This window comes from Thalassolituus sp. (genome assembly GCF_034111725.1).
Lineage (GTDB): Bacteria > Pseudomonadota > Gammaproteobacteria > Pseudomonadales > Oceanobacteraceae > Thalassolituus.
On the sequence record NZ_JAWUWR010000009.1, the window covers coordinates 1 to 57,671 of the forward strand.

General features: G+C 45.8%; 49 protein-coding genes and 1 pseudogene (1 of these 50 running past the window's edge). 15 read left to right on the forward strand and 35 right to left on the reverse strand.

All coding sequences use genetic code 11. The features are described from left to right. Positions 1-213 precede the first annotated feature (213 nt). The 3 genes from UXZ23_RS01190 to UXZ23_RS01200 form a co-directional block, all read right to left on the reverse strand. The gene (locus UXZ23_RS01190) at positions 214-573 is read right to left on the reverse strand and encodes a hypothetical protein (RefSeq protein ID WP_015485605.1); all 360 of its coding nucleotides are present in this window, start codon (positions 571-573) and stop codon (positions 214-216) included. A 1-nt stretch (position 574) separates the two neighbouring features. Beyond that, on the reverse strand, positions 575-1,606 hold the full coding sequence (locus UXZ23_RS01195) for a hypothetical protein (protein WP_320818837.1): 1,032 nt from the start codon (positions 1,604-1,606) through the stop codon (positions 575-577). A 123-nt stretch (positions 1,607-1,729) separates the two neighbouring features. Beyond that, on the reverse strand, positions 1,730-2,077 hold the full coding sequence (locus UXZ23_RS01200; RefSeq protein WP_320818838.1) for a DUF4112 domain-containing protein: 348 nt from the start codon (positions 2,075-2,077) through the stop codon (positions 1,730-1,732). A gap of 49 nt (positions 2,078-2,126) precedes the next feature. Here UXZ23_RS01200 and UXZ23_RS01205 point away from each other — a divergent pair, with 49 nt between their 5' ends. Then, positions 2,127-3,572 (forward strand): hypothetical protein, encoded by a 1,446-nt coding sequence (locus tag UXZ23_RS01205; RefSeq protein ID WP_320818839.1) that lies wholly within the window; start codon positions 2,127-2,129, stop codon positions 3,570-3,572. A 19-nt stretch (positions 3,573-3,591) separates the two neighbouring features. Next, positions 3,592-4,800, forward strand: coding sequence for a hypothetical protein (locus UXZ23_RS01210; RefSeq protein WP_320818840.1), 1,209 nt, complete (start codon positions 3,592-3,594; stop codon positions 4,798-4,800). Here the strand turns inward: UXZ23_RS01210 and UXZ23_RS01215 are convergent. From UXZ23_RS01215 to UXZ23_RS01230, 4 genes are all read right to left on the reverse strand, one after another. Beyond that, on the reverse strand, positions 4,797-5,111 hold the full coding sequence (locus UXZ23_RS01215; protein WP_320818841.1) for a molybdopterin dinucleotide binding domain-containing protein: 315 nt from the start codon (positions 5,109-5,111) through the stop codon (positions 4,797-4,799). The genes UXZ23_RS01210 and UXZ23_RS01215 overlap by 4 nt on opposite strands. Then, positions 5,111-5,554 (reverse strand): hypothetical protein, encoded by a 444-nt coding sequence (locus tag UXZ23_RS01220; protein WP_320818842.1) that lies wholly within the window; start codon positions 5,552-5,554, stop codon positions 5,111-5,113. The genes UXZ23_RS01215 and UXZ23_RS01220 overlap by 1 nt, the downstream gene beginning before the upstream one ends. Before the next feature lie 124 nt (positions 5,555-5,678). Then, positions 5,679-6,515: a molybdopterin-dependent oxidoreductase gene (locus UXZ23_RS01225; protein ID WP_320818883.1), complete on the reverse strand. Its 837-nt coding sequence runs from the start codon at positions 6,513-6,515 to the stop codon at positions 5,679-5,681. Positions 6,516-6,556: 41 nt separating this feature from the next. After that, positions 6,557-6,850: a hypothetical protein gene (locus tag UXZ23_RS01230; RefSeq protein ID WP_320818843.1), complete on the reverse strand. Its 294-nt coding sequence runs from the start codon at positions 6,848-6,850 to the stop codon at positions 6,557-6,559. Between the two features lie 170 nt (positions 6,851-7,020). On the opposite strand from UXZ23_RS01230, the gene UXZ23_RS01235 reads away from it, so the two are divergent. The 3 genes from UXZ23_RS01235 (at position 7,021) to UXZ23_RS01245 (ending at position 9,077) form a co-directional block, all read left to right on the forward strand. Then, the gene (locus UXZ23_RS01235) at positions 7,021-7,671 is read left to right on the forward strand and encodes a hypothetical protein (protein ID WP_320818844.1); all 651 of its coding nucleotides are present in this window, start codon (positions 7,021-7,023) and stop codon (positions 7,669-7,671) included. A gap of 311 nt (positions 7,672-7,982) precedes the next feature. Continuing rightward, entirely contained in the window at positions 7,983-8,267 is a 285-nt protein-coding gene (locus UXZ23_RS01240; protein ID WP_320818845.1) for a hypothetical protein, read from the forward strand. Positions 8,268-8,471: 204 nt separating this feature from the next. Further along, entirely contained in the window at positions 8,472-9,077 is a 606-nt protein-coding gene (locus UXZ23_RS01245) for a Pycsar system effector family protein (RefSeq protein WP_320818846.1), read from the forward strand. 98 nt (positions 9,078-9,175) lie between these two features. Here the strand turns inward: UXZ23_RS01245 and yeiP are convergent, their stop codons facing one another. From yeiP to UXZ23_RS01310, 14 genes and pseudogenes are all read right to left on the reverse strand, one after another. Next, positions 9,176-9,742 carry an elongation factor P-like protein YeiP gene (gene yeiP / locus UXZ23_RS01250; protein WP_320818847.1) on the reverse strand — a complete coding sequence of 189 codons (567 nt, stop codon included), beginning with the start codon at positions 9,740-9,742 and terminating at the stop codon, positions 9,176-9,178. A gap of 210 nt (positions 9,743-9,952) precedes the next feature. Continuing rightward, entirely contained in the window at positions 9,953-10,375 is a 423-nt protein-coding gene (locus tag UXZ23_RS01255) for a ClpXP protease specificity-enhancing factor (RefSeq protein ID WP_320818848.1), read from the reverse strand. Next, entirely contained in the window at positions 10,375-11,001 is a 627-nt protein-coding gene (gene sspA / locus UXZ23_RS01260; RefSeq protein WP_320818849.1) for a stringent starvation protein SspA, read from the reverse strand. Before sspA ends, UXZ23_RS01255 begins: the two co-directional genes overlap by 1 nt. Positions 11,002-11,096: 95 nt before the next feature. Continuing rightward, positions 11,097-11,855 carry a cytochrome c1 gene (locus UXZ23_RS01265; RefSeq protein WP_320818850.1) on the reverse strand — a complete coding sequence of 253 codons (759 nt, stop codon included), beginning with the start codon at positions 11,853-11,855 and terminating at the stop codon, positions 11,097-11,099. Positions 11,856-11,857: 2 nt separating this feature from the next. Then, positions 11,858-13,090, reverse strand: a complete 1,233-nt coding sequence (locus UXZ23_RS01270) for a cytochrome bc complex cytochrome b subunit (RefSeq protein ID WP_320818851.1) — start codon at positions 13,088-13,090, stop codon at positions 11,858-11,860. After that, positions 13,090-13,686: a ubiquinol-cytochrome c reductase iron-sulfur subunit gene (gene petA / locus UXZ23_RS01275; RefSeq protein WP_320818852.1), complete on the reverse strand. Its 597-nt coding sequence runs from the start codon at positions 13,684-13,686 to the stop codon at positions 13,090-13,092. Before petA ends, UXZ23_RS01270 begins: the two co-directional genes overlap by 1 nt. 220 nt (positions 13,687-13,906) lie before the next feature. Continuing rightward, positions 13,907-14,299, reverse strand: coding sequence for a 30S ribosomal protein S9 (gene rpsI / locus UXZ23_RS01280; protein WP_320818884.1), 393 nt, complete (start codon positions 14,297-14,299; stop codon positions 13,907-13,909). Between the two features lie 4 nt (positions 14,300-14,303). Next, positions 14,304-14,735, reverse strand: a complete 432-nt coding sequence (gene rplM / locus UXZ23_RS01285; protein WP_015485582.1) for a 50S ribosomal protein L13 — start codon at positions 14,733-14,735, stop codon at positions 14,304-14,306. 145 nt (positions 14,736-14,880) lie between these two features. Beyond that, the gene (locus UXZ23_RS01290) at positions 14,881-15,192 is read right to left on the reverse strand and encodes a hypothetical protein (RefSeq protein ID WP_320818853.1); all 312 of its coding nucleotides are present in this window, start codon (positions 15,190-15,192) and stop codon (positions 14,881-14,883) included. A 106-nt stretch (positions 15,193-15,298) separates the two neighbouring features. Next, the gene (gene ccmI / locus UXZ23_RS01295; RefSeq protein ID WP_320818854.1) at positions 15,299-16,228 is read right to left on the reverse strand and encodes a c-type cytochrome biogenesis protein CcmI; all 930 of its coding nucleotides are present in this window, start codon (positions 16,226-16,228) and stop codon (positions 15,299-15,301) included. Beyond that, on the reverse strand, positions 16,225-16,551 hold the full coding sequence (locus UXZ23_RS01300; RefSeq protein ID WP_320818855.1) for a cytochrome c-type biogenesis protein: 327 nt from the start codon (positions 16,549-16,551) through the stop codon (positions 16,225-16,227). The genes ccmI and UXZ23_RS01300 overlap by 4 nt, the downstream gene beginning before the upstream one ends. Positions 16,552-16,612: 61 nt before the next feature. Beyond that, positions 16,613-16,726, reverse strand: coding sequence for a cytochrome c-type biogenesis CcmF C-terminal domain-containing protein (locus UXZ23_RS15595; protein ID WP_414491388.1), 114 nt, complete (start codon positions 16,724-16,726; stop codon positions 16,613-16,615). Then, a pseudogene (locus UXZ23_RS01305) lies at positions 16,705-17,543 on the reverse strand (heme lyase CcmF/NrfE family subunit); the annotation flags it as partial. The pseudogene UXZ23_RS01305 and the gene UXZ23_RS15595, both read right to left, overlap by 22 nt. A gap of 55 nt (positions 17,544-17,598) precedes the next feature. Continuing rightward, positions 17,599-18,177 carry a cytochrome c3 family protein gene (locus UXZ23_RS01310; protein WP_320818856.1) on the reverse strand — a complete coding sequence of 193 codons (579 nt, stop codon included), beginning with the start codon at positions 18,175-18,177 and terminating at the stop codon, positions 17,599-17,601. A 19-nt stretch (positions 18,178-18,196) separates the two neighbouring features. Between UXZ23_RS01310 and UXZ23_RS01315 the strand changes: the two genes are divergently transcribed. Continuing rightward, positions 18,197-18,862 (forward strand): ankyrin repeat domain-containing protein, encoded by a 666-nt coding sequence (locus tag UXZ23_RS01315; RefSeq protein WP_320818885.1) that lies wholly within the window; start codon positions 18,197-18,199, stop codon positions 18,860-18,862. A gap of 112 nt (positions 18,863-18,974) precedes the next feature. On the opposite strand, the gene UXZ23_RS01320 is transcribed toward UXZ23_RS01315, so the two are convergent. From UXZ23_RS01320 to UXZ23_RS01345, 6 genes are all read right to left on the reverse strand, one after another. Continuing rightward, positions 18,975-20,564, reverse strand: coding sequence for a peptide chain release factor 3 (locus tag UXZ23_RS01320; RefSeq protein WP_320818857.1), 1,590 nt, complete (start codon positions 20,562-20,564; stop codon positions 18,975-18,977). Positions 20,565-20,817: 253 nt separating this feature from the next. Then, positions 20,818-24,684: a GLUG motif-containing protein gene (locus tag UXZ23_RS01325; protein WP_320818858.1), complete on the reverse strand. Its 3,867-nt coding sequence runs from the start codon at positions 24,682-24,684 to the stop codon at positions 20,818-20,820. A 63-nt stretch (positions 24,685-24,747) separates the two neighbouring features. Further along, the gene (locus UXZ23_RS01330) at positions 24,748-25,272 is read right to left on the reverse strand and encodes a hypothetical protein (protein WP_320818859.1); all 525 of its coding nucleotides are present in this window, start codon (positions 25,270-25,272) and stop codon (positions 24,748-24,750) included. Between the two features lie 81 nt (positions 25,273-25,353). After that, positions 25,354-32,073, reverse strand: a complete 6,720-nt coding sequence (locus tag UXZ23_RS01335; RefSeq protein WP_320818860.1) for a filamentous hemagglutinin N-terminal domain-containing protein — start codon at positions 32,071-32,073, stop codon at positions 25,354-25,356. 96 nt (positions 32,074-32,169) lie between these two features. Beyond that, a complete protein-coding gene (locus tag UXZ23_RS01340) occupies positions 32,170-34,221 on the reverse strand; it encodes a ShlB/FhaC/HecB family hemolysin secretion/activation protein (protein WP_320818861.1) in 2,052 nt (683 codons plus the stop codon). 410 nt (positions 34,222-34,631) lie between these two features. Continuing rightward, positions 34,632-35,516, reverse strand: coding sequence for a Stp1/IreP family PP2C-type Ser/Thr phosphatase (locus UXZ23_RS01345; protein WP_320818862.1), 885 nt, complete (start codon positions 35,514-35,516; stop codon positions 34,632-34,634). A gap of 239 nt (positions 35,517-35,755) precedes the next feature. Here UXZ23_RS01345 and UXZ23_RS01350 point away from each other — a divergent pair, with 239 nt between their 5' ends. After that, on the forward strand, positions 35,756-36,484 hold the full coding sequence (locus UXZ23_RS01350) for a transposase (RefSeq protein ID WP_320818863.1): 729 nt from the start codon (positions 35,756-35,758) through the stop codon (positions 36,482-36,484). A 90-nt stretch (positions 36,485-36,574) separates the two neighbouring features. Here UXZ23_RS01350 and UXZ23_RS01355 read toward each other — a convergent pair whose 3' ends face one another. After that, positions 36,575-39,385 carry a GLUG motif-containing protein gene (locus UXZ23_RS01355; RefSeq protein ID WP_320818864.1) on the reverse strand — a complete coding sequence of 937 codons (2,811 nt, stop codon included), beginning with the start codon at positions 39,383-39,385 and terminating at the stop codon, positions 36,575-36,577. Between the two features lie 581 nt (positions 39,386-39,966). Between UXZ23_RS01355 and UXZ23_RS01360 the strand changes: the two genes are divergently transcribed. The 8 genes from UXZ23_RS01360 to UXZ23_RS01395 all read left to right on the forward strand — a co-directional run bounded on the left by UXZ23_RS01360 (position 39,967) and on the right by UXZ23_RS01395 (position 47,726). Further along, positions 39,967-40,455 (forward strand): Hcp family type VI secretion system effector, encoded by a 489-nt coding sequence (locus UXZ23_RS01360; RefSeq protein ID WP_015485571.1) that lies wholly within the window; start codon positions 39,967-39,969, stop codon positions 40,453-40,455. Positions 40,456-40,606: 151 nt separating this feature from the next. Continuing rightward, on the forward strand, positions 40,607-42,493 hold the full coding sequence (locus UXZ23_RS01365) for a type VI secretion system Vgr family protein (protein WP_276666642.1): 1,887 nt from the start codon (positions 40,607-40,609) through the stop codon (positions 42,491-42,493). A gap of 11 nt (positions 42,494-42,504) precedes the next feature. Then, positions 42,505-43,089, forward strand: coding sequence for a DUF6931 family protein (locus UXZ23_RS01370; RefSeq protein WP_320818865.1), 585 nt, complete (start codon positions 42,505-42,507; stop codon positions 43,087-43,089). Positions 43,090-43,092: 3 nt separating this feature from the next. After that, complete coding sequence (locus UXZ23_RS01375) at positions 43,093-43,386, forward strand: PAAR domain-containing protein (RefSeq protein WP_015485568.1); 294 nt, start codon at positions 43,093-43,095, stop codon at positions 43,384-43,386. 35 nt (positions 43,387-43,421) lie between these two features. Continuing rightward, complete coding sequence (locus tag UXZ23_RS01380) at positions 43,422-44,765, forward strand: hypothetical protein (protein ID WP_320818866.1); 1,344 nt, start codon at positions 43,422-43,424, stop codon at positions 44,763-44,765. Positions 44,766-44,767: 2 nt separating this feature from the next. Beyond that, positions 44,768-45,865 (forward strand): hypothetical protein, encoded by a 1,098-nt coding sequence (locus tag UXZ23_RS01385; protein WP_320818867.1) that lies wholly within the window; start codon positions 44,768-44,770, stop codon positions 45,863-45,865. Positions 45,866-46,099: 234 nt separating this feature from the next. Then, positions 46,100-46,552: a DUF6795 domain-containing protein gene (locus UXZ23_RS01390; protein ID WP_320818868.1), complete on the forward strand. Its 453-nt coding sequence runs from the start codon at positions 46,100-46,102 to the stop codon at positions 46,550-46,552. A 10-nt stretch (positions 46,553-46,562) separates the two neighbouring features. Next, a complete protein-coding gene (locus UXZ23_RS01395) occupies positions 46,563-47,726 on the forward strand; it encodes a lipase family protein (protein ID WP_320818869.1) in 1,164 nt (387 codons plus the stop codon). Between the two features lie 303 nt (positions 47,727-48,029). Here the strand turns inward: UXZ23_RS01395 and UXZ23_RS01400 are convergent, their stop codons facing one another. The 7 genes from UXZ23_RS01400 to tssC (UXZ23_RS01430) all read right to left on the reverse strand — a co-directional run. Next, positions 48,030-49,655, reverse strand: coding sequence for a hypothetical protein (locus UXZ23_RS01400; protein WP_320818870.1), 1,626 nt, complete (start codon positions 49,653-49,655; stop codon positions 48,030-48,032). A 146-nt stretch (positions 49,656-49,801) separates the two neighbouring features. Beyond that, positions 49,802-52,462, reverse strand: coding sequence for a type VI secretion system ATPase TssH (gene tssH, locus UXZ23_RS01405; protein WP_320818871.1), 2,661 nt, complete (start codon positions 52,460-52,462; stop codon positions 49,802-49,804). A gap of 62 nt (positions 52,463-52,524) precedes the next feature. Beyond that, on the reverse strand, positions 52,525-53,664 hold the full coding sequence (tssG, locus tag UXZ23_RS01410) for a type VI secretion system baseplate subunit TssG (RefSeq protein WP_320818872.1): 1,140 nt from the start codon (positions 53,662-53,664) through the stop codon (positions 52,525-52,527). Then, a complete protein-coding gene (tssF, locus tag UXZ23_RS01415) occupies positions 53,628-55,460 on the reverse strand; it encodes a type VI secretion system baseplate subunit TssF (protein WP_320818873.1) in 1,833 nt (610 codons plus the stop codon). The genes tssG and tssF overlap by 37 nt, the downstream gene beginning before the upstream one ends. After that, positions 55,461-55,940, reverse strand: a complete 480-nt coding sequence (tssE, locus tag UXZ23_RS01420) for a type VI secretion system baseplate subunit TssE (protein ID WP_225667552.1) — start codon at positions 55,938-55,940, stop codon at positions 55,461-55,463. Between the two features lies 1 nt (position 55,941). After that, on the reverse strand, positions 55,942-57,462 hold the full coding sequence (gene tssC, locus UXZ23_RS01425) for a type VI secretion system contractile sheath large subunit (protein WP_225667551.1): 1,521 nt from the start codon (positions 57,460-57,462) through the stop codon (positions 55,942-55,944). A gap of 65 nt (positions 57,463-57,527) precedes the next feature. Then, a protein-coding gene (gene tssC, locus UXZ23_RS01430; RefSeq protein WP_320818874.1) for a type VI secretion system contractile sheath large subunit crosses the window boundary here: on the reverse strand, positions 57,528-57,671 show its 3' portion. 1,341 nt of this gene lie beyond the right edge of the window; only the last 144 of its 1,485 coding nucleotides appear in the window; its start codon lies beyond the right edge, outside the window — the gene reads right to left on this strand; its stop codon occupies positions 57,528-57,530.

Consider the following 57,671-nt stretch of genomic DNA (forward strand, 5'->3'; position numbering starts at 1 on the left):
AAATTACTAAAACGGTTTGGCCGAGTAGAGCCCAGAGTTCAGAAAAGACGGCCTAAGCCATTTAAATTACTAACCCGACCACGAGCAGAGCTAAGAGCTGAATTAATGGGCTTAGGGGAATGGAAAACGGCCTTAACTTAGAGGCATTCGACTCTGACCCCTTGAATTCCTTGAATTCTAATTCTGTTATCGAGGTAAAGCTCTGCCCCTGAATCAGGATTCAGGAATAAAGAACGAGCCGATCAATCCAATTAACATTGCAGAGTAGAAAGATACAACCAACGCCGTACCTATCAGCTTTTCCGCTTTAAGAGCGTAAGGTCTGATACTCCGGGCATCGATAAGAGGGTTCCCATCATGGTTCAACGGATTACCCATAGGTACGCCGATTGCAGTCGCAATCATCAAAACTCTTAATCCCATGATATCAGTAGAACAAGCCCTACTCTCCCCCGCGTCCTCCATCCTTTTATCGATTTTTGGTATAACGCCGTAAGAGAAGACAAACCAGAGAACCGCAGATACAAGAAATAGCGAAAAAAAGCTTGTGAAAACTACCGCCTCAATCGTCATTTTAATCCACACTCCTCATAATCCATTCTGCGCCATCTTGGCTCAGGCTATCGACCTTAGAGCCAACAAAATACCCGACGGCCAAGCTTCCCGCGAATATTCCACCAAGTAACATCCAACCGATAGGTCCAGCGAATGTTAACCCGGCCTGGACAGCCAAATAAGTACCACCGGCAAACGTTAGCTTCCCTGAACCCATGCCAAACGCCGCACCCAGTCCAAACCCCGTCATCTGCTTGGCCCCTTCCCGCATCCAATCGCCACCTTCGGCTTCAATATCCATGACTTTAACTACACGCAGGCCTGCATCGACCACAATTGCTGTATTGCCAAGCCGATTCACTAGCTTCCCCATACGCGCTAGTTGGCTGGCTTGAAGTTGGCCTTCAACGTTTAGCCGTACATCGACTTTAGGGGAATTCGCATTTCGTGTTGCGAGTGTAATACCGCGCTCGGCATTGCTGAATGCGGTGCCGCGATTTTTAGCGCGTACAGCTTCTGGTGAGAATTTTTGTAATTCGATGCCATAACGAGTTTTCAATTCTGCATAAGCTTCACGAACGCGTACTTTGGCTTGCTGGATTGCCGCGGCTTGCCCTCGCCCGTGATTATTCGACGCGATTAAAGTACGCAGTCCGTTTAATGACTTCTGATAATTAACGATGGCTTTCTCAAAGTTATCTAAGCGAGCAACCGCTGCTGTGCTGGCTGCTCCGATAATAGAGTTTAGTTTCTGCGTATTTTCATCACTGAAATAGCGATCAAAAAAAGCGGCTAGCGCTAACGTTTCATTACCGCAGGCTTGAGCGAGGTTACCAATACACTGACGCTGTGGCGCCGGAAGGTAATTTAGATAAGCACGTATATTCGTGGAGAGACTATCGTCCTCAAGAGAGAAAATACTACCTTGCTGCAAATAAGCACCCGTTGCAGTGTTATTTACACGGCACAGTTGATCAGCCGAACGATCATCCAAGCCGGCGAGAAGAATCGACGGTGTTGTGGTGTTTTGTACAAATAGCATTTCGGGCATGGGTATAGTCCTTTATTAGCCTGCCGCTTACTGCGGCCCACTGGTCATCATTCCAGCGGAATTAAGAATTGTCATTATGCTATACGCCCTCATTAGCAACAACCTAGGCATCTGCGATTGGCGCTAAAGCCCTAAGAACTTCCGCACCAATTTTGCGTTACGTATATTCGCTTTAAAGCCAATGTCAAAGATGTCGCCCAATATCGGCACCGAGCCGATGACGGTATCAATGGCGATGTTCAACAGCATTTTAGCGATCAAGCCAAAACCAGCCCCCATGCGTCGCGCCTCTATCACTGGGTAGAGAGCCAGTAAGAATGCAATGCCGTCGCCAACACCTGGTATTAAGCCGATCAGTCCGTCGATACCAATGGAAATATTGGTAAAAGGAATATGGAATTGGGCATCCATTAGATGCGCAAAGGTTTCAATGCGCTTTAGGCATTCTGCGTTCGATTTAGTCTCTGACATTCAAAATCCCTCCTGTATACTTGGGGCTTCTGAGATTGTTGATTTTATTATGCGCTATTTCGCAATATTAGCCTTATCGGGTCTTGTTTGGGCGAGCGGTTCTGCTGCCGAACAGGCACGTACGATGGATGCTGGCAGTGGCTCAGAAACTGCCCTATCTGTTGCTATAAACGACGATCCAACCAAGGTGGTGGAAAGCACTTGTCCTGTGGTTTCGTTTGCGGATGTGTTCGCAGACCCCGACAACATCCGCCTAAATTATTGTTATCTTCGGCAAAAAGTTGATGGCGGCGAACTAAAAGCCGCCCTGCCAGTGGTTGAACGCCTCTTGCTGTTGGAGCCACATCAAGAGCAAGTACGAGTTCTGTACGCCAGTTTGTTATATCACAACGATATGATGAGCGATGCTAAACGAGAATTTACTGGCGTCGACCGTGTTCGCCTGCCACAAAACAATCAAACCTTAGTTATCGACTATCTACATAAAATCGACGAATTAGACAAACGCTTAAACCAATCTTTGGATTTCTCTTTAGGCGGTCATTTCGATGACAACCGTAATGCTGCGCCTGAAGGCGATACGATTCTTTTCTATGGTTTTGAATTCCCATACAAAATCGAAAAGGTCGATGATTACGGCACTCAAGGCACCGCTCGATACGATATAGCGTACAAGTTTGGCGAGTATCGCAGTCATCGTGTACTGGGGTCTTTAGAGTACGCACGTGATAATCAAGCATACTATGACAATGAAGATTTCGCGTCGCTAAACAGTTCCGCCGGTGCACGCTTTGATCTAGGCGGCTCAGACCTAACGACACTCGGCTACTACTCGTTTCATCGTCTAAATGGTAATTCGTTTCTGCGCAGTGTTGGCTCGCAATTGAGCCTTAGTCACTCATGGTATTTACGTGAGCAGAAACTCACCTATCGTACGATAGCTTCGAGTGGTTGGTTTTCAGATACCTATATGAATAGCGACGCTAGCCAGAACGCAGAGATGAATTCTGGTGATCGCGTATACGCACGTCTGTATGGCTCGGTAACGTTTAATAGCAGCCAACAGTTATCGCTAGGGCTTAATTACACCAATAAGAATACCGATGCTCCCGATACCACAGATTACGAATACAATTCTTGGAATGCTAGCCTTGGGCATTTATGGATGTTCGGCGCGGGCCACAGCTTATCAACCTATTTCAGCGGTGGCCGACTAAGCTACAAAGGCACAGCCATGAGCATTACGGGTGATCCGAGTAAAGTTCGCTTAGATACGCCGGTGCGTATTTCGATAACGCTAGAAACTCCAATTGCTTGGTTTGTTGATGCCATGGCGATTGGCAATGGCGATAAAACAGCAGCCAACTTACCGGGTTTTAAAAATTTCACACTCGCTTTATCCGGCGAATATTTAAGCAATCATTCAAACATTCCTAATTATGACTACGACAGTGTCCGTTGGCAGGCGCTTTTACGTAAGCGTTTTGAATTTTAATGTTAAGGGGATGATGACAATGAAATTATTTAGAGCACTGAGCCTAATTACCCTTTCCATTCTTTGTAGTATTAATGCGACAGCAAGTCAGGTCGGTGTGATTGCAGGGTTGCACGGCCATGTATTTATTGAACGCAATGGTATCGAAATTCCGTCCGTTAGCGGTGCTGCAATCCTAATTGGTGATCACGTTCGTACTCGTCATGATCAAATATTTCAGCTCATTTTATTGGACGAAACGGTATTTACCTTCGCGGGCGATGTCGATATCTCATTGGATGTTTATGAATACGATAAAACCACTCATATTGGGCGTTTACAAATAACCCAGTACGCAGGTCTGATGAAGTTTTCCACGGGGCACATCGCCAATGGACAAGCTGGGGCCTTTCAAATTAAACAGCCTAATACGGATATTGCCGTATTAGGCACGACAGGCGTTGTCGGCATGCTGAGTTCTGAGCAAGCGGCGACTTACTTTCCTCAGATCAAACTCCCTGCAACCACCGAACCTGTGAGTTATGCGGCTTTAATGGGGCCGGGCCCTCGTGCTGCGCGCTGGGTAAAAAGTGGGGCTTTTCGCTATACCAGCGATCAAGGCACAGTAGACTTAACCAAACCCGGCGGTAGTGTCTTAGCCGTTAAGGGGAGCACACCTGTTGTATTCGTTGCACCGGCGCTGGATATTAGCCAAGCCGTGTCCTATGACAGCGATAAAGATGATAACGACGGCAAGAACAGCAGCGGAAGTTCGTCTACTGCGCAAAACAATCAGGCGATGGAATTCGGTAACTTGTCCGACACCTTGCCTTCAGTAACAAACAAGGGTTCGGCGAATAGCGATACACACTTAGGCGGTGATTCTATTAATGGGGCCTTGTTAAGAGATATTCGTAATTTATTGAATAACGAATCAATGAATAGTGTTATTCAGCGTCTTGAACAAACAGAAGGAATTCCTGATCAGATTAATCCAGAGATTGATCCTGCGCCGATCAACCAGATTCCAATTAAGCCCATTGATCTAGCACCAATAGAACCGATTAAGCCGATTGATCTAGAACCGATTAAACCCATTGAGCTAGAACCGATCAAACCCATTGATCGAGCTCCGATTAAACCAATTGATTTAGCGCCGATTGAGCCGATTGATCTAGAGCCGATTAAACCAATTGAGCTAGATCCAATTGCTCCGATTGAACTAGCGCCGCTTGAGCCGATTAATTAATAGACCAGTTGCACTGCCACCGATTTAAACGCAGGCGTATGACTGCGTTTATCACGATCTAGTCCAATCAACACATCGGCCTCTGGGTAGTAAGCCATGACATTGCCTTGTGGGATGTCGAAGGGTTGCGCATGCACGGATTTCATCACACAGTGAGCAGACACCACATCGACCTTATCACCGGCACTCAACGCCATGGCTTTCATGTCGTCGGGATTCAGCAGCACGGTCCAGCGATTATCCACTCCGCGATAGCTGTCAGTTTCTTCGTAAATAATACTGTTAAATTGGCCTTCGCTACGCACACTCATCAAGGTAAAAGGATACTCGGCACCACATTGGCGATGGTTTCGCGAATGCTTTGGTGTGATTTAAATACACTCATATCGAACTGTTCTGGCGGCAGGGTTTTGACCGCGATACTAGTGAGCATATCAACCTCAGAGCGCACATACGCCAGACGAGTAATACCGCCATCACTCAAGCGCACATAATTAAACATGGATTCTTGCGTGGTGGGTTGGGCTTCTTCATCGCGTGCCATGACGGGTAAAATTAACGCGTCGCTGTTATCACAAACATGCACATGGCCGGCATTCAGCGTGGTGGTTAAATAGACTTTAAAACCGACCTTATCTAACGCCTGTTTCGCCCATACCGAGTTCGGAGTCGCCTGATATAAATTGCCGCCGAGAATTAACGCAGCATCCATTTTACCTTCTGCGGCTCGCTCTAAACACGCGAGTGTATCCAACCCTTCTGGCGCTTATGGCGCTTCTGGCGCTTCTGGAAAACTGACATTGAGTTCAGTCTGTAAGCCTTGAAAAATATACTCAGGTAATACCGGTTTCACCCCTATGGTGCCGATACCTTGCACATTACTGTGGCCGCGCAGTGGTACCCGACGCGCCGATCATGCCGCGCATTAAGGCCAGATTGGCGATGTACTCAATGTTTTCGACGCCGTTTAGATGATGGGTCATACCCATTCCCCAAGCAAACACCGTATTTTTAGAACGTGCATAAGCCAGTGCCATGACTTCGATATCGGCTTTAGCGACACCGCTGAGCTTTTCAATTTCGGACCAAGAGGTGTGATTAATATCGGCTAAAAACGCGTCATAACCCTGCGTATATAGCTCAATAAAAGATGGCGCGGTGTGATTGTTTTCGATTATGTATTTGGCAATGCCTTTAAATAAGGCTAAATCACCGCCAATGTTTGGCTGTACATAAACCGATGCTATATCGCTGCCGCCGGTAATAATCGATCGCATGCTTTTGGGTAATGCGAATTTAATTAAACCGGGCTCTTTAGCCGGATTAATAACAATGACTTCACCACCGCGATCGCGACAGGCTTTTAATTTATGAATGAAGCGCGGATGGTTGGACGCTGGGTTCGCACCGATCACAAAAATAGCATCGCACAAGCTGAGGTCTTCTAGCTCCACCGTTGCAGTACCCGCACCTATGGTTGTGCCTAAGCCTTCGCTGGTCGCCTGATGGCAGTAGTAGGAGCAGTTAGTAACATTATTAGTGCCGTACAAGCGCGCAAACATTTGCAGTACAAATCCAGCTTCGTTAGATGACCGCCCCGACGAATAAAAGAAAGAACGCGCGGCAGGTGTATTGGCGAATTTTTCGGCAGTGTAATTAATAGCCCAATCCCAATCGATTACTCGAAATTTATTGCTGCTTTTTTCTTTAAAGATGGGTTTCCCTAAGCGCCCTAAATGTTCTAGTTCATTTGGGGTTAGGTCTTTGAAATCGTCGAGTGGTGATCAAATAATTCATCCGGAATCGGGGACTGCAAATCGGTCGATTGCGCTTGAATGCTTTTATTACACACAGATGGGTATTCGTGCATCTCGTTGATCATGCCGCCTTCTTGGCCACCCATGCCCAAACCACAGGCTTTACAGGTGTTATTAGCGCGCAGGGCTTTTTGCGAATTCATCAGCCCCATACGGCGCATAGTATTCAGCGCATACAGTATTTTCATAACACCACCACCAACCGGTATGGCCTTACCCGACGAGTTCTTCATGCTTAAACATACCTCAACCAGATATCACATCATCACTATGCCTGAGGGCTCTAGTACCTGCCAAGGTCGATTCCCTATAAGACTAGGATGAACAAGTAGGCCAGCGAGCAATAAGGTCATTTGGCCTGATAATTGCGTATTACCTCTTATCATCTTCGGAGGATGTTCAGGTGGATATCAATAGTTCGTCATCTAGCTATCAGAATTTATTAACCATGCTTGGTAAGAGTTCGTCTTCCACTACCGGAGCAACCGCAAGCGATAGCACGGCAATAACAAGCTCCGCTTCTGGCAAGCGCTCCGTACAAATAGGCAACGATAAGGTGTCCCTATCATTGCATGCGGAAAAACTTAGCCGCATTAATGCCGAATTCTTCTCTGGTCGTATGAGTTCAAGTGATATTCCAGCACTTGCTCAGCGTTTGTATAAAGATGGCTTTATATCCGCCAGTGAGTATCAAAATCTTGGTGGCCAAGAAGATGATATGTCGACCATCACTCAAGCTTCGAATTTTCTGAATACCTATATTCTTGATGAAGAAGTCGATGGCGATAACACGGCGGCAAAAGCGATATTAAATGTCATTGATGTGATAGATCGCATGGATGAAAGCATTACACCAGCACATCGCCAAGCTGAAATTGAAGCATTCGACTATGTCACCTCATACACCGAACAACTGATAGAGAAAGGCGCACCAGAGAGCGTGATAGCCGGTTTTGAAAACGTTTTCGACGTGCTAAGCGCTTTAAATACGGTTCGCAGTAGCGAACAATCAAGCGATGCAACCGCTAGTTACACGAGTATTCAGGATACGTAACTGGCACGTAAAATGCCCGTAACTAATACACGTTCGCTGCGCCTGCAGCCGATCCCCTCAAAAGCGCCACTCTCCAAATTGTGTCGCACTCATTATGATCCATATCAATATCCGAACGTGTATTTCCATTAAAAAAATCTCTAATCCGACGAGCCTAACCGCGTCGGCAATTACTAGCGAAGTTAAACAAAAGACGACAAACGAATCCGTGTAGGTTTGAGCATTACGCTGCGCTAAGAAGGATTGGAATGGTCTACATCAGAAACAGAAAGTGGCTCTATTCGTAATCGCCTACAACCAGAGTAAATGGAATGCATTCGATTATTCGCGAACATGTTGAAGGGATTGATCGCCAGTTCGATGAGTATCGCGACAAGTTATCGCAAATACTTGCGGTAGCCTCGAGTCGAGAACCGCTACCAGTGAGCAACGAGATTACCAGTGGCTGTTTGGATAGAATCTGGGAGCAAGCAAAATCTGCGCAAAACAACCCTACTCTAGCTCTTTATCTACAGGGTCGTATGGCAGAAACAGATCGACATTATCTACTCGGCGATATTATAGGGCATTTATTGGCTAAGCCATTTACAAATTAGGCGCCGACCTAGGCGAAAAATATACATCCAACCTGCCCTCGTCGCAGTTTAGACGCAGCAGCGAGAGCACCTCTCGCTACTAATCTTAACTATCGAATTCTACTGAGAATGCTCGACACTATTCATTAATCACCATATGTTAATAACCTGGCCCACACCCTAAAATAGTACCCTATCCACGTTGACGTGTTTCGGAGCAGTACAATGAATAAGTCGATAACGGACAACGATACCATTTCAGGTATTTTGTCTTTAGACGAACCAACAGCAGTTAAACCAAACACTGGGGGCATAATTGATTTACTCAATGCCGTACATAGAAGTCATCTACGACTGAATGCTATGGCCGATCAGAAAGCGAATATTCTGATGGGTATCATAGGTATTATGTTTACTGTGGTACTCACAAAGCTCACGAGCACGGAATCTTACGCGACGCATGTTCAACTGATCTTGATAGTCTTCATATCGTTGGAGCTGATTGCCTTCTCCTCCAGCTTGATGGTGATAGCCCCAAAATTCCACGGAAAATTCGCAATCAAGAATATTGAGGCAATGCCCAATCCGTTCTTTTTTGGTTTCTACACCAACTTCACAGAAGAAGATTACGTAGCCCACATGCTGAACAGCATTGAAGATAACGAACAGGCTAAAGCGCTATTCTTGAAAGACATCTATCAGATGGGAAACATACTAAAGCGGAAATACAAACAACTTAGACGCGCTTACCTTTTCGCCTTTCTTGGCGTGGCGACTTCGTTACTGCTATTTATTGCGGATGTAGTGGTCAATCTAATAAGCGCTGCGTAATAACGCCTTAAGAACAAAAAATAAGTTGAGAACCACGTTTGCAGCTCTCAACTTATGGTATTCATCGACGCAATAATCTCGGTTTTAAACCAAGATTCTTATGCACGACCAGTAAACTTAGACTCTTCAACGTTAACGCGAATGCGATCACCTGTTGAGATGTGCTCAGGAACCTGCACAACCAAACCAGTGCTTAACGTTGCTGGTTTAGTGCGAGAGGTTGCCGATGAACCTTTCATTGCTGGCGCAGTATCAACGATAATCAACTCAACAACACCCGGCAGATCAACCCCGACTGGCGCATCGTTCAGAACAACAACTTGCAGGTTTTGCGTATCTTCTGCGATAAACAATGCTTCATCAGCAATTGTTGCTTTGTTCAAACTGTAAGACGTGTAGTCTTCGCTATCCATGAATACGTATTCATCGCCATCAATGTATGACAGCGTTACCGGACGACGAGTTAGATCAGCTAGGTTTAGCATATCGCTGTCTTTGAAAGACTCGTCTAGCTTTGCACCTGTAACCACGTTGTACATGCGCATACGATAGATAGAACCACCGGCGCGACCTTGTGGTACAGAGCGTTCAATATCTTTAACAAAATACACGTTACCGTCATATTCAACGGCGGCGTTTTTCTTAATTTCACTGACCTTTGGCATTGTCCGCCCTCTCCTAAAAACCCGAAGGTTACTATATAGATGCAGCACCTGAAAAGTACCCAAATGTACAAAGCAGAAACCTCACTCAGTCATCGGGGAAATAATGCTGCCAGATTAAATTCTTGGCGCTGAATACAAATTCAGCAGCGCTTCAAAATACCGACAGGTATAAAAAAACCGCCTTGCGGCGGCTTCTTTAGCGTACGAATGCTACTTTACTACTTTCAAAGAAGGTCGAATACCGCTTGGCACTACATCAGCTTTCTTCGCTGACTTAGGCGGAGGTGTTGGATCACTAGGATCTGGCGCTCCCGCTTCAGAGCCAAACACCATTCCTTGGCCATTCTCTTTTGCATAAATAGCAAGTATGGCAACCAATGGCACGAATACGTCCATTGGTACGCCACCAAACCGTGCATTAAACGACAACCCTTCCTGAGCCATCGACAAATCACGTACAGCGCCAGTGCTGATATTCAGCACGATTTGCCCGTTGTTAACAAACTCTTGGGGAACTTGTACATTCGGCAAACCGGCATCAACTAACACATAAGGCGTACAATTGTTGTCGAGAATCCACTCATGAAGCGCCCGCATTAAATACGGACGGCTAGGTGTCATTTTATCAGCCATTAGTCGCGCATCTCGCGTTCTGCTTCAGACAAACTCGCCTGAAATGATTCACGCTCAAACAAACGCTCCATATATTGCATCAATGGCTTAGCCGGCTTTTCTGGCAGTTCAATGCCTAAAACTGGCAAGCGCCATAAGATTGGTGCAACACAGCAATCAACGATGGAGAAGTCTTCACTCATGAAGTAAGGCATCTCAGCGAAGATCGGCGTAATCGCCATCAAACTATCGCTAAGTTCTTTACGAGCTTTATCTACATCTTTGCCTTTACCAGACAAAATAGTTTCAATCAGACCGCACCAGTCTTTCTCAATGCGATTGATCCACAAACGGCTCTGCGCGCGCGCAACCGGATACACCGGTAACAACGGCGGATGCGGGAAGCGTTCGTCTAAATATTCCATCATCACATTTGGTTCATACAGAACCAGCTCACGGTCAACTAACGTTGGCAGTGAGTTATATGGGTTCAGGCTTGCCAGATCTTCTGGCTTGTTATCTGGATCGATGTCGTGAATTTCTACCGCAACACCTTTTTCTGCCAGTACGATACGAACGCGATGGCTATAGTGATCCGCCGCATCTGAATAAAACGTCATGGAAGAGCGTTTCGCCACAACCCCCATAGTTTCCTCTCTTTTTTCTTAGCAATGCCAAAAATAAATATAGCCCGACCGCTAAAAGCGGCCGAGCTGCATAGACTTGCGATGTCTGAATGACGTTATTTAACGTCGCGCCAAAACTCTTTGTTCAGCATGTACACTGGTACAAAGAAGATAGCTAGGAACAGAAGTACCCACCATCCAAGGCGCTCGCGCTCAACTGCGATAGGTTCAGCCATGTAGGTCAGGAAGTTTACCAGATCGAACACCAACTTATCGTATTCGCTTGCAGACAAAGAACCTTCTTCTGCCAAATACAGAACATCGTGATGTTCTTCAGTGATTTCTTGACCAGTTAAAGTATCGAAACCAACAGCAACTTGAGCAGTACCTTTCAATTGTACGCCCTGCAAATCAGCCAATACGTGCGGCATACCAACGTCTTTAAAGACAACGTTGTTGACACCCCAAGGACGACTAGGATCGACATAGAAGCTGCGTAAGTAGGTATATAACCAATCTGGACGACGCACGCGAGCAACCAAGGTCAAATCTGGTGGCGGTGCACCAAACCATTGCTTAGCGTCTTCTGTCGTCATAGCAATCGTCATTAGATCACCAAACTTCTTATCGGGGTCTGATACTAGATTTTCCATCATTAACTTTTCAGGAATCTCTAAGTCACGTGCTACACGGTTATAACGAGCGTGTGAAGTTGCATGACAACCCATGCAGTAGTTAGCAAAGGTTTGAGCACCGCGCTGCAATGAAGCATTATCGGTTAGATCAGTTAAGTGCTTGTCTAAGTGAACATCGCCACCGGCAGCCAAAGCAAACGCAGGGATAACCGCTGCAATTAACGCAAATATCTTTTTCATTATTAATGGCCCCCGGTTACGCGTTCTGGCACTGGTTTGGTTTTTTCCATGCGGGTATAGAACGGCATTCCGATAAAGAAGCTGAAATAAATAACCGATGCAACCTGTGCAATAGACGTTAACGTTGCTGTCGCAGGCTGAGTACCCAACCAAGTCAACAATACAAAGTTGAAACCGAATACCACGATGAATATCTTACTGATCCAACCTTTGTAGCGCCAGCTTCTAACAGGGCTACGATCCAACCAAGGCAATACGAATAGGATAGCAATTGCAGCACCCATCGCGATCACACCTAGCAATTTATCTGGAACAGCACGCAAAATTGCATAGAAAGAACCGAAGTACCAAACCGGAGCAATGTGAGCTGGTGTTTTCAGGCCATTTGCTGGTTCAAAGTTCGCGTACTCTAATGCGAAGCCGTTACCTTCTGGGAAGAAAAACAGTACCGTACAGAAGATCATCAAGAACACAACGATACCCACCAAGTCATGCACGGTGTAGTAAGGGTGGAACGGGATACCATCTAATGGCTTACCGTTTTCATCTTTCAATTTCTTAATATCAATGCCATCAGGGTTGTTAGAACCCACTTCATGAAGCGCCAACAAGTGAACAACCACCAAACCAACAATTACTAATGGCAAAGCAACAACGTGCAATGCGAAGAAGCGGTTAAGTGTCGCACCAGAGATCAAGAAGTCACCACGGATCCATTCAGTCAGTGCATCACCGATACCGAAAGGAATAACCGAGAATAGAGAGATAATTACCTGCGCACCCCAGTAAGACATCTGTCCCCAAGGTAGTACGTAACCCATGAATGCCTCGGCCATCAGAGCTAGGTAAATCAACATACCGAAGATCCAGATCAATTCACGTGGCTTCTGGTATGAGCCGTACAGAACAGCACGCATCATGTGCAGATATACAGCAATAAAGAAGAAAGTAGCACCAGTAGAATGTAGGTACCGAATTAACCAACCCCATTCAACGTCGCGCATGATGAATTCAACCGATGCGAATGCACCTTCAGCGCTTGGAACGAAGTTCATAGTCAACCAAACACCCGTAAGGATCTGGTTAGCTAGCATCATCATGGACAATACGCCGAAGAAGTACCAAAAGTTGAAGTTCTTCGGTGCATAGTACTTAGACATATGCTTTTCAAAGGTCTGTGTGACCGGCAGACGGTCATCAATCCAACCCATGAGCGTATTTTGCTGTTTGCTCATTATGCACTCTCCTCGTCAACGCCAATCACCAGAACGTTATCGCTTTCGTAGGTGTACGGAGGTACAACTAGGTTGGCAGCAGCTGGTGAACCATTGAATACACGACCCGCCAAATCGAAACGTGAACCGTGACACGGGCAGTACCAACCACCTTTCCAGTCAGAATCGAACGGCTCTGGCTTAACTTCAGCGAAATATTTAGGAGCGCAACCTAGGTGTGTACAAACACCTAGCAAAACCAACAAGTCTGGCTTACGTGAACGATATCCGTTATCAGCGTAAGCTGGCTGTTGATCTTTGTTGCTGTTTTCAGGATCTTTTAAACGACCAGCCAGAGTGCCTAGAGTATCTAAGGTTTCTGGTGTGCGACGCACGATATAGACAGGCTTACCGCGCCACTCGGCGGTGAGCATGGCACCTGGTTCAATTTTATTGACATCGACTTTAGCCGGGGCACCAGCAGCCTTCGCTTTTTCACTTGGCAACCAAGATTTTACGAATGGCACTGCAAGGAAGCCTGCACCAACTGCACCGACAGCACCGGTCGCACCCACGAGCAGAGTACGCCGAGTCTTATTCACGCCGTCTTGACTCATTACCATCTTCTCCCATCAAAAAAATTCTTTCGTCGCCAGCCGGTCAGGAGCGCTTGCACAATTTTTGTACAGACCAAGCGTAGCATACAGAGCGGCGCTCATAGTAAAGAAAATAGGGACTAGAAACAACCGGAAAAACCCATAGATACTAGGGATTTAGACATAAAAAAAGCGCTTATTGATCTGTGCCAATAAGCGCTCTTTATTATTCTGCAGCGGATTAACGCTTGGAGAACTGTGGCTTCTTACGTGCTTTACGTAGACCCACTTTCTTACGCTCAACTTCACGAGCATCACGAGTTACATAACCCGCTGCGCGTAGAGAAGGACGCAATGTTTCATCGTACTGCATCAATGCACGGGTAATACCGTGACGGATTGCCCCCGCTTGACCACTACCGCCGCCGCCTTGAACCTTAACGATAACGTCAAATTTGCCTAGGTTTTCAGTCAATTCGAGTGGTTGACGAACAACCATACGAGCTGTTTCACGACCGAAGTAAACGTCCAAAGACTTTTTGTTTACTACGATGCTGCCAGTACCTGGACGCAAGAAAACGCGTGCAGTGGAAGTCTTACGACGACCGGTACCATAGTATTGAGAGACTGCCATCATATTATCCCAGTTTCAGTTCTTGCGGCTGTTGAGCAGTATGAGGATGCTCGCTACCGGCATAAACTTTCATTTTTTTGAACATGGCACGACCAAGAGGATTCTTGGGCAGCATGCCTTTAACTGCAGTTTCAATAACCATCTCTGGCTTATGATCAATAAGTTTCTCAAAAGAGATAGACTTAAGACCGCCAGGGTAACCAGTGTGACGATAGTACATCTTATCACTGGACTTATTACCGGTTACTTTAACTTTGTCCGCGTTGATAACGACAATATAGTCGCCAGTGTCAACGTGTGGAGTGAATTCTGGCTTGTGCTTGCCTCTCAAATGGCGAGCAACCTCAGTAGCCAGACGACCCAGCGTTTGTTCAGCTGCATCAACTACAAACCACTCACGTTTTACGGATTCTGGTTTCGCGCTGTAAGTTTTCATCAATTTCTCGCCTTCAAGGGCATGTTGATCCGAAAAGAGGGCGGCATTCTATAGGACACTGAAACATTCTGCAATACCTTCTTGCTCGAATCTCAGCCGAATTCTTTCGTAATACACATTCCTGCCCGCAGACCTGCATATCCGATTAATACTGTTCGGGTTCCTTAATCACTACTAGCCCTACAATGAGCGCTAGCAATGCCACCATAACATCCAGAAGTAGGGCTAAGCCCATCGCTTCTGACGTATTTTCCTGCTGTTGATATCCCAGTTGTTGGCCAATGGCAAAACAACCGGCACTCACACCAAAGCCAACGATGATACAGGCAATCAGTAGATAACCCTTGGCATCATGGGCCGATACGGTCTGTTTATTGACCCTATACTGTAATAGCCAGCAGGCAGCCGCGCATAGTAACAGAGTTAGGGCACTTCCTGCGACAAAAAATAACGTCATTTTCTTCTCCGACGGACCTTTGTGAAGAAGATTAGTCGACATTTACATCATCGCAAGGTGCCACAACAGCCAAAACGCCCGCTAGCGCATACTGTGAGCGCTAAAATCAGGGTTTTACCTTATCAATTTGTATCGTAACTGGGTTAGCCGTCGGGCCCGTTTGTAGCTCACCATAGAAATCACCCGGTTGAGTAATCGCATTGCCACTCGGAGAAATCCGCGCACCCACTAAATATTCGCCAAAATCTGACATCTTCGCCGCTGGCATCATGGCATCCGCATCCGTTAACGTAATCGTCAGCGGTAAATCCCTCACGGTGAGCCGCTTAGCTGCAAGAGGGAAACGTGGCCCATTAACGGCTTTAACATACACAAATAAAGCATCATTAGAATTTGCTTTTGCAGCAAGAGCATCGCTAATACCAATCTGCAAGGTCATCTGTGCTTCAGGCTTAGTAACTGGTTGCGCCGCTAAAGCGCTAGGAGACGCTACCGCAGACATCCCCCCCATTGCACCACCACTCATTGATCGCGCGTCATCAAGCGCTTTCTTGATCGTCGGGTCCGATGGCGCTAATGCATACGCTTTTTCGTAGGCATAAACGGCATTGGCTAAATCTTTTTCTTCCATGTAGGTTCGGCCGAGTAAAAACCAACCTTTGATATCTTCCGGTGTTTGCTCTTCCAGACGTTGACGTAAACGTACTGCAAGTTCCGCCATGCTGCCGGCCATTGCGTTATTACTACTTGCAGCGCTCGGTTGAGGGGTATGTGTCATAACCGGTTCATTCGGCACAAAAACCGGCTCCTGAACTGCCTCAGGCGATCCAAGATTACGATAAAGTAAAGCCGAAGCTAGTGGCACGGCCACTAGCAAAACAATCAAGGTGATTTTGCCAAATCCGCCTTGACGGTAACGGGTGTTAATAGTCATTTTCATTTCCTGTAATAGCGTTTGTTCAAGTTCGCGTTTAGTAATTTCAAAATCGTGATCGTCGATTAAGCCCTGCTGCAAATCGGCAGCAAGTAAGCTCATACGTTCATTGGCGGTCGATATAAAACAAAATCACCATAACGCTCAACCATGTAATGGAGAATTTCGGTGTCGCTATTCCCTGCCTGAATCATTTCGTACACCTTCTGGCGTAAATCATAAGCAAGGCCAGCATTCGAATCGGCGATATTCTGGTGCTGACAAACGAGGCAACGCAACTCATCAATTAGGTGCTGATAACGTGCTTCATTTTCCGGCGATTTGAAGTTATGAACTTCGATCGCCGCCATTGCCGGAGAGCTAACGAAAGCAGAAGTTATAATAAACACACTAACAAATAGCAGACCGAGTATGTGCTTCATCATTACAAGGTCTCCGCTTGCAGTTGAGCAATGAGTGGTGAATCCACTTTTTTAGGATCTAACGTCAGGCCCATACCCAACGAACGAAAGGTTCATGATAAATACGCAAGACCCAAGCTCGACGGCCAACGGTTTCCTCCCCTAAGGCAACATAAAGATCGCGAGTAATACCGTCCACGCCTTAAATGCTCCGCGTTTATCTTTTACCGCTAACGAATGCATCAAGGCGGTGCCGACCAACCAAGGCATTAATGAGGCATTTTCGACAGGGTCCCAAAACCACCGGCCGCCCCAACCTAATTCGTAATAAGCCCAGCCGCTACCCATCACAATCCCAACAGTAAGAAACACCCACGCGGCAGTGGTCCAAGGTCTCGACCAGCGCGCCCATGCAGAATCAAGAGAGCCGTTCAGCATGGCAGCAATAGCAAACGCGAACGCCCCGAGAAGCCAACATAGCCCATATACAGCATCGGCGGATGAATCGCCAAACCAGGGTCTTGCAATAACGAGTTTAACTCTCGACCTTCTAACGGAGGAAATTGCAGACGCTCGAACGGGTTCGAGGTAAACAACATAAATAATAAAAAACCAGTACTGATCATACCCATGACAGCAATCACTCTTGCGACCATATTATCGGGAATAGATCGACTGAATACCGTCACGGCAGCCGTCCAGACAGCAAGAATCAACGCCCATAACAGCAACGAGCCTTCATGTGCGCCCCACACACCGGATATTAAATAAAGAACCGGAAGAGCGGTGTTCGAATTAGAGGCAACATAACGTACCGAAAAATCATGCACTAGGAATGCATAAATTAAGCTGGCAAATGAAATGAGAATAAAGAGTAACTGCAAGCGCGCCAGAGGACGCGCTAAAGCAATCCATGAACGGATGCCATACTGACTCCCCGCCAACGGCAAAGTCGCCTGACAAATGGCAATGCACAAAGCGATAATAAGGGCCAAATGCCCTAATTCTACAATCATATTAATACTCTAAATTTTTAGTTTTTATCTAAATTCGCAGTGCGCTCTTGCATAACTACCACGACCGCTTCGTCGCACGATGCTCAGGCGTCGACTTATGGCAGCTTCCGGCGCAATCGCGCAGGCTGCTGACGGATGCATTGCGGTGCTCACCAGGTTCATAATCATTAGCATGACAACCAGCACAATCAGGTGCGTATGTAGCGTTGGACCAAGCATTAGCAGCACTTTCCGGTGTACTTCGATGGCAACTGCTACAGCTAATAGTTCGGCCGTGATCGACGTAATTCGGGCTGCTATGAGTGAAGCTGGCCGGTGTCCAAGCGCTGGTAGTGTGGCAGTCATCACAAGAGGCAGAAGTTACGAGGTGATTGCTTGGCTTACCGGTTGCAGTCGAGCCATTGTGGCAGGTCGCACAGGTTCCCGGCGCGACACCGTCGTGATTAAAGCCGGATGTCATCCAAGAAGTGGTCGTATGGCAACTTTCACAATCGTTATTCGTTGCTATGTGATTTGACGGAATACTGCTAGAAGCGATTCGTCCCTGTAAGTGACAGCCCATGCATTGCTTAGGGGTTCCTTTGAAAACCCCTGATTGGTGACAAGTCTCGCAACTAACACTGCGCTTTGCCATAGAACACAAAAATTCTGCACTGGTAAATCAGCTATTAAACGCTGGCGCAGATGCCAATCTCGTGGATAAAGAAAAAACTACGCCATTGCACCGCGCAACCATTTTAAAGCAGCCTAAAATAGTCGCTATGCTAATTGCTCACGATGCCGAAACCGACAAGCTAGACAGTAGCGGGCGTGATGCACTTTGGTATGCTGCAGACGAAGGATCAACTGAAATCATGCAGCAATTGCTAGCGCAGGGAGCCTCTACCCAAACCGCCGACGTTCATGGACAGCGCAGCTTAGAGCGCAGTGTAATCAACCACTGTCTAGCCTGTTTAGAAATGCTAACCGATGCGACCCTTAAAAAAGATTTATTCGTATCCAAAGGTGACGGCAACTCGCTACTTTCTTCGGCCGCGGATTCCGGCAACATTGATGCGGTTAATTACTTGATCACTAAAGAATTCCCGTTAGATGCACGCAACGAAAAAGGTAACACCGCCCTCATGCTAGCGGCGAGCAAAGGCCATAATGCCATTGTCGAAGCTCTGCTTAAAGCAGGTGCTGATCCTTTGCTGCGAAATTATCAAAAGCAAAATGCACTCGGCCTAGCAGAAAAAGCAGGCCATAACGACACTCAAGAAATTATCGAAAAATTTGGTATAACCAAAGATAAACTGTGGAAAATAATTACCGGATAAAACAACAAGCGGAAAAAGAATTTAAAAGAAGCAAGAAAAAAGAAAAGGATAAAAGAAGCAGCGAGATCAGCTCATTTCAATATGAGCTGATCTCACAGTAACGCGGCAAGAATTAGTGTTCGCGAGTTGCGCGGAACTCAATATCCGGCCAGCGTTCTTCCGTCAAAGACAGATTCACGCGAGTTGGAGCCACATAGGTTAAATGACCACCGCCATCAATCGCTAAGTTATCCCCCGCTTTGCGTTTAAAGTCTTCCAGCATTTTATGATCTTTGCAGTATACCCAGCGTGCGGTATTTACGCTGATCGGTTCATAAATACATTCAACCTTATATTCATCGCGTAAACGCTGTTGAACCACGTCGAACTGCAGCACACCCACCGCCCCTAAAATCAGGTCGTTGTTGTTCACTGGCATAAACAACTGAGTAGCACCCTCTTCCGATAACTGCTGCAAACCTTTTTGCAACTGCTTCATTTTGAGTGGGTCTTTTAAGCGTACGCGCTTAAACAATTCCGGCGCAAAGTGCGGAATACCGGTAAATTGCAAATCGCCCGAGCTGGTAAAAGTATCACCAATCTGGATCGTGCCGTGGTTGTGCAAACCGATAATATCGCCCGACACCGCTTCTTCAACCGCCGAGCGATCACCCGCCAAGAAAGTGACCGCATCAGCAATCTTAATATCCTTACCAATACGCACATGGCGCATCTTCATACCCTTGGTGTAAGTGCCAGAGCAAATACGCATAAAGGCAATACGGTCGCGATGCTTAGGATCCATGTTCGCTTGGATTTTAAAAATAAACCCAGTGAAGTCAGTCTCCGTCGGCACGATTGCACGCTCATTGGTCTCACGCGGAATCGGCATAGGTGCCCACTCCACAAAGTAATCCAGCATTTCGCGAATACCAAAGTTGGCCAATGCCGTGCCGAAGAATACCGGCGTTAGGTTGCCGGCAAGGTATTCCTCTAGATCGAACTCATGGCTCGCGCCCTGTACTAGCTCAATTTCGTCCTGCAGCTCGTCAATCAAGCTCTGAGTTAAGTAAGCTACCGACTCCGGCGAATGCAAACCCTCAATGCGCACATCATCTGGAACCACACTGCCTTTACCCGGCTGAAACACATGAACGGTGTCGGTTATTAGGTTGTATACGCCCTTGAAGGCCTTCCCCATACCGATTGGCCAAGTCACCGGCGCGCATTTAATCTTAAGGACGGTTTCAATCTCATCCATCACTTCGATGTGATCACGTACTTCACGGTCCATCTTATTGATGAAGGTAAAGATCGGCGTATCACGCAAGCGGCAGACATCCATCAGCTTGATGGTACGATCTTCGACCCCCTTAGCACCGTCGATCACCATCAACACAGAATCGACCGCCGTCAGAGTGCGGTAGGTATCTTCCGAGAAGTCTTCGTGACCAGGCGTGTCCAATAGGTTAACCATGCGTTCCTTATACGGGAACTGCATCACCGACGTCGTGATCGAGATACCACGATCTTGTTCCATCTTCATCCAGTCGGACGTCGCCATACGGCCCGTCTTACGGCCTTTCACCGTACCCGCGAGCTGAATGGCATTCCCGAACAGCAACAGCTTCTCGGTAATGGTTGTTTTACCCGCATCAGGGTGCGAGATAATGCCGAAAGTGCGTCGAGAGGCGACTTCCTGATAGAACGGTGTATTAGACATCAGTTTGTTTCTGCAATGCATACAACCCACTGGTGCAGGCTGTGTGTGAATAAGGCGGCCGGTATGACTAAAAGCCATAGACCTGAATAGGCGCAATGATATGCCAAACAGGCGATTCGAGCCAGTGATCGACAATGACTAGCGACAAGTGATTAGGCTACCAACAACAACCGCTAGCAAACACATAAAAAAATCGAAGCCAAAATAAATTCTGGCTTCGATTTAAGATCGAGCTAAAACGCCTGTTAAGCGCTTAACCCGCAAACACCACACGGCGCTGACGTGTATACACCAAGCCGCCACACAGCATCAGCCAGATTAAGCCTAATGCACCGCCACCGCCTTTTTTACTTGATGAGGTAGGCGTGTTTCCTGGGGCTGGATTTGGAGTCGGTTCTACCTCTGGATTCGGATTAGGCTCTACTTCAGGTTCTGGCTCAGGAACATAAGCCGAATAAACGGTGAACGTAATTTCCGCTTCAGCACTTAATGGAGAATAGCGATTATCTGTAGCAACGACAGAAACCGTGTATTCACCCGCCACTAAATTATCCGAATTAAACGTAACGCCAGTGTCGGTTTCGCTCGTGACTGTGATTCCTTCATACGTCCAGCTTAATGTATGGCGATCACTTGCATCAGGGTCTGTTACTGTTGCTTCTAACGTGACATCACCATCGCCAGCGGTAATATCAGACACCACAAAGCCATCTTGCTTTAGCGTTAGAGTCACCGTCGGCGCTTGGTTTTCATCAAGGCTGCCATTACCGTCTTCATCGCGGTAAACAATTCCATTAATGATTAAACCGGGTAATTGCGTAGAGGTACCGAAATCCCAAATACTGCTATCCCATCCAGCATAAAGCGTATTACTAATGACACAGTCATCTTTATTATCGCTAGACGTTGGGCATTGTAATTCTGCTAGTGTGGTGCCAAAGTAGTTATCAGCTTCTAACGCCTCTTCGCTAAACTCTTGGCCTGTCGTGTCGACCGCCCAATGGCTGTTAGTGATTGTGGTATCGCCGTATGCATCGCCAACTAGGCCCCCGACGTCACTACCTGCGACGGTCACAGATCCCGTTGCAAATGAATTATTTAGTGCAGATTCTCCAAGTTCCCCCACAAGGCCACCAACATTATACGAACCGCTGACAGCCCCTGTAGCAAATGCATCCGAGATAGAACCGAATTCATCCGTAGCGCCCACTAAGCCCCCAATACCGCTTTCTCCCGAAACATCTCCTAGTGCAAAACTACGGTTAATACTGGCCTTTTCAGTTAACAAGCCAACGAGGCCTCCAACAAAGTAACTACCAGTTACCACTCCTTTAGAATAACTGTTACTTACCTCAGCACTGACGCCTACGAAGCCAGCAAGAAGTCCGACACCATCCGCTCCCAGCACATTGGATAGTTTTCCTACAAGTCCAAGGTTACTAACGATTACGGCCTCACCTGAGATCGCTCCAAATAACCCAATTTCATCTTCATAAGGTCGGTTAACGTATAAATTACGTATTTCGTGGCCGTTACCGTCGAATAAACCACCAAAGGGGAAATTGTAAAAGCCAAGCGGCTCCCACCCATATCCCTCATTCCAATACGCATCATTCGCATCCATAACGCCATCGGCGTTGGTATCAAAATCCAAGTTATTAATTAGCTCATAGCCCATACACTGAAACTGATGAACACCATTAACAACGGCAACTGGACAACCAGAGCTGTCACTATCACCACCGTCGACGAGGGTGCGGCCTGTGCCGGCTAGGTTGTACCGAATCGCATTCAGCTGTTCGAGACTCGATATATCAATCAAGCCATCAGAATCCGCATCCGCATCCGTGATGCCGTCGTTATTATCGTCGGTGTCGTCGCTATTATTGATACCGTCGTTATCCGTATCGTTAAGGTAACTATCAAGCGTTAGACCAGTGGCTGCTTGACAATTAACATCACAGCCTATCGCCCACACATCCGGATAACCATCCAGATCGGTATCTTGCCAAGCGGCCGCGGTTGTCGGGAATTGATCCAGTGTTAACCCACTGTTTGCGATACAGGTCGCATCGCAGCCAATGGTCCATGCATCAGCATACCCGTCGTTATCACCATCCCAAGACGCTGCGCGGTTATTTGGATAGACATCGTCGCCATCCAGCGAGCCATCACCATCGCTATCGCGATAGGTGGTACCACTCAAAATCAAGCCGGGCAGTTGGGTGTTAGTACCGAAGTCCCACACACCACTATCCCATTCGGTATAGAGCGTTTGATCAGCCACGCAGCTTGTATTGTCGGCGCCGGCAGGGCATTGCAGTTCAGCCAGAGTGGCTGCCGATAACGAGGTACTGCTGATACCGGTTGTATCAATCGCCCAATAACTATTAGTGATAACAGAGCTAGAACTATAGCCAGTCAAACCGCCGACATAAGAATTACCCGTCACCGCGCCGCTGGCAAAACTCTTGTTAATAGCGCTACTGTAAAGACTGCCAGCCAAGCCGCCCACGGGGCTTGAACCACTAACCGCACCGCTGGCGAAACTGTTGTTAATGACGCTATTACTCCAAAGCCTGCCAGCCAAGCCGCCCACATTATCATCACCATTCACCGCGCCGGTGACGTAACTCTGTTCTATAATTGCCGCGTTCTCGGCATAACCCACAAGCCCGCCAACATAATTAGATCCCTGCACTTGCATCAGCTCGCCGGTTAATCCGATATTACGCAACAGAGCAGATTCGCCGGAGATATATCCAAATAACCCAACAAAATATGAACCGGTGCGGTTGATAAATAGGTTGCGGATTTGATGCCCATTACCATCAAAGGTGCTGGTAAATGGCCTTGAGGAGCTACCGATTGGCATCCAACCATCCCCATCATTCCAATACTCGTCATTTTCATCCATGACGCCATCGACGTTGGTATCGAAATCAAGGTTGGTGGTTAATTCATAACCGGTACACACTAATTGCATCACGCCATCAATAACTGTGGCAGGGCAGCCAGAGCTGTCACTATCACCACCGTCAACGAGGGTGCGGCCCTTACCGGCTAGGTTGTAACGAATCGCATTGAGCTGTTCGAGACTAGAGATATCAATCAAGCCATCAGAATCGGCATCCGCATCGGTGATGCCGTCGTTATTATCATCGGTGTCGTCGCTATTATTAATACCGTCGTTATCAATATCATCAGGGTAACTATCAAGCGTGAGACCAGTAGCTGCTTGGCAATTGGCATCACAGCCTGTGGCCCACACATCGGGATAACCATCTAAGTCAGTGTCTGGCCCTGCCCCTGCAATCGTTGGGAACTGATCCTGTATCAAACCACTGTTTTCAGTACAGGCCGCATCACAGCCCTCCGCCCACACATCCGGATAACCATCTAGATCGGTATCTTGCCAAGCGGCCGCAGTTGTCGGGAATTGATCCAGTGTTAACCCACTGTTTGCAATACAGGTCGCATCGCAGCCCGTCGCCCACGCATCCGGATAACCATCTAGGTCGGTGTCTTGCCAGGCAGCCTCAGTGGCAGGGAAATGGTCCAGTGTTAACCCACTGTTTGCTATACAGGTCGCATCGCAGCCAATGGTCCAGGCATCAGCATACCCGTCGTTATCACTATCCCAAGACGCCGCGCGATTATTTGGATAGACATCGTCGCCATCCAGCGAGCCATCACCATCGCTATCGCGATAGGTGGTGCCACTCAAAATCAAGCCGGGCAGTTGCGTGTTAGTACCGAAGTCCCATACGCCACTATCCCATTCGGCATAAAGCGTTTTACCTGATGCGCAGCTTGTATTGTCAGCACCAGCAGGGCATTGCAGTTCCGCCAGAGTGGCTGCCGATAACAAGGTACTGCTGATACCCGTTGTATCAACCGCCCAATAACTATGAGTGATAACAGAGCTAGAACTATAGCCAGTCAGACCGCCGACAGAAGAATTACCCGTCACCGCACCGCTGGCAAAACTCTTGTTAATAGCGCTATTACTGTAGTTCCTACCAGCCAAGCCACCCACATAAGAACTACCGGTCACCGCGCCGGTGACGTAACTGCTGTTAATGGCACTGCTGTAGAGATAGCCAGCCAAGCCGCCCACATACCGAAAACCTGTAACGCCGCCGGTAACGTAACTCTGCTCTATCCTTGCTGCGCTCTTGGCCTAGCCCACAAGCCCGCCAACATAAATAGATCCCTGCACTTGCATCAGCTCGCCGGTTAATCCGATATTACGCAACAGAGCAGATTCGCCGGTGATATATCCAAATAACCCAACATAAGATGTACTGGTGCGGTTGATATATAAATTGCGAATCTGATAGCCATTGCCATCGAAGATGCTGGTAAATGCTGTGTCATAATCGGTACCAACCGGCTCCCACCCATTTCCCTCATTCCAATACGCGTCATGCGCATCCATGACACCATCTGCGTTGGTATCAAAATCCAGCGTGGTGGTTAATTCAAAACCTATACAGCCATCCACTGGGCAGCCGATGCTATCACCGTACAGACTTGTGCCATCTAGGTTATTTCTAATTTCATTGAGATCGGCGAGGCTATTGATTTCAATCAAGCCGTCGTCGTCAAGGTCATAGTCGGCACGGCCACTTTCGGCGAAAGCGGAAGGCACAATGAGGCAGCCGAGAATCATCGGCATAAGTAGGCGGAATGGTGTGATGGCCATGTTAAAAAACATCCTTTTATAATGAGCTACGCCCAAGCAATGCTTGGGCGGTAATTTTTATTAATTAATGGCTGCTTTAGATTACGGCAATGCCACTTCCCTTCTCAACGATGCTGGTAGAGTCGCGCTATTGCCTTCTTTAGAAATCCCGCCAGCGCTAATTGCACTCTTTAGGATTTGGCCGATTTCATCGCTAACTTTTACAACCACTTTAATGATTTGGCCGTCGGCGATAGACGATGGGTTTTTAATACTTGGATTTTGTTTTGCAATTTCGGTCCAAGCAAAGCCATTACCCAAATAACGTTTTGACAAACTCCAAAGCGAATCACCTGCCTGGAAAACGTAGTCTTTTACGACACCCAGCATTTCGCCCGATTCGCTATAAGCAACTTTAATATCGCTATTATCGTCGGCTACAAACGTACCGGCTTTGCTCAATTTCTTGGCTAATTTCTTCTTCTCATCATCTTCTTCTGATTCGCCATCCAATTTATATTCGTCGTAATTCACGCCGCCTGCTGCGGTTGGTTCATACGACGATAATAAAGCGGCTAGTTGCGCAGTATCCAACGTAGATGGAACTTCAGAACTCGCATAATAATTGTCGGCACCTGCAATGGAGTTGGCGTCGGCAATATACGGCGTCAGTGATTCAAAAATCGCAGGATCAAGTTGCGCTAGATTTTGCACGGTATCGGTAATAATCAATGCCGACTGCTGTGAGCTGATCAAAGAGTCCGATTCAATACCTTCTAGCTGCGAGGTAATCGGCGCACCATTCGGGAAGAACGGTGTTACGTAGTAAAGCGCCTCAAGGTCTAGATTAAACGACACGTCGAAGGTTAACTGACTTGCATCCGCCGACGAACCAACGCCTTCCCACAAACCAGCACCTTGGCGATCCGATTTACCGGTACCAATCGATACCGATTTCGCAACAAAGTTAACCTCGTTACGGGTCTCAGTAGTTAACAGCCCCGTACCTTCAACAGCGCTATCTAAAATAACAGTACCGCTATCACCCACATCAATCGTGCGTAACACCAGATCACCGTTTTGAACGAACGTGGCGTTGATCGAACGATTGTCGTTGGTGCTGACATTTAAAATATCGATCTCAGTATCAAGGTCGATATCACCGGATGCGTTAACGTCTGCTAGATGGGCAATTAAATTACCCGTAATCGCATTTTTACCAACGTAAGTTGAATTAATGATCACATCCTTCTGACCATTAAAGTTCAAATTCATGTCCGAAGGCACTGCTTGTATAGAAGCGGTTGAAGAGTTGCCACCAATGAAACTGACACTCTCACCGGCAAATACAGCTTGCAACGAAGTCGATAGATTCAAATTACCGACATTATTGTTCAACACTTCAAACTGACTAAATAGGAAGTCGCCAAGAGAATTAACACCGTCTGAAGCTTGGTTAATAATCCAAGCGAGGCCATCAACATTGCTGATTAAAGTATCCTGGCCTTCTCCACCATTCAAATTCTCCATGCCGTCGAAAGTGGTCGAATTGGTAATGACTGACGTATCACTATTTACGTTGAATACATCATCGCCGCTCGTGCCTAACAAGGTATCGTTAAGATCTGCTGTTACGGTTGCAACATTGCTCAAGGTTAATTGATTAACAATAACTTGGCTTTCTTCAGCACCTAGCTCGAAGGTCTCTGCGATTGCAGACCCTGTAACACCTTCACTAACAACATCCACATTTTCAACATTTTTAAACTGATAACGTACAGAGTTAATTTCGCCATTTATGCCGGTTAAGGTCCAATCAACACCAGCTCGGCCAATGACCGTATCGTCGCCACCTTGAGTATCAACAGCGCTATTAATTAGATAGAAATTAATTTCGTTGGCTGCCATACCAGCGCTTGTCAGCTGAATGGTGTCTGCTTCGTCACTACCAGACAAACGACCACCACTCATGTTCGCCGAACTAATATCACTGAAAGTAATATCCGAAACCAGCAGTTGCTTGTCGGCACCCGTTAGTTGCGCATCAACCGCCACACCGAGTGTTGCAATCGAGTCGATACTATCGGCACCGCCATTAACTACATCGACAGATTCAAACTGCATATTTTTAACGGCTAACGCATTCGCGGTTGTATTAACAACATACACTTCGTTCTCGCTATTAGAGCCATTTAACGTGCCGCCACCGAGCTTAACTGTGTCGACATCATTGAACGTAATCGCTGAGGCAGAGATTTGATTATCGACAGCCGTTAAATCAGCGGTAGCTTGAACACCCGTAGCAACTTTAACAACGTCGTCCATGCTTGAGCCTGCGTTAACAGCAGATACTGCCGTTAAGCTCATTCCATTAACGGTAACTGCATTATTGGTGTTACTGATTTCGAAGGTTTCGCTGCTATCGGTACCGGTAACGACACCTTGAGATAGATCCATACTATCTAGCCCAGAGAAGTTAATACCTGAAGCGGTTAAAGCATTGGTATCGGAAGTCAGCGCTGCATTCACTAATTCAGTCGTTACTACGGTGTCACCTAAATCAGTACCGGCATCAATTGCCGATACATTAGTGAGGTCGATACCATTCACGTTCACTTGATTAAGAGCAGTGCTGATTTGGAATGTTTCCGCTTCGGTATTTGTTCCATTCAATGCTCCGCTATTTAAATTAGCAGCATTAATATTCGTGAATACAATACTTGAAGCGGTAAGCTCTTTTTGAGCTGCAGCCAATGTTGCATCAACAGCAACAACGGCTGTGATTGCATCGCCAGCACTTGAACCTGCGTCAATGGCAGCAACCGAAGTCAGATTTATGCCATTAACAGCCACTTTGTTATCGGCGGTGCTGATCTCAAAGGTTTCGTTTTTACTGTCAGTACCGGTTAATTGACCTTGAGAGAGGTCTGCACTATTCACGTTAGTAAAGTCAATACCAGAAGCGGTTAGCGCATTATTCTCGGCCGTTAAATTAGCATTCACTGACTCGGTCGTTGTGATCGCATCGCCAGTGTTTGTGCCTGCGTCAACAGCACCGACTGAAGTCAGATTCATGCCATTAACAGCCACTTTGTTATCGGCGCTGCTGATCTCGAAGATTTCATCTTTGGTGTTGGTACCGGTTAATTGACCTTGAGATAAATCAGCGCTATTCACTTGTGTGAAGTTGATACCAGAAGCAGTCAGCGCATTATTCGCGGCAGTTAAATCAGCATTCACTAATTCGGTCGTCGTGATCGCATCGTCAGTACTTGAGCCTGCATCAACAGCGCCTACTGACGTTAAGTTCATGCCGTTAACAGCAACTGCGTTAGTTACTGTGCTGATCTCGAAGGTTTCACTTTCAGCGTCGGTACCGGTTAATTGACCTTGAGAGAGGTCTGCACTATTCACGTTGGTAAAATCAATACCAGAAGCAGTGAGCGCATTATTCTCGGTAGTTAAATCAGCATTCACTAACTCGGTCGTTGTGATCGCATCGCCAGCGCTTGTGCCTGCATCAATCGCGCCGACTGAGATCAAGCTCATGCCGTTAACAGTCACTGCGTTAGCAGCTGTGCTGATCTCGAAGGTTTCATTGTCGATGTCGCTACCGGTTAATTTACCTTGCGAAAGGTCTGCACTATTCACATTGGTAAAGTTGATACCAGAAGCGGTGAGCGCATTATCCGCAGCCGTTAAGTCTGCATTCACTGACTCAGTCGTTGTGATCGCATCGCCAGTGCTTGAACCTGCGTCAACAGCACCGACCGAAGTCAGATTCATGCCATTAACAGCCACTTTGTTATCGGCGCTGCTGATCTCGAAGGTTTCATCTTTGGTGTCGGTGCCTATCAACTTAGAACCAACAAGATCGGCGGTTTCTATATTTTGGAACTGGAAGTTAGTAGAGCTCAACTGCTTATTATCTTCAGTCAGATTCCAATCCGTTCCAGCTTCACCCGTCACCTGGTCGTTACCACCTTTCGCATCGATAAGACTATTAATTGCGCTAAATAAGATGTTGTTAGCTAATAAACTCGCACCGGATAATTCAAAGGTATCAGCGTTACCGCTACCACCCAGTACGCCATTGCTTAAATCGGCATTGTTAATAGCACTGAAACTAATACCAGAGGCCGTTAATTCATTGTTTGTGCCTGTTAGCTCCGCATTCACTGACTCGGTCGTTGTGATCGCATCGCCAGCGCTTGAGCCTGCATCAATGGCAGCAACCGAAGTCAGGTTCATGCCGTTAACAGTCACTTCTTTATCAGCGGTGCTGATCTCAAAGGTTTCATTGTCGGTGTCGGTACCAGCTAACGTTTGACCGTCTAAGTTCGCAGTCTGGATATCTGTAAAGGTAATGCCTGATGCTTTCAATTCATTATCAGTATCGGTTAAATCAGCACCAATACCCGACGTTGTAACATTATCACTGCCATCTCCAGCTTCTACAGAACCGACATTACTAAAGACAATGCCGTAAGCGCCTACTTCGGCAGAACCATTAACAGTGAACTCATCATCACTAGCGGTACCGTTAAGAGTTTGGCTATTTAAATTTGCAGTTTCAACTCCAGCAAAGGTAATACCTGACGCTTTTAGCTGATTGTCAGTACCTGTTAGCTCCGCATCAATACTCGACGTTGTAACATTGTCACGGCCATCGCCAGCTTCTACAGAACCGACATTACTAAAGACGATGCTGTCAGCGCCCACTTCGGCGGAACCATTAATCGTGAAGTCGTCATCACTGGCGGTACCATTAAGTGTTTGGTTATTTAAACTTGCCGTCTCGATATCCTTAAAGGTAATACCTGAAGCTTCTAGTTCATTGTCAGTGCCTGTTAAATCAGCATCAACGCCTGACGTAGTTAAATGATCGCTACCACCTCCAGCGGCAACGTTAGTCACACTTTTAAAAGTGATTTCGTTTGCTATGACTTGATCTGCATTATTCACCGTAAAGGCATCATCACCCATCGTGCCGTTCAGGGTTTGACTCGCGACATCAACAATTTCGATGTTGTTGAATGTATAACCGTTAGTGGAGGTCACACTGTTTGTGCTACCTAACGTCCAATCAACACCAGCAAAGCCATTAACGGTATCTTGATCACCCTTGGCATCAATGGTTGATGATAGGTTTTTAAATTGAATCGCGTTCGCTAACAGAACCGTAGCAGCATCTGCCGCCGAACTGGCTGATTGAAGAGAGAAGGTATCAGTCAAATCACTGCCCGCTAACGCTTGGCCGTCTAAGCTGGCTGTTTCAACATCTTTAAAGATAATGCCTGCAGCTTTCAGCTCATAATTGGCACCCGTTAAATCCGCACCAATGCCTGTCGTTGTCACGCTATCGCTGCCAGCATCGGCAGCGACAATGCCTACACCAGTAAACGTGATGCTGTCTGCGCCTACTTCTGAGGCACTATTCACCGTAAAGGCATCAGCACCCGTTGTACCGTTCAGAGTAGATCCAGAGCCAGATACCGAAGTAAGGTTATTAACCTTTAATTTCGTGGTATCCGATGTACCAATAGTTAATGCTTTATTTTCTCCAACAAGATTTAAATCTTTATAAGAAGAAGAGGCATTTGAAACATCCAATGCCGTCGCATAAGCATTCATTGACCCCGCATCACCAGAAAATGATATACCGTCTTCAATAGTTAGGCTGTCAACTGCGACATTAACATCACCCGCGTTAATAACTAAGCTACCGGTATCAACCGAAATGACCTTATCGTCTGTAGAAACGCCACTACCAATAGAAACTTCACTACCTTGGATTGTAATCGCAGCATTATTAGCGGAATCTCCCTTTACCGCAGTTAAGTTTCCACTATTCGATACGGATGCAACAGCACTTGCATCCTGAACACTACTAACTAAGCGAATTTCACCATCAATAGTTGCGATACCAGTAGCTTGTATGGTGCCCGTGTTATTTACAGCAGCATCCAATAAATTTGCAGCGGTACTCGCTTCAAGTGTAATTTGGCTAGCAGCAATAGTGCCGCTATTTACTACAGATGAAGCGACAGAAGCACCAACAATGCTTTCGATACCCAAAACATCAGAACCAAAAGTAATTGTCGCACCATCGGCTCCAATCATATTTACAACGCTGGCGTTGATAGTGCCGGCGTTAGTAACTTGACCACCTAAAAAAACCACAGAAGATGTTGCGTTAAGACCGCTGGCTGTAATTACAGCATTACTAGTTAGCGCACTAGCACTACCACTATCCTTAAAGACTAAGCCAACGGTATTTTCGGTGTCATTAACAAAGTCAGTTAAATCATAAGAGGTATCGAGGCTTAATGTAGATGCCACGAGACCGCCCACATTGATGCTTGCTCCGTCAGCAAACACAAGTCCATTTGGATTGACTAAAACTATATTTCCTTGAGCGTTAATACTACCTAGAATCTTTGAAAAGCTACCACCAATAACATTGTTAACCGCAATATCTGTTTCAGCCTGATTGAAGGTTAATGTTTCAGCACTACCTATATCAAAAGTCTGCCAATCAATAACCACCCGACTTGATGTTTGGTTTACCACATCAATTCCAGTCACCTGATCGCCACCAAAGTTTGCAAGACCTTCTTTAACCTCAGCCCCAGTAGGCAACGCCAACACCGCCACCGGCATGACAATCTGCCCGGCAATTAAGCTACCTAACAAACTACCTCTTATTCCTGCTGCAATTAAATTCGCATTGCGAATGGCTTCGGCGAGTTGTTTCAGCTTAGGTAAAAATCCAGTCGCTGCAGTGGTTACGTTTTTGCTAGTGTTGGTGTTCTTAGTCATGTCGCTATTCTCAACATCAAGGGGGCGTCCCCAAATTCATCCGTTCATTCACACGTATGTGAATAAAATCCTTTTATCCGTTTTCTTCGTCAGTTGTTAAAACACGAAATTAATATCGGCAAACACTTCTACTGTGTCTGGCTTTTCGTTTAGTTTTTCAACTGAGCTATCGCCTTCTGGGTCTAGGCTTGATTTACCTTCAATCGGTGTCGCTATAGTAATTTTCGAGCTAAAGGTGTTACCCCATGCTGCTTTAATTACAATACCGGCGGCGCTCATACGCGCCCATTCGTCATCGGCTAAGCCACCGCTATCGGTAGTGAAGCCGCCATTTTGTACGCCGTAGGCAAAGTCTAATAACAAGCCTGCTTGAAATACTTCGCCGAATGTACGATTTCCAATGAAAGACCAGCGCGGTAAGTCGAAGTACCATTCGTTAGCTATATAAGCCGAAGTGTCGGCAGAGAACTTTCCTACGCGGAATGCGCGCACGCCGTTGGCACCGCCCATACTAAACTGTTCAAAAGACGGCAACGATGCGGAGGAGTATTGCATTTTTATCGTAGTAATAAGTCGGCTGTACTCTTCGCTAAATGGCAGAGGAACAAAGAATAGCGAGTTCGTATCAATACCAAATTTCGTAAAGGTATCGTCACGCCCTTCGGCTACTTCATTTTTATGCTCGCCATACTGCAATGTAAAGTTAGCTACGTTCAACATGCGCAAGCCTGAGCGGTTGAGGCCATCAATATAGAAATTAAATTCACCACCAACAGCGTGATCGCCAGCAGGAATAAACTCACTGTCGATTTTTGTTTCTTTGTCGGTCAGGGTAAAACCTGTCGACATGTTAAAATCGCGACTGCGCTTAATTTTATGATCGATATTTAACGCGTAATTAGAGCTGGTGCCTTCTAGCTCCAGCGCGTTAATCACGCCGCCATCTTCATCAACAATCGAGTAGCTGTTGTAGTCGGCAGAAAGGGTTACGCGTGTTCTTAAACTAAAGAACGGGAATGAGTAAGAAAACTGACCAAGATTGGCGCGCGATTCGTTATCGGCTACGTTTTTGCCCTCAATATCTTCTGAGCGCAAGTAACCCACTTTTAAGCTGTCGCCAAAACCAATCGGGTTGTACCACTCCATGCTGGTAAATAATCGTGTATCACCGGTAAATGCCGAGCCATGATTATCTAAACGAACTAAAAATCTTAGCGTTTCTTCGTCGCGCACGTTTAATTTAAGTTTCGTTTCACCAGGATTGTCACCCGCGGTAAATGCGCCGGTAATATTCATACCAGGCAAGTCGTTTAGAATATACAAAGACTCTTCAATACGAGTACCGCTAACGGCTTTATCCATTACTGGTTCAAATGGCGAACTCAGAGTTTTGAGGGTGTATTTTTTGTTGTTAATGGCTTCAACTTGTCCTAGACGCCCTTCAAGAATAGAAAGACGTACTATGCCATCTTTAATATTTTGTGCAGGTAATTGCACACGGGTAAGAAAAAGACCTTTTTGACGATAAAATAGCGTCAATTTGTTGGTTACTTCTTCAAGATCAGCGTAGCTTAGGCCGCGATTACGGTTTTGTTGACGAACAATTTCTACTAGATTTTGCATGTCTTCATAAGTCAAATTATCCGCATCACCCTGACGGCCAATTTCACTAAGGTATTCAATCACTTCGGCTGATTCATCAATGGTAAAACCACCGGCAATACGCTTTTCTTCCTTCATGTAATCCGCACGCAAACGTTCGGCTTCTTTCTCTACGCTTGCTTTTGTTATACCAATTTCTGGATATTCGCGTAGATCATCGAATACAAATTGATTAACGATAATTCGCGGGCCAGCATCACGCTTAGCGGCATCAGGAATTTCACCGTTTAATTTAGGTGCTAGCTCGTCCTTTTTTTGCCGTTCGGCATAGGCATCCGACACATCTCCGCTAGAGTTGGGTGCATCGATTCCAAAAATAGATCTCAGTGCATTAAGATCTGTTTGCGGTGGCGCTACAGCAGCACCCTCTGCATGAACAGAAAATGAGCCCGCCGTTAGCATTATGGTTGAAATCGCCACAGCCAAAGATTGCTTCATGCGATTTAGACTGGTTATCAACGTCAAACTTGCATCACCCTTTAACATTTTATTCCTTAATTATGTTAATTAGAGCCGTCGACGAAAAAGCAGAAAAACAAAAAGCCGACGGGCTCTCAAAAGGTGAGAACGGTCGGCTACAAAATCTATAGAAGAAATTAGAAGACATCCGTGCCTCACAGAAAAATCCATTAGCGATTTACGATCCTAAGATCATCGCGCAGCCAGCTTATGCTCTGGCCGAGTGTCTTGTCGGGTAGTAAGCGGTCGATTCACGCCCCACGACAAAATCGCGCGCATTATAGCAATATGATTGAACGAATAACACCCAACAGAGTGATGCAATGCGCGGCAAGTTCTGAACACATGTTACTTAATAAACCAGCATACCTACAGCTAGAAATGCTGGTGAAATCATGGCGAGTCAGTTTAGGCAGGATGCGCCAATCAAGAAGAATTCAGTGAATAGGTCGATCCCTGCGTACCGTAGTATCCTCACCCGAACCCGTCGGTACACTGTCAGTTACGACAGGACTTGCCGTGGAATTTGCCGTGAACTCAATAATTCCAACACTGATGTTATCTTTACCGCCACACTGATTTGCTTCATCTATTAAACGATAACAACACTCCAATGCAGGACGGTGGGTTGCCAATACATGCTCTAATTCTGAATTATCGAAATATTCACTCAAACCATCGCTGCACAGTAACAGCAATGAGCTTTTGTTTAACTTTAACGATTGAATTGTTGGCTCAACATCTTCAGTAACGCCTAGCGCACGGGTGATGTGGTTGCGAACATTACTGACCCTAGCCTGCTCTTCAGTTAAGGCGCCCGCATCTATCATGTCTTGTACAACGCTGTGGTCTTTCGTTATTTGAACGATGCCAGCGGTACTCCACATATACGCCCGAGAATCGCCCACATGAGCCACCACAAGCTGATCCTGCCACACCAACGCTAGCACGAGCGTAGTCCCCATGTGAGCAAACTGAGGATTCTCATGCTTAGCATCGATAATCGACTGATTAGCGTGATTGATAGTATTGTGAATTGCAGAGTGAATCATCAAATTCTGCTGGTCGGGTGTGCAAGCTAAGAATATGGGAGTAATCAAACCATCCAAAACCTGGCTGAAAGTCTCTACTGCAATTCGGCTCGCTAGCGAGCCGCCGCTGTAGCCTCCCATGCCATCGGCAATCACCACATATCCAAACGGCAGGGTTGCATCCGCGTGCCAGCGAATTGCATCTTCGTTTTCATCCCTAACCCGCCCAATATCGGTTTTGCCATTGACTGCTAGGCGCACGCCTGCGGTATTGCTCATCATTAATTCCATGTCTTAGATTGACCATGCTAGCAATTTGCGAGTGTTCTGCGCGCTATTTGCGTGGCTCAAATTAGGTTTGGCAAAATTAAAACAAAATTAGCTCGTCTCTGGTAGGCTGTTGTTGCATCAAGCGTAAAGAATTTAACCATGGTTGATTTTACGGAGGGGGTTTTGCATAATCCCGCCTGCAATGGAAGCATAGGTTATGCTACAGGTGTATCTAATAGAGTAGGGACGCGAAAGAGGTTATGGCTAGACTGCCGCGAATTAATATAGCCAACATTCCTCAGCATGTTGTTCAGATCGGGCACAACAACCTGAACTGTTTTTTTGATGACGAAGACTACGACTTCTACTTAGCCTCGCTTAAAAAAGCTGCCGATCAATACGACGTCAATATTCACGCCTACGTATTACTCCCTAACGCCGTACAAATAATCGCTACACCTAATATCCCACAAGGCATCTCATCTATGATGCAATCGCTGGGACGCCGCTATGTACAATATATAAACCATCGCTACCAACGCTCAGGAACACTATGGGCTGGTCGTTATAAATCCAGTGTTATTGACTCCGATGCCTACCTGCTTACCTGTTATCGTTACGTTGAACTAAAACCTATGTACGAAGGCCTGGTCGACAGCCCAGAGCTGTATGCTTGGTCTAGCTTCAACTACCACACAGGTCGAGAATCCAGCGATCTTATTGCCGATCATCGCTTATTTATGAACCTTGGCGATACTCACGAAGATAGAGCCGATGAATACAGCGCTATGTTCCGCTTCCGTTTTGACCGCATGCTGCTCGACTATATTGCCGAGACGATAAAACTCGGACAAGTGTTAGGTGGAGATCGATTTACGGAAAAAATCGAACAAATTGCCAACCATCGCGTTCGTCCTCTAAAACGTGGTCGCCCAAAAAAGAAAGGCATGGATGAGAAAAGCAATTCTTCAGACACGACCCCTGTGTAAGCCCTATTTTTGACAGAAACATTGGTAAAGAAACAATATAAAAAACGGGGCGAATGCCCCGTTTTTTATTACTTAAAATTGATCAAACAATCACACACCACAAGCAAGCCTTTGCTTACGCATGAACAGCAAGCCGCCACATAGCATTAGCCAGAAGAAACTCAACGCTCCGCCGCTCTTTTTACTGCTGGTTGAACCGGTATTTCCTGGGGCAGAGTCAGTTATTTCGGGCTCGACGACCGCTGGAACATACACCCAAAAAGTAATCGAAGCCTCAGCACTGAGCGGTGGGTAATGGTTGTCTGTCACCACAACCGATACCGTGTATTCACCCTCAGATAAATCAGCAGAATTAAGGCTGATACGGTTATCCGATTCTGTTGTTCTGGTGATGCCTTCGTACGTCCAGGTAAGCGTATGACGATCACTTTCATCAGGGTCGGTAATGGTGGCGACTAATACGATGTCGCCATCACCTGCCATGATATTCCCCACATCAAGATCATCTTGCATTAAGGTCAGCGTCACACTTGGCGCTTGGTTAGGGTCAAGAACCCCATCGGCATCGCCATCGCGATAAACAATGCCGTTAATGATTAAACCGGGTAATTGTGAAGAGGTACCGAAATCCCACAAGGTGTCATCCCAAGTGGCATACAGCGTATTATTCACAACGCAGTCGTCGGTGTTATCGCTAGAGGTTGGGCATTGTAATTCGGCGAGCGTGGCACCAAAGTAGTTGTCTCTTTCTGATTCTAAAGCACTATTTAGCTGGCCGGAGGTGTCGGTAGCCCAATAGCTGTTGGTGATCGTTACGCCAACTTCGCCATAAAAACCCAACACCCCCCCTTCATAATCATCCGTGGCGGTCACTAACCCCGTAGATAATGAATTAGAAAGCGAGGAGTTTAAATATAAAAATCCAGCGATACCACCGACATTTCTGGAGCCATTTACAGCCCCGGTAGCAAAGACGTTCGCAATTGAAACTGATAAATCTGTTATTCCAATCAAACCTCCGACAATTTCACTACCTGATACCGATCCGGTACTGTAGCTTTGTTCAATTGTCGCCTTGCCATAGGCATAACCAATCAAACCACCGACATAGTAACGGCCTGCAATACTCATTAACTTGCCGGTTAGCCCAACATTTCGGATCACAGCATTTGCGCCATGAACATCACCGAATAAACCAACTTCCTCGGCACTGACGCGATTAATGTATAAATTTTGAATTTGGTAACCATTCCCTTCAAAGATCGCGGTAAATGGATTCTCATAACTACCGACCGGCTCCCACCCTTCTCCATCATTCCAATACGCGTCATTCTCATCCATCACGCCATCGGCATTGGTGTCGAAATCGAGATTCGTCGTCAACTCATACCCAAAACAACGCGATTGAAGCAAACCGTCAAAAAGCGCTATAGGACAACCAACACTATCCACACTTCCGCCAGCGATTAATGTACGGCCAGTACCTGCAAGGTTATAACGCATTGCGTTAAGCTGTTCGAGACTAGACACCTCGATTAAACCATCCGAATCCGCATCCGCATCTGTAATACCGTCGTTATTATCATCGGTGTCATCATTGTTATTAATACCGTCATTATCAATATCGTTAGGGTAACCATCCAATGTTAGGTCTGAAGACTCTTGGCAACTGCTATCACAATCATCAGCCCAGCTATCAGGGTAACCATCTAAGTCTCCATCCTGCCAAGCCGCAGCACTATTCGGGAACTGGTCCAGAGCCAAACCGCTGTCCGCAATGCACTCCTTCTTACAACCTAGTGTCCATGTATCTGGATGCCCATCACTGTCACTATCAACAGATGCCGCGCGATTGCTGGGAAAATCATCATCCTCATCTAATGAACCATCACCGTCACTATCGCGATAGGTGGTACCGCTCAAAATTAAACCGGGGAGCTGACTACTTGTACCAAAATCCCAAACGCCACTATCCCATTCGGCATAAAGCGTTTGATCTACCACGCAGCTTGTATCGTTGCCACTAACAGGACACTGCAGTTCAGCTAGGGTGGCCGCCGATACCGAGGTACTACCAATACCCGTTGTATCAACCGCCCAATAACTATGGGTGAGAACAGAGCTATAGGAAACACCCACTAAACCGCTGACAAAAGAATTACCCGTCACCGCGCCAGTGGCGAAACTGCTATTAATGGTGCTATCAGAGAAGTAGCCAACTAGGCCGCCCACATACTGATAACCGGTCACCGCTCCGCTGGCGTAACTGTTGTTAATGACACTACTGTCGAGGTAGCCAGCCAAGCCGCCCACATACTGATAACCGGTAACGACGCCGGTAACGTAACTCTGCTCTATCCTTGCTGCGCTCTTTGCATAGCCCACTAGCCCACCAACGAAGTAATCTCCCTGTACTTGCATCATCTCGCCGGTTAATCCGATATTACGCAGCTGAGCGGATTCGCCTGAGATAACTCCAAATAACCCGACTAAAGTTGTACCTCTGCGGTTGATAAATAAGTTGCGGATTTGATGCCCGTTTCCGTCGAAAGTAGCCTTGAATAGAACCGAGAGGTTACCAATCGGCTCCCACCCTGCACCGTCATTCCAATAGGCGTCATTCGCATCCATCTTGCCATCGGCATTAGTATCGAAATCCAGAGTGGTCGTGAGTTCAAAGCCAATACAGCCATCTACCGGGCAGCCGGTGCTATCACCATACAGGCTGGTGCCGTCGAGGTTATTACGAATTTCATCGAGGTCGGCCAGGCTGTTAATTTCGATCAGGCCATCGTCGTCTAGATCGTAGTCGGCACGGCCTGCATCGATAGCATAAGCAGTCGGAAGTATGAGAGAACCGAGAATGATCGGTATTAATACGCGGAGTGTGGTGAAGGCCATGATCAGAAACATCCTTTTAATGTGTGATGGCGAATCATAGGATTGGCCATCGTGTTCCAGCGCTTACATTGGGTAATTTTGATTAGGTAGAACGATACCAAATTTGGGCGGCAATTAAAGCAAGAAAAACCGAAACAAGCACTCCAATTCGTTTTATTCAATACGAATTTAAATCATATACTTTGAGCAATACTGTTGTTATACAATCCCCACCAATAGACATAAAACGCCATCTTCGAAATTAATTTTATTAAAAGGGGTCAGAGTCATTTGGGCACAAAAACTCACCTTAATTCATCAATAATTCGCCGAAATTACGACTAAACCGCCGAATGTTGTTTGTTATTTATACAATCTATAAAAGGGGTCAGAGTCGAGATACCTGCCTAAATCGTTGTAAATTTTAATTCGTGCCAGAGTCGATTAAATTAATGAAAAACAGGGGTTTAAACCATAAATTAAATTTGTTTTACTCTGCACCACTTGCCGTATGGGCAGTGGCTCTTTCATTGCATTTTAATGAAAAGTCGATGACCGAGCCTGATGGAAATAGTCTTTAAATAACATAGAGGAATTGTTAAATGGCGATTTATATGAATTTCAACGAAAAGTCTCCAGCTGGTAACGTTACCGCAGCCGGCTACGAAGACTGGATTGAAGTTGACAGCATGAGCTTTGGTGTTGGCCGCTCTATCAGCATGCAAGCTGGTGCAATGGCTAACCGTGAAGCTTCTCGTCCAAGCATCAGCGAAGTGACGATCACTAAGCCTTTAGACGCTGCTTCTGGCGGTCTTTTCAAAGCATCTGTAACGGGTGACTCAGGCGTTAAAGTTGAGATCCACGTAGTTCAAACTGGTGCTGAGAAAGTTGAAAAGTACGCAGTTTACAAACTAGAAGACGTTATCATGTCTTCTTACAGCGTTAGCGCTTCAGCTGGCGGTGCTCCACAAGAGTCTATCTCTTTAAGCTTTGCAAAAATCGAAGCTGACCTGACTCACGCAGACAAGACCAACAAGAACACCAAGAACATGAAAGTTGGTTACGATCTAACGACTGCTAAGCCGTTATAATAAGAGAGCTTTTCTCTTATTAAGCAGGGGGGCTCTCAGGCAATGCCGGGGATTGCCCCCTGTTCCGTTTAAGATTTACAGCATAAATAAACCATAAAGGACGCGCATTTCTCATTGCGCTAACAATCACATATAACGTGGTGACAAGGTCATGTCGGTACTCAGCCAGAATAAACGCCTCATTCAAGTCGATACTCCGGTAGGAAAAGACGCCTTTACTGTGTCGGAATTAATTGGTGATGAGTATATATCGGATCTTTTCCGCTACACCCTAGAATTGTTTTCAGACAACCATGATATCAATCAAAAAGATATTGTTGGCAAAGACATCACAGTATCCATTCTTGCCGATGGCGAAACGACTACTCGCTATATTAATGGTTACGTCAATCATTTAGCCATGCTCGACGTCAACGACGAAGGATTGCGTCGTTATCGCTTGGAGATGGTACCCGGCCTTTGGTTTACCACCCTTGGTTCGAAAAACCGAATTTTTCACAAAAAGAACGTGAAAGACATTGTTAGTGAAGTTCTGGGCGAATATTCAAAAGTCGTTACCCATCAATTTAAGCCGACGGGTTCTTATTTAGTTCGCGAATATTGTGTGCAGTTCGACGAGACCGACTTTGATTTTATTTCTCGCTTACTAGCCGAAGAAGGCATTAGCTATTACTTCACTCATGATGATGGTAAACACGAATTAGTACTTGCCGACGACATGCAAGACTACTTTGACGCGGCCTCTGAAAAAATCGAATACGATGGTGGCGGTACGCAACCGACCAAGCACACCATTCACAGCTGGCAACGCAGCTTTAATTATCATACTGGCGGTTTTGAATTTAAAGATTACAGCGAATTCACCACCACGAAAGATAACAAGCAAGTCGTCAAAACTAAGTCACCGCTTAACAGCGTGTCTGACTTCACGACCAGTGGTTACGGTATTTATAACTACGAAATAGATGGCGAAAATAAGCACAAATTCATCGACGCGCAAAATAAAAGCGCGAGCGAAAAAGCGATGGAAGCCCACGAAGCAGGCTTCGATGTCGCCCAAGGCACCAGCGATGTCGTGACATTAGCCGCCGGTGGTCGTTTTGAGATAGATCACTCGATTACTTCTGAATCGGGTAAGTACTTACTTACGCAGGTTCATATCGTTGCTCGCGACGGCAATGATCAAGATACACATTTTTCCAACCGCTTTGTGTGTGTACCTAACGGCGTTATCGTACGGCCTAAGCACAATAACTTTGCGAAGAAAATTCATACACCACAAATTGCGACCGTAGCCGAAGTTAAAGCCACCGGCAGCGATAGCTCTAGCGACGTACTAACCCAAGTAAAAGTAACCTTTCCTTGGAATACCGTTCAAAATTCTTGCTGGGTACGCGTAGTACAACAATTTGCAGGTAAAGGCTGGGGCGCAAATTTTGTACCGCGCGTTGGCCAAGAAGTGGTTATCAGTTATATCAATGGCGATCCAGATCGCCCACTCGTCACTGGTGCGGTCTATAACGGCACCAACGATGGTCCTAATTACACCGCGACCCAAAGTGGCTGGAAAACCGCCATCAAAGACAGCAAGTTTAACGAATTGCGCTTTGACGATAAAAAAGGCGACGAAGAAATCTACATGGAAGCAGGTAAAGACCACAACTGGGTGGTGCATAACGACCAGACTGGCCTTGTCGAAAATGATCAAACCTTAACCATTACCGAAAACCGCACCGCAACTATTTCGAATGGTAACGATACCCTAACGGTATCTAAAGGTGATCAAACCACCAAAATTGATGCGGGTAACCATACTCTGAAAATAGCGAAAGGCACCTCCACCATTGATGCAATGGGGGCGATTAAAATCACCTCAAAAACATCAATCGAATTAAAAGTGGGCGCCAACACCATTAAAATCGATCAATCAGGCATCGAAATTAAAGGCACTATGGTGAAAGCGAAAGCCAGCGCAATGGGCGAAGTATCTGCCGGTGGTATTCTCACCGTGAAAGGCGCTCTGACTAAGATTAACTAATTGAGACAAACATGAGTGATCTAATCAAAATTCAGGCCTTAACCGCTGATGAGTTGCTAAAAGAGTTCGAATTTACAGAACCCGAAGCCGAAGACGTTGTTATTCCGGATACCGCACCGCAAATCAGTATTGAGCGCCTAATCGCTGCAGGATTTTATGCCGACGCCATTAAATTGCTGGCGCACGGCTTGCCAAAGCGCGAATCCGTTTGGTGGGCTTGCCTAGCAGCCCGCAAAGCTCAAACCGCCGAAACCAGCGAAGACAACATCAACGCCTTATTAGCCACCGAGGCGTGGGCGAAAAAACCCACCGAAGAAAATCGTCTGCGTTGCAAAGCATTGGGCGAAAAAACCCAATATAAAACCGCCGCTAGCTGGGCAGCGACCGCAGCCAACTGGTGCACAGGAAGCATGACGCCACCGGGCGAACCTGAAGTTCAGCCACCACCGTTCTTATACGCACACGCAGTGGCCGGATGCATCACCCTCGCCGCGGCAACCATAGACCCAGAAGCCATCGACGATTATTACAAACACTTTTTAGCCCAAGGAATAAACCTTGCCCGTGGCGGCAATGGTTTAATTGAGGAGGCATAAATAATGGGAAAACCTGCTTCGCGTATCACCGATATGCACGTCTGCCCAATGTCATCAGGGCCAGTACCCCACGTTGGTGGCCCCATCGTATCGCCCGGCGCACCAACCGTATTAATAGGCAATCTACCCGCCGCGACTGCTGGCAGCATGTGCGTATGCGTTGGCCCACCAGATACCGTAGCCATGGGAAGCACCACCGTATTATTAAGTAACAAACCCGCCGCTCGAATGGGTGACTCAACCGCGCATGGCGGGAAGATAGTGCTGGGATGCCCGACGGTGTTGATTGGTGGGTAATTTTTAAATATTTGTAATTATATAGGGACATTAATATGAATAACGCGCTCAAAACTAACGCGCCTACGATTCAACACTCACTCAAGGGCTACCGAGCTTTTCAAGCCGAAGGTTACCGCGGAGCTGGGCGATCCATTTATGTCAAAGAAACAACATTAAATAAACTTCTCGCTTTGCAGCAGATGAGCAAAACACCCAGCAGTGAAGCTTACTATGCTCTAGAACTACTGCGCTCTATCGATAGCTTGCGCAGTCAAGTTGTACCAATCAATTCATTTATGCAGAGCGCCAAAAATAGTCCGCGCTGTATCGTCACATCAAGCTTTGAAATTGAGTATCACACCAATCCTTCCTACGTAGATCACTACCAGACAGATGTTTTTATTACAGATGTACGGATTAAGGCAGCGGAACGGCAAAAGCGTGAACGAGCTGCTATTTGGCATGCTAAGCCAGACGCTGAAGGTAAGTGGGCTCTATCTATTAATCCCAAAGAAACTTTAGCCAGTGACTCAAAAGGAAGAGAGGCAAGCCAACCAATTCAAGTTGGCATCAATGGTTATTGTGGAGGGAGAATTGAAAACGCTGCTACTATTATGGTCACGCATATTGCTAGAAGCGATCCAAGAATCAAAGCACAGCTTCAAACTAATGGTTATGAGCTTTTCTATGTACCGCATGACTCCTCGGCGGTAAAAGCAGGCTGGACTTTTGTAAAATCTCTTGCCAATCCTATGTCAGACAAGCGAAATCAAGAATCGGCTCGTATACTTTCGGGCTATATGCACGATGCTCACCAACAAGGCTTATATGTGGAATGGACCAGCCATAGGGGCGGTTCTTTAATTCTAACCGAGGCTATGAATCTATTGGCACAACGCAATATAAACTTGCAAAACAAACAATGGATATACTTGAGTGACCATACATCGAGCCAGCATGCCGCCGACAAAGCCCGCCGCGCGGTAGGCATGGATACAAAAGATAGCAATTGGCATCACACCAATAAATCTATGGGGGTTGCTCAATGGGCTGGAGGAAAAAGCTTTGGAACTTCAGGCCTTGCATGTTCAATTGAATCTATAGCGCATAACCCAACCAATTTGAATAACTGGTATGATGCGACGATCGGAGGTGCTCAACAATTTGCTGCCAATCACAAATTATTACTAGGCTCCGCAGGGATAATAGGAGCCGCAGCCACAATGGGAATGACACCTGCATTAATCAGCATGATCTCTAGTGCTGGTTGGTTAGGAGCTGCTGGCGCAGTAGGAACCGCGGGAGCGGCTGCACTGGGTAATATACAGAAATTAAACCAAAACTATGGTGCTAATCCAGTAAAAGAGCTGATTAAAAAACTTCCAGGACAAAGCTAATCATGTTTCAACTGCGCAGCCGTAAAAACCCTAAAGGCCCTAGTATGTCGCAAGCGCGACACATAAAAAAAGACTTAGGAATCGCTAGGCTAGCTTTTATGGCTCCAGCTCCTAGCCCGCGATTTGATCAACTGACAATATTGGAAGGGCAGCCGGATAGCGTAGATGCGCTTGACACATCGATTTACACTCGTCAGCTGGGCACGAATAACCGCTACTACCCTAATTATATGCAAAAATTTCGAGCTTATAATAATGAGTGGAAGTTTAATGGCTTCCCCATTATTGAGGGCGCCTGCGGTGATATTTCCCTTGTTATTGATGTGATTCGGATTGATGACTGCCCAGTTAATGAAAGCTTTTTTAATAAAAGTAACTTTGCAATGGCCTGTCTCGCTGATATTAAATATTCTCGTGCTGATATTCATACAGAACCTCCAAAGAACGATATATTTAACCTCACTCCTCAGAAATGGCCTGACTACCTAGGCCCTATCAATAGCCAATGGATAAAAAAAAGTAATACCGACTGGCTTTACTATGAATTTCAGCCATTGGTCAGTAGTTCATTGAAAATAATCTGGGCAACTCCTTTAACAGATCAGCATTTTATACTGTTTAGTTTTTCTATTTCTCGGTCATGCCCAAATAACAACAATGCTTACCGGGAAGAAGAGCCTGTTCCTCGTAAAAATTTTCTAGACTACATCCATAAATTTATGGATACAGTTGAGATCGAGCTACAGCCTGAGTTTGAACAAAAACTTGAACAGCAAAAAAAACTGGAAAATGAAGCTAAACCAGTAATTGAGGCTACTCCTGAACATATTGCCCTAGCAAAAACGGTGATGCACGAATGGAGCGATTGCCAGTATAAAGATCCATCAAAAGATAAAGAGGAAGACCACAGGGCTCCCTTTAAGGATGTATCTGATCGCATTGACTGGATAGTTACCCCTAAACCAATTCCGGGGAGCTACCCTCGCGGAGAGTTGATCTACAACCACGCGATTATGGAAAAACTGAAACAAGATTCGGCACAGGCTTCTATGATGCAAACATCACTTGAATCATCTACCAATGATAAACCGCTAGCTTAACCGAATAATATATTTAGTATTCGTCCGGTCAATGTATGTCTGGCTATACGACAGTTCGTGGGAGGAAAGTGCATGCGTTCTACCTTAATGATTGGTGGTTAGAGCAATATGAATTCTAGATATCGGACTAAAAAGACAACCGCTTCCATTATTGCTCTTCTTTTTATGTTATCAGCATCAAGCGGCTGTTCGGACGAGAATACATCTTTAATACAGAATCAGAAGGAAAATAATATGTTTGGTTTTGGAAATAAATCTGAAGAGCGACATGTAACGTCTTCTCCTATCGAAGGAAGGATATTCGAAAATGGCATCCCTGTAATTAATGCTCGAATTGTTCGCAAAGTGCGCTCGAACATCAACCAAGACTGGGTGTTAGAGGAATTTAAAACTGATGATAATGGGTACTTCAGCCTTCCGATAAAGGAGGAAGTATATTCTCTTGGATTAACACAGTTCGTGAGCGCTACTCAAATAGATATTGAGATCAATGGGCAATTAGTTAACTTTTGGTATAGCAATAACTCAAGAGGACATCTCTATTCAGAGTTTGGAGGTGCTGCTCTAGAGAATTTGATATGCGAACTTACCAACGAGGAAATAATTATCAATGGCGATGGCTACGGAATACTTACTAAATGTCTGTGGTCCAATATGCCAAAAACTAGTGATACGACTGATAATTAGGGGCTAGGGTATGTCAATTTTAACACCACATGAAGTTGCTGATCTTGCTGAAGGTGTCTATAGAGTAAATGAAGGCGATGAAATTAACTTAAAGATATTTCTCAACAACCGAGTTTTTAAGAAGACAAATATCGAGTCCGAGCCAAGTATACTTAAAGCTGATGTGGGCGGCAGACTATTTCGGGCAAAAAATGATAGTTTTGGTGTTATGGCTAGAGGAGAGAAAGACGTATTCTTGATATTCCGAGGCACTACCGATAAAAATAAAAATGCCGATAAAGTTACCGACCTTCGCATAGGTATATGCTTATCAAAAACCAATCTTCCTGTGCACATTGGCTTTAATCACACATTTAATAGCATGCTTCCTGAAATCAAGGAATTTCTCAACGATAACAAAACTGAAGGGCTGATTCACTGTATAGGTCACAGCCTAGGAGGAGCTGTAGCTTCACTTGCTGCAGACTGGATTTCAAAAAATAGATCTGATCTAAGGGGTCGCATTAAACTATATACATTTGGAGCTCCTAGAGTAGGTACACATTGGTTTGCCAATAGCACAACCAGCTCGATTGGAGATATAAATATATATCGAACTTACCATCGTACTGATCCTGTGCCTATGGTTGCAATTTACCCGTTCATCCAAGCTCCTATTAATAACACAGGATATTTCCTACCATCTAGCTTCCCATTGACTTCTGGTGTTGCACATAAAATGGAGCACTATATATCATCAGTTAAAGGGCGAGACTGGGAGTCAATTTCAGGAAATCCTGTAGAACCGTATAACCTTGAAATATGCCTCGAAAACTGGCTCAAATCAAAGTTGCCAGTCAGCACATCAGATAGCAGTTTTTGGCAGTGGGTCGATTCAGCCTTAAACTATGTGATTAGAAAAATATTAATTAATGGTTTAGCTATGCTCCAAGGTGCGGTAATTGGACTTCATACCATAGTAGACAAACTAGCCTACATACTTGCTAAAGGCATTAACTTGGCCAAGGATATTTCTTCCTGGGTCGTTTTACTAATGAAAAAGTTAATGCAAGCACTTCATATAGTCGCTCCACCAACCAGGGAAGAGATTACCCAAGCTTTAATAAAGAGAGTTCTTGTTCGCCTTACTGAAGAAGCAAATAAAAATGCTTCAAATGCGATAAAAAATATTTAAAAAAGATAGCGATGAAGAAATAGCTAATAAGCGGGAATTACGAACACATGATAATACTAAAATTTTTAGTGACGGTTTTTTTCGGACTTGCGCTAGCTCTAGTAGTTTGGTCTAGATACAGAAATCCTATTTATAGTAGAATTGCTGAAATGGGTAGTGCCGTCATTATAATTTCAGTGTACTTCATAGGCATGGGTTTTTTATGGGGTATTATAAACTTCTCATAATTAGCCAAAGCGGGGATCTTGCAGCCCCATTTTATTAGTCAAATAATCAACACCTAAATATAATAACTTCAACTCACTATAAAGAAACTCCACGTTTCCTCGCCAACAACAAGCCACTAATCAACATAAGCCAATAAAAATTCATCGAGCCGCCTCCGCTACTTTTCGACGATGGTGTAACTTCAGGGCTAGGATCAGGTTCGGCAACTTCTGGGCTAGGATCAGGTTCGACAACTACTGGGTCGACAGGTGCTGCCTCAACAGAAAATGTGATTTCTGAATTTCCGCTCATTACCGGATAGCGGTTATCCGTTACAATAGCGGATACGGTGTAATCGCCGACAATTAAATTGTCGGAACTGAAAGTCACACTCGTCTCTGTTTCGCTAATGACGGTAACGCCTTCATATGTCCAGCTAAGTGTATGGTGGTCGCTAGCATCTTGATCGGTAATTACGGCTTCTAAAGTAACGTCGCCATCGCCGATTGTAATGTCATATACCTCATCACCATTCTGCGTTAATACAAACGTTACTTCGGGTGCGTGGTTAGTATCCAGTGCGCCGTCACCATCACCATCGCGATAGACAACACCATCAATAATTAATCCCGGTAATTCACTGCTCGTACCAAAATCCCAAATCGTACTATCCCAAGTTGGATAGAGGGTATAGTTCATTAAGCATTCGGTATCGTCGCTTGATGTAGGGCATTGAAGTTCTGCGAGAGTTGCACCGAAATAATTGATTTCATCCGAATCCGATTCGCCGTCACTCGTTAATTGACCTGAGGTATCTATGGCCCAGTGGCTATTAGTTATTACGCTATCCCTATAGGTATAACCGATAAGTCCTCCCTTGGCTAGATCGCTGGGATTCACGAATCCAACCGAAAATGAATTACTAAGAGTCGCATCATGGTCAGCATTACCGATGAAACCGCCAATAGGACTAGCGCCGTTTACAGTTGCAGTCGAAAAGCTTTCGGATATATCGGCGCTATCTATATAACCCACAAGCCCTCCAGTCGATTGATACAATCCGGTAACTGTACCAAGTGAAAAACTATTTTGAAGACTCGCCCCTCCAGCCAACGCTCCGATTAAGCCACCAACATTGATTGTCCCACTAACACTGCCTACAGAATAGCTATACGCAACTAGCGCTCCATCATTTACATCGCCTGCAAGTGCGCCGGTGCCAGCGCCACCGATAACGCTCATTAGCTTTCCGGCTAAACCAATATGACTAATCATCGCAGAGCTATTGCTAACATGACCAAAAAGACCGACCAGTTCAATATCTTTTGAATCAATATATAGATTATTTATCTGATAGTTATTACCATCAAATTTCCCGACAAAGGGGTGACGAAAATCCCCAATCGGAACCCACCCTTCTCCCCCATTCCAATAGGCGTCATTCTCATCCATTTTGCCATCGGCATTGGTGTCGAAATCCAGTGTGGTGGTTAATTCAAATCCATTACACCCCGCTTCTGGGCAGCCCGTGCTTTCGCTATATAGGCTAGTGCCGTCGAGGCTATTACGAATTTCATCGAGGTCCGCCAGGCTGTTAATTTCGATCAGGCCGTCGTCGTCAAGATCGTAGTCTGCACGGCCACTTTCTGCGAAAGCAGCGGGGACTAATAGGCAACCGAGAAGTATTGGTACGATTAAACGTGTGGTATTGATAATGGCCATGATCAAAAACATCCTTTTATAATGTTTTATGGCCAATCGTGGAATTGGCCATGTGTATCCTGAGGTCTATTTTTTATGAAGACTTAGCTAAACCGTCGTAGAGACAAAACAGAAATCACGTCTCTACTACGGTGCCAAAACCAAGGTTAGCTTACGGTGTAGGTGAATTCACCATCTTCCGTCGCACCAACATGTACTTTGGTAATTTCTTCATCGTTTGCCATTTTATTTAGGCATTCGCTGGCCAATGAGGGCAGTAATGTCCGATTCAGTATGGTTTCAATATTACGTGCTCCGGTATCCGATTCTTGGCAGCGGGCAACAATATTGATTAATACATCTTCGTCATAACTAAACGCTGCTCCGTAGTTTTCAACAATGCGTTTTTCAATTTTGCGCATGTTAATCGCGGCGATGGCCATTAAGTTATCATCATCCAGAGGGTAATAAGCGATGGTGTTCGCTCGGCCCATAAATGCAGATTTAAAGTGTTTAAGCAGATACGGGCGGATATTATCAAGCAGTGTGTCTGGGTCTGGCTTTTCTTCTACTTGATTGAAAATCGCGCGAATAGCATCCTCGCCTGCGTTTGATGTCATGATAATGACGGTATTTTTAAAGTCGATATCGCGACCTTCACCGTCTTTTATCGTGCCTTTGTCAAACAGGTTGTAGAAAATATCCTGTACGCCGGGATGTGCTTTTTCCATTTCATCGAGCAAGATAACCGAATACGGCTTGCGCCGTGCAGCTTCGGTTAAAATACCGCCTTCACCGTAACCCACATAACCTGGAGGTGAACCCAACAGCATAGATACCTTATGCTCTTCTTTAAATTCAGACATGTTAATAGTGGTGATATTTTGTTCGCCACCGTATAACTCATCCGCCAGCGCCAGTGCGGTTTCGGTTTTACCGACCCCACTGGTACCGCAGAATAAAAATACACCAACCGGTTTGCGTGGGTCGGTTAGACCGGCACGCGAGGTACGAATTACTTGAGCTACGGCTTCTAGCGCATGGGGTTGACCAATAACACGCTTACCGAGTTTATCGGCTAAAGTTTGTACCGCTGTGATTTGATCGCTCACCATCTTACCAACTGGAATACCCGTCCAGTTAGCAATCACTTCAGCAATCGCTTGCTCATCCACGTTGGCTTGCATTAATGGGCGTTCGCCCTGCACACCGTTTAATTCTGTGGTTAATGCTTTTAGCTCGCCTTTTAGATCGTTTAGCGCTTCTGGCGTTAGCTTATCGCCTTCTGCTTTTAAGAAATTTTCGTCAATTTGATCGCGGCAGGTACGAATCTTTGAAATAAGAGCACTTTCTTGCTCATACTGTGCTCGAAGGATTACTAATAACGCCTCGGCTTGTTCTTTTTCATCTTTTAGCGTAATTAATTTTTCTTCATGTTCACCGGTCGCTGCCGACTCCCGCTCTAGTTTATTAATGGTTAGCGTTGCGCGCTGAATGCGGCGCTCGGCATCTTCAATAGCACTAGGGGTCGATGATTGACTCAGGGCGACACGGGCGCAGGCGGTATCTAATAAGCTAACGGATTTATCCGGCAATTGACGGCCCGGAATATAGCGATGAGACAAGACAACAGAAGCAATAACCGCCTCGTCTAAAATACGTACTTTGTGATGCTGTTGTAACGACTCAGAAATACCGCGCATCATATCGATGGCTTTTTCTTCTGATGGTTCTTCAACTTTAACGACTTGGAAGCGACGGGTTAATGCTGGATCACGTTCAAAGTATTTCTTGTATTCTGCCCACGTCGTTGCGGCAATGGTACGTAACTCACCACGGGCTAGCGCTGGCTTTAATAAGTTAGCGGCATCACCTTGCCCTTCTTTACCGCCAGCACCAATCATAGTATGTGCTTCGTCGATAAATAGAATAATTGGCGTGGCTGATGCGCGGACTTCTTCGATAACGGATTTCAAACGATTTTCAAATTCGCCTTTTACGCTTGCACCCGCTTGTAATAAACCAAGATCGAGTGTGCGTATCGCAACACCTTTTAACGGATCAGGTACATCGCCAGCGGCGATACGCAGTGCAAAACCTTCGACTACCGCTGTTTTACCAACACCGGCTTCACCCGTCATAATTGGGTTGTTTTGACGGCGACGAGTCAGGATATCGATACATTGACGAATTTCTTCATCACGGCCTAGTACTGGGTCAATCTCACCTTTCTGTGCGCGCTCGGTCAGGTTAACCGTATATTTGTCGAGTGATGGCGTTTTGGTTGCAGCAACATTACCGCCAGCGCCGTTAGTTGCACTTGATTCATCACCGCGTAACAGATGATCGGTTTCACCTGTTGTACCGTATATAGCTTTTGCCGTTTCACGAATCGATTCAGGTGCAATTTCACGTAATTCTGGGCAACTTTCTAATAACTGCCGACGAGAGTTATCGTCTAGCATTAGTGCTGCTAATAAATGACCTGAACTGATCACTGTCTGACCATAATCAACGGACGCAAGCATCCAAGCATTTTTTGTCGCTTCAACAATACTAGGCGCTAGCGCTGCAGGACGGCTGCTGCCAGAGCGGAATTTGGCAATGGTGTTTGCCAACTGCTTAGCTAAATTCGATGGATTAACACCATGCTTTTCCAGCAGCTGCATGAAATCCGTATCCGATATATCGAGCAATTTAAGCAACCAGTGCTCTAACTCAACATTGTATTGGCTGTGGGCAAGACACAGACCGGCAGCGCCTTCTAGCGAGTCGCGCATGTATGGCGACATTTTGTCGACAAGCGACTTTAGGTTGATATTAATCATACGAATGTTTCCTTTTCCGTAATATTTAAAGCGTATTTCTAAAGGATATTTAACCGTTAAACTTAATATGCCATTGGCAAATCGTCATTAGGAACGGCAATCTCCTGTGATAATTTAATTGAGATCGAGTCGCCACTCAGGCGATCTGGATCTATGTAGGTATTCCAGCCCAGCAGTGGCTCGTAGTCTTCAGACTTCATGAGCTCTTTTAACGGTACATGTTCATCGGATAATTGAATTTCGATATCGAAATCTTGCTCACCACCAACGCTCATTTTAATAAAAGATTTGAGCTCCTCTAACGTGCGCGAACCGGGAGCAAGCTGCATAAACTCCTGTTCATTCATCGGTTTAATAACAACCGAGAATTTGTTCTGCGCCTGATAGCAGCGTGAGCCGATCACGGTATTTACACCAAGCTCGGTATTTATTCCAAGAGGGTGATCGCTATCAGGCATACGGCAATGCACATCGGATGGCAGGTCGTACCACTCACCCTGAAATTCTTTAATGCTAGTGTCTAAATTAAACATGCCGCAAATGCTGCTACGCAGCGATTCTGCAGAACAGATGGTTCGACCAAAATGACCAGAAAAACGCGCCATTTGTTCATCCGGTAACGCCGAGCGGAATTTTTGTTCCGATAAGCCAATACCCGCAATAGACAACAAAGCATCGGTAAAAAGGTCGTCTTTTCCGGTTGAATCGTACTTACTGCGCTCGTAATTTGGCACCAATTGGTATTTATGCCACGCCTCGTAAAACATGGAGATGGTGCGGTGATTAAAAAGATCGAGGTAATCTTTTAACGCTGAGCTCTTTTTACGCAGTTCGGATAAAACGATTTCACTGAGGTAATACGGCATTACGCCCTGACTTCCCGTAAGCCCCATCATGGCGACTTCCATCTGCCATTGCAGCACCGAGTTATCTTCTGAGTCGTAATTAGAGATGCGTTTTTGCGTTACTTTCGTAACGTCTGAACCGTTAAACGCCAAGCTGGTTCGAGCTCGAAAATGCACGGCCTCTTGATCTGGGCGCGCCACGCCCCCAACACTTTCTGTTGCGACTTGATCTTTTTCAGGATGCAGATTAGCGGCTCGCTCCAGCAACCTTGTCGCTTGAAAGAAATCAAACCGATAAGGTTCAGACTGGAGTTGTTCTACTAGATTAAGGCTTTTTCGCCGGCGCGAGGTGGCCATCTCTTAAACTCTCCGTCTTTACCATTAAGGGTGATAATCAAACGCGTAAACGAGTTGATCGAACCGTATAAACCAAAAAATCGTTCCAATACACTCGAAAACATTAAGGGGCTAGTGCCTGCTAACATGATTGGGTCGAGGGTTAATTCGATTTGCGTACCACGACACATAGATACCAGCCCTTCAATCTGAATAGGCGCGGTAATCGGCTTTGTATGAATCGCCATTATCGAATCAATCATATTGCGTGTACTGGCAGAATCGCGAAAATCATAAAGGCGTAAAATTTCTTTAATCGCCTCTACTGAACCGCCACCATTACTCAACGATAAGTGATTTAGATTCAGATGCGATATCAGTCGCCAGTAGCCGCGTTCGCGCAATGGCGGGCGAATGGTTGATGTTGGATTAACCACACAGGATATCTTCTCTGTCGGGTATTCGTTATCAACCACTTGCATAAATGGCTGCCCCTGACCCGTTGGCAATTTACGCGGCAAATTACGATTAGTGCACAACAACTGTAAATCTAAACTCTGATCGCTTAGTTCATAAGGATTAAAATTAAGATCGACTAAGCGAATATTCATTTCAGAGGCAAGTTCGTTACGATGCTCACCTTCGAATATTTCTCGCCGACTGGTTAACCAAAATGCCGACTTTTGCTTTTGGTTTTGGCTGTGGTCGATACCATAAAAAGGACGGTACGGCGTGTACTTACCATCACTGTCTGTCGCCCCCGCATTGACGACAGAATAGATCTCTAGGCCTTCTCGACGACGCGCATCCGGCACAATTGGGTACTCAGATTCGGTATGCGTTAGCGGGATAGGATCGGCAATTTGCTCGAAGATATTCACAATCGGCGTACAGCCCAGTGCGAACATACCAACATTCACTTGATGCTCTAGTTCGATATCACTTTCACGCAGGTACAAATAGATATTTAGGGTGTCATCAAAGCTATTATTAATGCCAATATCTAACTGCGTAAAATCGATGAACTGAAACTTCTCTTGGAACGAGAAAAACTCGGTTAGTAAACGGTAACCCATAAAAGAGGAGCTAGGGTATGGCAACAACCCTTCAGCAATGTCAAAACCCACTTGCTTCAACGCATCTGAATTTAAAATGGTGGGTTTGATATCCGCATCACCATTGGCAATGACAACACGAAAACACTTGGTCAGAATCAGGTCGTATAACGGATGAACATGCTGCGCCTGCCCTTTCAAGAAAAGGCGAATCTTGGTCAGATCCATATCGGCAATACGTAAATCGGCACTTAAACTCTTAAATGAAAGCTTTAAGACTGCGCTAGCACCTTGAATATCAAAACTGCCGGGGGCAATAAAAGGCTTCGGCATCAATTGCGCTGAATCCAATCGTATCGGTAATAATTCGACTGGATAGCGCGTAGTAAATAGGCACTCCTGATTTTGGCTAGTATCAGTTTCTAGCTCGGTATTTGCAGGAATCGTGATAGCCGCATCAAGGTCATCCAAAGGCGAGAATTGGGCAATGGCCATTGATGGAATAGGACGCAGATAATGCGGGTATAAGGTTTCGAGCATAGCATCGGTTAATTCAGGAAAATCATCACTGAGCTTCTGCTGAATACGCGCATTCAAAAATGCAAAACCTGAAAGCAAACGAGCAACGAGCGGATCGTCTACTGAGTCACTACCAAGCTGTAAATTTTCAGCAGCCGACGGGTGCTGTTTGGCAAACTCAGAAGCCGACTGTTTGATAAATGCCAGTTCTTTTTCGTAGTGATAAAGCAGTCTATCGCTCATTTAGAATAACTCCGAAACGTTTACCGTTTGGTTGATCGGGTTTAACGTCGATTCAAATATCATGAGCTCTTGTACTGGGTTCATATGCAGTGTTGCTTCAACTCTAAAACGTATTGTTGGATCTTCGTTATCAAGTACCGCATCGGTTTTCACTTTCACGGTCTTGATTCTAGGTTCGTATTTAAGGACGGTTTTCTCGATTTTTCGACAAAAGTCATTACGGCTATCGAATGAACTCATATTAATGGTCGATAAATCAGGCAGACCATAATTCAACACGGAATCATCTAAGTTTTTATAGGCTTCTGGTGGTGATACACAGCAGTAGCGAGTGTTGAATAAGTTTTCTAAATCTCGACGAATGCTTTCACGCAGGCAGCGTTGTATGCGGTGACTTTGGCGAAAATCATTGCTTTGATTTTGTTCTAGTAGACGATCTAGCACAGGGGCTAATAGCCGCTTTTCACGCTTATTAACCATACTAAACCTTACCTGTTTCTATTTGATTCAGCGCCGTAGTTAACTTCAACTCCGACACTAAGTGATCAACGGTGTAATGCGTTTTTAAGTGTACGATACTTGAGTAATGACCCGGTTTCCCCGGCTCTTCCACAACCCGCACGCGGGCTTCACGTAGAGGATAGCGAGCCATCATTTCCCACGATAGGTCATCGCGCCCTGTTGTATATTCATCTAGCCAATCTTGTAAAAAACGCTGACAGGCATCGGCAGTAACATAAGAACCGACTTTATCGCGAATGATCACTTTGATGTATTGGGCGAATCGAGAGCCACATAATATTTGTTGCAACATAGAACTAATTCGCGCATTGGCATTGGCCGATTTATTGCCGTAGTTTTTTGAAACTTGCAGCGATGGACAATTGTTAAATACCGCGTATGGCGTTTGATAGCAGTGGCACAACGAAATCAAACCAAGATCACTAAGTTCCCGTTCCAATTGGTCGGTAATAGTGACCGAAGTCGACATTTTCACCATAGCTTTTGAGCTATCCGTTTTATAACTCAATGATGGGAATTGCGTTACTAAGCCACCACCAAGATAGTCGCGCGGTACACCACGAATATGGCTAAACCAGCCGACCTCGGAGAATTCACGGATCAAGACCGAGCCTAGCGCAAAGCAGGCATTGCCCCACAAATATTTATTGTTGTTTTTACCCGCTACGTCTTCGACAAAATGCATACCTTGGGGCGAATTATAATTACGCTCGTAAGGTTTTCTCATCAATAAATTCGGCAATGTTAACGCTAAGAAACGACTATCTTCGCGTTCTCGTAGCGAACGCCAACGAATATATTCATCGGCACGAAAAACGTTATCTAGGTTGATTGGCAAGCCTAACGTGTCGTAGCTATCCAAGCCGAATAATTGTGGCGCAGCACTGCAAACAAAAGGGCAAAATGCAGCGGCAGCAGCTCGACTAATACCTTGCAGGGTAAATACATCGTCGTAGCGATGACCTTCATACGGGCGATGTGATACGTAATAGTCACCGAGCAATACGCCAAATGGCTCGCCACCTGGAGTACCGAATTCTTCGTTATAAATTAAATGAAACAAGCCGCTTTGATCGAAATCTGGAGCTCGTTCAATGTCTTTCGATAAGTCTTTCCAGTTAACATCCAACAAACGAATTTTAATGTTATCGGATGCGACGGCAGCATCAACAAGAAACCATAGTCCTCGCCATGAGCTTTCAAGACGCTGGAAACGAGCATCATGGAGAACAGCATTGACTTGTTCGGAAATGAGTTCGTCTATTTCGGCAATTTGCTGATTGAGCCAACGCTTAACTGAATAATTGCGATTAATCTTAGTAACAGAAAAATGATTTAACCAAAGAGAAAATGCGGCTACGTCATCTTTCTCGGCAAGAAACGTATAGATGTCAGCCAAAGGGAGTGTTTGCGCATCGGGAGAACCTAACAAAGAAGGATTCTTATGCACCCGATCAATGCTTGAAGAATCTGTCAGCACTTTAGTTCCCTTAAAATGAATAACGAATAAAAAGGGATGCGCGAAGCGCATCCCTTAATTGACGCTTACTTAGGTTGTGGAATGTTCGCAACCATACGAAGAGAAGTCGTCAGTTCTTCCATTTGCAGCCAAGGTTTGAGGTAGGCAACAGCACTGTAGGCGCCTGGTTGACCTGGAATTTCTTTTACCTCAACGCGAGCTTCAGCTAG

Excerpts from the sequence above, each read along its gene's own strand:
- petA (WP_320818852.1), bottom strand. The coding sequence starts at position 13,686 with ATGAGTCAAGACGGCGTGAATAAGACTCGGCGTACTCTGCTCGTGGGT.
- ccmI (WP_320818854.1), bottom strand. The coding sequence starts at position 16,228 with ATGAGCTTACTTGCTGCCGATTTGCAGCAGGGCTTAATCGACGATCAC.
- UXZ23_RS01395 (WP_320818869.1), top strand. The coding sequence starts at position 46,563 with ATGTCAATTTTAACACCACATGAAGTTGCTGATCTTGCTGAAGGTGTC.
- UXZ23_RS01360 (WP_015485571.1), top strand. The coding sequence starts at position 39,967 with ATGGCGATTTATATGAATTTCAACGAAAAGTCTCCAGCTGGTAACGTT.
- UXZ23_RS01390 (WP_320818868.1), top strand. The coding sequence starts at position 46,100 with ATGTTTGGTTTTGGAAATAAATCTGAAGAGCGACATGTAACGTCTTCT.
- tssF (WP_320818873.1), bottom strand. The coding sequence starts at position 55,460 with ATGAGCGATAGACTGCTTTATCACTACGAAAAAGAACTGGCATTTATC.
- UXZ23_RS01385 (WP_320818867.1), top strand. The coding sequence starts at position 44,768 with ATGTTTCAACTGCGCAGCCGTAAAAACCCTAAAGGCCCTAGTATGTCG.
- sspA (WP_320818849.1), bottom strand. The coding sequence starts at position 11,001 with ATGGGGGTTGTGGCGAAACGCTCTTCCATGACGTTTTATTCAGATGCG.
- UXZ23_RS01200 (WP_320818838.1), bottom strand. The coding sequence starts at position 2,077 with ATGTCAGAGACTAAATCGAACGCAGAATGCCTAAAGCGCATTGAAACC.
- UXZ23_RS01365 (WP_276666642.1), top strand. The coding sequence starts at position 40,607 with ATGTCGGTACTCAGCCAGAATAAACGCCTCATTCAAGTCGATACTCCG.
- UXZ23_RS01345 (WP_320818862.1), bottom strand. The coding sequence starts at position 35,516 with ATGGAATTAATGATGAGCAATACCGCAGGCGTGCGCCTAGCAGTCAAT.
- tssH (WP_320818871.1), bottom strand. The coding sequence starts at position 52,462 with ATGATTAATATCAACCTAAAGTCGCTTGTCGACAAAATGTCGCCATAC.
- UXZ23_RS01245 (WP_320818846.1), top strand. The coding sequence starts at position 8,472 with ATGAATAAGTCGATAACGGACAACGATACCATTTCAGGTATTTTGTCT.
- rplM (WP_015485582.1), bottom strand. The coding sequence starts at position 14,735 with ATGAAAACTTACAGCGCGAAACCAGAATCCGTAAAACGTGAGTGGTTT.
- UXZ23_RS01355 (WP_320818864.1), bottom strand. The coding sequence starts at position 39,385 with ATGGCCTTCACCACACTCCGCGTATTAATACCGATCATTCTCGGTTCT.
- UXZ23_RS01320 (WP_320818857.1), bottom strand. The coding sequence starts at position 20,564 with ATGTCTAATACACCGTTCTATCAGGAAGTCGCCTCTCGACGCACTTTC.
- UXZ23_RS01370 (WP_320818865.1), top strand. The coding sequence starts at position 42,505 with ATGAGTGATCTAATCAAAATTCAGGCCTTAACCGCTGATGAGTTGCTA.
- UXZ23_RS01265 (WP_320818850.1), bottom strand. The coding sequence starts at position 11,855 with ATGAAAAAGATATTTGCGTTAATTGCAGCGGTTATCCCTGCGTTTGCT.
- UXZ23_RS01215 (WP_320818841.1), bottom strand. The coding sequence starts at position 5,111 with ATGAGTGTGCGTAGCGAAGGCCAATTTAACAGTATTATTTACGAAGAA.
- UXZ23_RS01270 (WP_320818851.1), bottom strand. The coding sequence starts at position 13,090 with ATGAGCAAACAGCAAAATACGCTCATGGGTTGGATTGATGACCGTCTG.
- UXZ23_RS01380 (WP_320818866.1), top strand. The coding sequence starts at position 43,422 with ATGAATAACGCGCTCAAAACTAACGCGCCTACGATTCAACACTCACTC.
- UXZ23_RS01350 (WP_320818863.1), top strand. The coding sequence starts at position 35,756 with ATGGCTAGACTGCCGCGAATTAATATAGCCAACATTCCTCAGCATGTT.
- UXZ23_RS01375 (WP_015485568.1), top strand. The coding sequence starts at position 43,093 with ATGGGAAAACCTGCTTCGCGTATCACCGATATGCACGTCTGCCCAATG.
- tssE (WP_225667552.1), bottom strand. The coding sequence starts at position 55,940 with ATGGTTAATAAGCGTGAAAAGCGGCTATTAGCCCCTGTGCTAGATCGT.
- UXZ23_RS01195 (WP_320818837.1), bottom strand. The coding sequence starts at position 1,606 with ATGCCCGAAATGCTATTTGTACAAAACACCACAACACCGTCGATTCTT.
- UXZ23_RS01210 (WP_320818840.1), top strand. The coding sequence starts at position 3,592 with ATGAAATTATTTAGAGCACTGAGCCTAATTACCCTTTCCATTCTTTGT.
- UXZ23_RS01310 (WP_320818856.1), bottom strand. The coding sequence starts at position 18,177 with ATGGCAAAGCGCAGTGTTAGTTGCGAGACTTGTCACCAATCAGGGGTT.
- UXZ23_RS01335 (WP_320818860.1), bottom strand. The coding sequence starts at position 32,073 with ATGACTAAGAACACCAACACTAGCAAAAACGTAACCACTGCAGCGACT.
- UXZ23_RS01340 (WP_320818861.1), bottom strand. The coding sequence starts at position 34,221 with ATGTTAAAGGGTGATGCAAGTTTGACGTTGATAACCAGTCTAAATCGC.
- yeiP (WP_320818847.1), bottom strand. The coding sequence starts at position 9,742 with ATGCCAAAGGTCAGTGAAATTAAGAAAAACGCCGCCGTTGAATATGAC.
- UXZ23_RS01400 (WP_320818870.1), bottom strand. The coding sequence starts at position 49,655 with ATGGCCATTATCAATACCACACGTTTAATCGTACCAATACTTCTCGGT.
- UXZ23_RS01330 (WP_320818859.1), bottom strand. The coding sequence starts at position 25,272 with ATGGCCATCACACCATTCCGCCTACTTATGCCGATGATTCTCGGCTGC.
- tssG (WP_320818872.1), bottom strand. The coding sequence starts at position 53,664 with ATGGCCACCTCGCGCCGGCGAAAAAGCCTTAATCTAGTAGAACAACTC.
- UXZ23_RS01230 (WP_320818843.1), bottom strand. The coding sequence starts at position 6,850 with ATGAAGAACTCGTCGGGTAAGGCCATACCGGTTGGTGGTGGTGTTATG.
- UXZ23_RS01255 (WP_320818848.1), bottom strand. The coding sequence starts at position 10,375 with ATGGCTGATAAAATGACACCTAGCCGTCCGTATTTAATGCGGGCGCTT.
- rpsI (WP_320818884.1), bottom strand. The coding sequence starts at position 14,299 with ATGGCAGTCTCTCAATACTATGGTACCGGTCGTCGTAAGACTTCCACT.
- UXZ23_RS01205 (WP_320818839.1), top strand. The coding sequence starts at position 2,127 with ATGCGCTATTTCGCAATATTAGCCTTATCGGGTCTTGTTTGGGCGAGC.
- UXZ23_RS01190 (WP_015485605.1), bottom strand. The coding sequence starts at position 573 with ATGACGATTGAGGCGGTAGTTTTCACAAGCTTTTTTTCGCTATTTCTT.
- UXZ23_RS01290 (WP_320818853.1), bottom strand. The coding sequence starts at position 15,192 with ATGACGTTATTTTTTGTCGCAGGAAGTGCCCTAACTCTGTTACTATGC.
- UXZ23_RS01240 (WP_320818845.1), top strand. The coding sequence starts at position 7,983 with ATGCATTCGATTATTCGCGAACATGTTGAAGGGATTGATCGCCAGTTC.
- UXZ23_RS01300 (WP_320818855.1), bottom strand. The coding sequence starts at position 16,551 with ATGATGAAGCACATACTCGGTCTGCTATTTGTTAGTGTGTTTATTATA.